Origin of the sequence: Clostridium sp. YIM B02555, assembly GCF_022320955.1 — a bacterium.
Taxonomy (GTDB): domain Bacteria; phylum Bacillota; class Clostridia; order Clostridiales; family Clostridiaceae; genus Clostridium; species Clostridium saccharoperbutylacetonicum.
Genome location: NZ_JAKJJY010000003.1, coordinates 1 through 57,671, shown reverse-complemented (window position 1 = coordinate 57,671; position 57,671 = coordinate 1). Strand labels below are relative to the sequence as shown.

Sequence of the window (57,671 nt, the reverse complement as noted above, 5' to 3'; positions counted from 1 at the left end):
CCATGAGAATATGCTTGAATTTTATCGCCTAAAGCAGATTCCATTCCAAATCTTTTTGACATTTCCATTATTCTTTCTTCCCTATCTTCCTTAGAAACCCCGTAGACATCTGCCATAAAATTCAAATATTCTATTCCCGTTAATCTTAAAAACATATCTGGACTATCTGGAACATATCCAAATTGCTCTTTAGCTTTAATTGGATCTTTATTAATATTTATGTTATTAATTTCAATTATTCCATTAGTCGGCGCTATTATTCCAGTTATCATTTTAATTGTAGTAGTTTTTCCTGCGCCATTAGGTCCCAATAATCCATAAATCTCTCCATCATTTATTTGTAAATTCAAATTATCAACAGCTTTATATGTACCGTTATAACTCTTTGTTATATTGTCTATTCTTATCATAATAAAAGCCTCCCTTTCATAGGATTATTATACTAAATTTTAACTTCTTGGCAACTTAAAATAACCTTAATTTCCTAAAAATATAGATAATATAACAATCAATATTATTAAGTAACATATCTATAAATAAATATGAATATAGTTCGATAATAAATTTGTAATGTTATTCCATTTATAGAAAGGAGATATTTTTATGGAAATAAAAGTTGAAGAAAAAAATAATACTGCTTACGCTATTAATTCAAATAATAAATCAAACAATAATATTTCAAAATTTGAAACGATACTAGATATGAATCAAAAAAAAGCATTGAAATTGCTTTTGCAATAAAACGTATCATTGAAACAATAGGTCTAAATCCCATGGATTATGCACGAAAAGATTCTACTTTAGATGTTCGACAAATGCTTATTGACTACGATCATTCTAACAAACCTGCACTAACCACTCGTGAAGTAAGTGTTTTATATGATCAAATTAGTATTTTATATAGAAATGGTCTAATTACAGATGATGATTATTTTTATGTTTCTAAAGCCTTAGGTGCTAAATTAGAAGCAATTAAAGCAAAAATGCAACCAGAAAAGCAATTAATTTCCCTTATTGATAAAATAAAAAAGATCGATTCATATTATAACGATAAAAATTAAGAAAAAAGCTCATTAGATCTGCTTGTTAATCTAATGAGCTTTAAGTTAATATTCATATAAAATAAACTTCTTATGATATTATTTCTTTTACTTTTGAAATCAATTCATCTTTTATCAAATCTTTTTTAAGGAAAGTTGTTGCACCTAGAGCTTCTACAACACCTAATTCATTAGAAAAATTATATTGCCCACCATCAGAAAGAACAATTACCTTGGTTTGCTTATCTTTTTCTCTTAAATCGACTACAAATTCTAAACCGCTTTTTTTAGGCATGTAAATATCTGTAATTACTAAGTCAATATTTCCAAGCTCTTTAAACTTAACAAGTCCATCTTCGCCATTAATAGCTTCATACACATTATAATTTTCATCTTCTAAGAGACCTCTTATAAACATTCGAATACTTGCCGAATCATCGATTAATAGTATATTTTTCTCACTTTCCCTCATAGCTTAAAACCACCCTTCTTCAACCATCGAAATAAAACCAAACTAATACCTTAGCTCAAATAATTTATTGCATTATATAAGCATATTTTTTATAAATATGCTTTATGTATTTTTATAATACAATTATGTATAACATTACTATAACATTACGAACCGCAATTTTCAATATTTGAATACAATTTTCTCCAATTTATTATTACTTTAATTATATATTAACTCTATTTTTACAAATTAGATACTAACAACATTGTACTTCTTTGAATATAATATTGATAAATAAATCTTAAGGAGTTTTTAACTAAATGTTTAATGAATCAAATATTCCTTTCGAAGATGATATAAATTTTGAAAAATTTAATTTTTCAGCTCTTCCTTTTGAATCATTCGAAAGACAAAAAAATCTTTTTCCTTCAATGCCTGATGATAATATTCCCCCTGGATTAAATCAACCAAACTTTAATTATCCAGGTGGAACATTTAATCCTCCTGGAATACCTAAATCACCACCACCTAATTACATTCCTAAGAAAAATGCTCCTGAGGTGCAAAAACTTGGCGCCTATCCTGGAGAAGGTGGAATATCTACTAAAGCTGTAAGCTCAGGTTCAATAAGATTTTGTCTTTATAAATACACATACATTTGGGAAGTTAGTGGTAGAAATTATTGGGCCTTTTTATTAAATGTTGATAGGCGCTCTGCTTCTGGATTTAGATGGTTTAGAAATACTTGGGTTTATTGGGGGATAGACTTAAGAAGAATTGATTCTTTTATATGCTACCGAGCAGATGACATTAATGATAATTGTCCAACTTGTGATAATTTGACTAGAGATAAAAAGTCTCAAATAAATATTAACAAGGATTTCTCATTAAATGAAACAAGAGAGATATATTCAAATACTTTGTCTTCGATTGATATTCCAGAATTTAAAGAAGAAATTATAAATAAAGTTGTAGGTTGTATAGATGATACTATATTAAAAAATGATCTTCCTTGTGTTAAAACAAGAGATATTGGTTATAGGCTTACCTTAGAAGTAAGTTACCCATACAACTTTGATAATACAATTAAAAACACTATTAAAAATTTTGTTGATGAGGCGAGTGATGGCGCTACTAAAATTATCTCTGCTAATAGAAGTTATACCTCTTCAGATCCTCTTGAAGCATACAACGTATCTTTGGCATTAGTTCCAGAAGCCCTTAAAGCTTTTTCAGAATCATTCAACAAAAAGCTTAGTTCATTAGCCATATCTGAGAGTAACGCTATAACTTATTCAATAAGAAGTGAAAAGATTTATACCAATTGGAAACCTCTTATTAATACTAATCCATTTTAGTATACCCTGAAATTTCTGATAAATTTCAGCTATACTATTTATAAACTCAAAATATTAGAAATAAGCCTTTTAAAAATTTAAGTAGGCTTATTTCTCTTTATATTAGTTATTTAATTTTACCTTCATCAAATAAATCAGCTCAGCTTTATCCAAATTATTCCAATTCTTTTCCTGCCATATAAATAAATGTCTGAAATAACTTTAAAAATTCCGGATGATTTTCAATTAAGTTTTCTGGATGCCATTGAACTGCTACCAAAAATTTATCATTTGTACTTTCAATTCCTTCAACTATATTATCATTAGAAACTGCTGAAATTTTCAAATTTTCTCCTAGCTTCTTTACACTTTGATGATGAAATGAATTAACCTTTAAATCTTCTGTTTTAAATATATCAAATAATCTGCTACTTTTTTCTATTTTAACTGAATGATAGAGATTAGATCTTAAGGTTTGTCTTGGAGCATGACCATAACTATTAGGAATTTGAAAATTAATGTCTTGATACAAATTTCCTCCCAAAGCAATATTAATAAGCTGAAGACCTCTGCATATCCCTAAAATGGGAATATTCTTTATATAAACTTCCTTAAAAAGCTCCAACTCGAATTTATCTCTTTCCTCAATTATACATTGAACCTCTTTTCTTGGTTCCTCATTATAAAACAAAGGTGAAATATCTTCTCCTCCTGTGAATATAATTCCTTGAATTTTATCAATATAAACTTTTATATTCTCTATATTGTCACTAAATGGTATAAGAATTGGTGTTCCACCAGCTTTTTGTACTGCTTTAATATAATCATTATTTATAACACTGTATGCTTTTTTAGATTTAACTCTATTAGATAAAGCTAATCCAATTATTGGTTTCATTAGTTACTCCTCCTTAGCTAATTTTATACATTATCAATTAATGCTTTAAATAATTTCACAAAATCTTTGTGTTTTAAACTTAAATCTTCTGGATGCCATTGTACACCAACTAAAAACTTCCTACTAATGCCTTCAATTCCTTCTATAATTCCATCTTTTGCAGTGGCTGTAACTTTTAAGTTATCTCCTAAAGCTTTTATTGCTTGCTTATGAAAAGAATTCACTTCTAGTTCTCTACTTTTAAATATATCAAATAATTTACTATCTTTATCAACTATTACTTCATGAAAAAAATCATATACCTGCATCTCTGACTGCATGTGACCATGACAATTTGAAAATTGTAAATTAATATCTTGATATAAGCTCCCCCCTAAAGCCACATTAATTAGTTGAGCTCCTCTGCATATTCCTAGGATTGGCATATCCATATTATATGCCTCTAGAAAAAGATTGAATTCAAAATTATCTCTTGAATTATTTATTATAAACTCTATTTGTAGTGGATTTTCACCGTACTTCAAAGGAGATATATCTTCTCCTCCCATAAAAACAATTCCATCAATTATATTTAGATATGACTTTATATCTTCAAGCTCTTCTGTAATAGGAAGAAATAATGGCACTCCTCCTGCAGCTTCAACTGCTCTTAAATAGTTATTACTTGCTAAAGTAAATGATTTTTCTATTTCTATTTCATGCATAGTGGTTATACCTATTATAGGTTTCATTTTATTTCATCCTCTCCCTAGTCTTGCTGCCTACAATATTAATTGTAGTTCTTATCATAAGCATAGTCTTATTTTCTCCAATTGGTTTTATTATTTCACATTATAATAAATATAATAACATTATATTTATTATCTTAGAAATAAAAGATAATAATTTTATAAAGTATCTTAAATAAAATGTATGAACCAGTAAATACTATAGTTAAAATCATATTTAAGAAGGTGTTTAAAAAATGAAAATTTTACTTTATATTACAATAAATTCTAAACCCGAAGAGCTATCTGCCAGCAAAATTATTGGGTGTGAAGTAGTTAATAGATTTTTAACTAAACATACTGATTTTCAGCTTGAAGAATTAGATTTATATAAATGCCACATTCCTAGACTTGAATATCAATATTTTGAAAAAAGAAACTGCATGATAAAAGAAGAAGATTTTAATAAATTGAAGGAAGACGAAAAAAAAGAAGCTCATAAAATGGTAACACTAACAAATCAATTCAAAGCTGTAGATATGTATGTAATCACTGCTCCAATGTGGAGTCTTTCATTTCCTGCTCCTTTAAAAGAATATCTTGACTGTGTTATCATGGAAGGCAAAACCATACATATTGAACAAAACACTGTTGAAGGTTTATTAAATGATAAGCAGAGAGGTATGATATATGTGCAATCTTCTGGCAGTCCAATTCCATGGTACTTTAAATTAGTAATGAACAAAGGATTAAACTATGTACATGATATAGTAAAGTTTATGGGAATTAAAAGATTTGAAGAACTATTAGTAGATAATACTGGAACTTCAGAAGCAGAAAAAACTGAAGCTATTCAAATTGCAATGAGTAAAATCGATAGTGTTATTGATGATGTTTGGAGATAAATATATTAAAATTACTATGTTCACACTTTTATTTATAACTTGTACATATTCTGTAAATTAAGTAATCCCACACTTTAGCTAATTATTAATAGTTTACTAAAATAGCGATTACTTAATTTTTATGCAAATATTAACGACAATGTTGATGTTCTTCTCTCCATGCTCCATCAGGTCCCAAGTAATAAGCACCTATATAAACATCCTTAACCATAGCACCATAAACATTTAAATAATATAAATTTCCATTATACTCAAGCCATCCTGTCACCATTTTACCATCGCTATTTAAATAGTACCAATTACCCTTATCTTGAATCCATCCAGTTAGCATTTTCCCTGTTTGTAAGTCAAGATAATAGTAATTTCCCTCACTCTTAACCCATCCGGTTTTCATTATGCCTTTGTCATCATTGTAATACCAATATCCATTAGATTTGTACCACCCAGTCTGTACATCACTATAATATCGCCAACTATTATCAACACTCACCCAGCTGCCTGCATTTGCTGTAAAAGTAAATAATTCTCCAAAAATAATTCCACCTATTATTATCCTCATTAAATATTTGAATTTTATCATGTTTATATCACTCCATAACATATAAATTACGCTTACATATTATTTTTATTAACATAATTTTAAATATATAACACAAATATATATTATTGGAATAATATCCGTTATATTCTTTTTTAAATAAATGTACCTTACTTTTATATAAAGTATTTATATATTTAACCTTTTAATATATCATATATTATAATCAAAATATTTTTAGGAGGCTTTCTATGACTAATTTATTCAAACATTCAATCGAAATTATTCCTAGGCAAACTATGATTGATATCACACCATACATAAGAGAGGATATTAAAAACAGTAATATTGAAAATGGAATCGTAGTAGTTTATTGTCCTCATACTACTGCTGGAATTTCTGTAAATGAAAATGCTGATCCAGATGTAGTTCGTGATTTAATATATGGTTTTGAAAAAGTTTATCCATCTGTTGATGAAAATTATAAGCATTTCGAAGGAAATTCTCATGCTCATTTAAAATCGTCTACTATTGGTGCTTCGCAAACTTTTATTTTAAATAACGGAAATTTAATATTAGGAAGATGGCAGGATATTTATTTTTGTGAATTTGATGGGCCAAGAGATAGAACTTTCTATGTAAAAATATTAGAAGGCTAGAAATCATTTTACAGGTTACAGTGCACAGTTTACAGTTATGGTAGAAAAAACTACTAGCTTTTCATATATAAATTAAGAAATCCCCTAGGGGATTTCTTCCTCCAACTATAAACTTTTAATTGTGAACTGTAAACTGCCCAGCTCCTGTATTTTCTATACAGTCTTTGATTTCTCCTTGAGTCGCAGGAGTATTGTAAATTACTTCAACACTTCCACGGGCAAGATCTACACAAACTTTATTCACACCTTCAATTTTTTCAAGGGCATTTTTAATTTGAGTTTTCATATTTTCATTTGCTAATCCGTCAATAATATAATGCTCTCTTTCCATACCTACTCGTCTCCTTTATAATAAAGTCATAAGTATAGTATGTTCAAAATTAATATTTATATGAAAATTAATTTTCTTTTATAATCAACTGATCTAAAGTTCTTTTAGGTACATGGTGAACTTGATTTTTATCCCTCCAATATTTAATATCACCAGAATCATTTATAGTCTCAATTACAACCTCTTCCTTTGGATATCCTAATGCCAAAACTAAAGAAATTTCATATTGCTCAATTATATTAAGTTTTTCTCTTAGTTTATTCCTATCTATATTTGCGATTATACACCCTCCTAGATCTTTTTCAACAGCTCCAAGCAACATGCTTTGAACTGCTATACCATCATCTTGAGGAGAACCACTGCCATTAGTAGTGTCTTTAAGCAAAACTATATACGCACTTGGTTTTTCGCCTTCATCTGGACCATCCCACTCCTTAAAATATCCTGCCCAAAAAATGCAATCAAATATTTTATCATTTGAATCCTTTGTATTGGATAATATATATCTTAAAACTTGTTTATTAGCCCCTGAAGGTGATAATCTTGCTAAATCAACTAATTCCCTTAATTCATTTAGCTCAATGTTTTTTTCTTGATAAAATCTTCTATAAGATCTATTTTTTAATACACTATCCTTAATCACTTTCATCCATCTCCAATCATCTTAATTTTTCAACTTCATTATGTATATCCTGCATCCTCATATCTGTTGATGCTATAAGTTCTGCACATTCCTTTAAATCTCGTGTAATATGTGTTGGACTTTCTCCAGAAGTTTTGTAATACAATTTATGTTCAAGGCTTGCCCAAAAATCCATGGCAATGGTTCTTACTTGAACCTCAACTCTAACAGGCTCCACATGATCAGAGAAAAATATTGGTACTTCTACAACCAAATGTAAACTTCTATAACCATTAGACTTTGGGGTACTTATATAATCCTTTTCTTCAATTAATGTTATATCATCTTGCCTTATAAGCATCTTTGCAATTTCGTATATATCTCCTACAAAAGAGCATATAACTCTAATACCTGCAATATCATTAAGATTCTTTTTTGCAGATTCAATACTCATTTCAAGACCTTTGCGATGTAGTTTATCCATAATGCTGCCTGGCGTTTTTACTCTAGACTTCATATATTCTATTGGATTTCTTTTTCTCTTTATTTTTAGTTCATCATCTAATATCTCTAATTTAGTTCTCACTTCTTTAATAGCTGAGCGATAAACTAACAAAACTTCGTTTAACTCTTCCACCTTCTCTTCAACAAATTCTGGTGAAATAATCATTTCATCATTTTCCCTAACAACTTTACTATTTTCTTCCGACTGCCCCATAAGCATTTTGTCCTCCTTTGTTATAAAATAATTTGATATTTTATAACACCAATCTCTTTTCACTCTATTTCTAAAAATATTTTAATTGAATTTTATAAAAACTTCAAGTTGATATTATTTCAATAAATATACAATAGTCTTCTTACGTCCAAATTCCTTGACTTGCTCATGCGTAGGTAGCCACACATCTATAATATATGTACCATCACTTTTTATTTTAACTGCACCACCTCTATCCTCAACATCAAATAAGCAATCCTCTTTAAATTTCTTTAAATCTGGAATAAATAATTTGCTTCCTAAAGATATTTCCTTAGGGGTAGCAACAACACCTACTCTTGTATGTGTCTGCATTGCAGTCTGAGACCCCCACTGCTCAGAACATATAGCACAATTACAATAAGCTGTCAATTCTGCTTTTATTGGAACAAATCCAGTTGGTACATTTATTTCATTTTCTTTGGCTTCACTAACGTTCTCATTCTCATCCTTCTGCATTGCTGATGCCTTAGAGATATCATATACTGCAAATTTAAAATATCCTAGTACTCCACCTAAAACAACTGCTAAACATATATATGTAGCACACACGTATTTCTCTAACCTTGTCAACAAATCCCACCACGCTATCCTTATAAATCGACTAAATAATATTTAATTATGGCATAATATTTATCATTTAGCATTATTATACTAATATTATTATAGTATATTTTTAAGTATCTTAAAAGCTTTTGTAACTTTTTGGTATAAAATCAATTCACCACAAACTACTTGTTTACTTAAAATTATGTCAACAAAAAGCAGGCAACCAATCTGAAAATTACTTGGTACACCTGCTAATTTAATCAACTTAAATTTTACTCTTAATTAAGCTTCACTTTCAATATTTAAATATGCTCTTTTATAAAATAATATCTATTAATTCGTCCACATTTTTTATAATATGGTCTGCCCTAGCTTGAGTTAATTCTATTACATCACCATATCCATAAAGAACACCTATTGATTTAATATTATTTTCCTTAGCACCAATTATATCATGTTCCCTGTCGCCAATCATAATAGTTTTCGATAAATCAGATACTTGTGCCTCTTTTAAAGCATACTTAATGACATCACCTTTGCTTACTCTTGTTTCCTCAAAATCTGCACCACCCACAAAAGTAAAATATTCGTCAATCTTAAAGTATTTCAATATTTCTTTTGCATACACTTCAGGCTTTGATGTAGCAAGTATGATTTTTTTATTACTTTTCTTAAGTTTGTCTAAAACTTCAACAATTCCATCATATAAACTATTTTCATAAATCCCTTTATCTGCATAATACTCTCTGTATTTTCTTAGACCTAATTCTGCTTTTTCATCATCAAAATTATAAAATCTTTTGAATGAATCCTTTAATGGTGGACCTATAAATTTGTTCAATTCCTTAATATTTTCTACTTCAATTCCAAAAGCTTTTAAAGCATATTGAACAGATTTTGTTATTCCTTCACCAGAATCAGTAATTGTTCCATCTAAATCAAACAATATATATTCAAACTTATTATCCAAATGAAAATCCTCCCTATTGTCTAGACTTTTACAATATATCAATAAATTATAACATATTTTTCTATATAAATTTAATTAATAAATTTATTTTCAAATGGTAATACTATTTCTTAGGTTATATGATAACTAAAAATAACAAATTGTTTATGGAGGAATTTTACATGAAAAGATTTATTTGTACTATTTGTGGTTATATCCATGAAGGTGATACTCCACCAGAAATTTGTCCTATTTGCAAAGCAGGTGCTGACAAATTTAAAGAGATGAAAGATGAATTAAATTTTGCTGATGAGCATAGAATTGGAATTGCAAACGGACTAAATGATGAATTATTAGAAGGCTTGCGAGCTAATTTTATAGGGGAATGCACTGAAGTTGGAATGTATTTAGCCATGTCTCGTCAAGCAGATAGAGAAGGTTATCCTGAAGTTGGTGAAGCATATAAGAGAATTGCCTTTGAAGAAGCAGAGCATGCAGCAAAATTTGCTGAAATTCTCGGTGAAGTTGTAGTCCCTGATACAAAGTCTAATTTAAGCGCCAGAGTCGAAGCAGAATATGGTGCTTGTGAGGGCAAAAAGAAACTTGCAACAATTGCTAAGGAAAATAATTTAGATGCAATACACGATACAGTCCATGAAATGTGTAAAGATGAAGCTAGACATGGAAGAGCATTTAAGGGTTTGCTTGATAGGTACTTCAGTAAATAAAATTTATGAATTTATGCTTATATAAAAAGGAGTGTGTTTTTTATGGAAAGAATTAATTGTAATGTTTCTAATTGTTCACACAATAAAACTGGAATTTGTTATTCCAACAGAGTTGATATTGGTGGAATGTCTGCAAATAGTACACAAGGAACTTGTTGTGGATCATTTTTACATGAATACCATTATAGTCAATTAACTAATAATACAAATTCACAAGGTCAATGCGATGCACTTACTTGCAACGTTGAAAGTTGCATTCATAACTCAAATAGATTGTGTGGACTAGAGTCTGTATATGTATCAGGAAACGGTGCTCAAATTTATTCTGAAACAAGATGTTCTAGTTTTGATTCTAAAGACGAGTAATTTATATATACAAATAGGCAGTTAATATTTAAGTTGAACTGCTCCCTTTCTACCATAGGGGCACAATATCAAGTTTAAACTGCCTATTGCTCTTATTATTTTATTTTACATATAAACTCATTTAATCCTATTTGCTACAATAATACCCACTAGTGGATGTAACTTGTGTACTTCTACAGTAAAATTAAAGTTTGAAAAACATTCCATTAGTTCTTCAACCCTAGATGGAAAATCAACTTCCGGCCCATATCCAACTACATCAAACTCATCTTTATTATTTTGAGGATTTTCAAAAAACATCAAATCACCGATAATAATTTTTTCTAAGGCTTCCCCACCTATATCAATCATTTTTTTAATAGCTTTTTGTTTATAATAAGTGGATAAATGATGTAAAGCATAATTAGTTATAATTTTAGTAATACCTTTCTTATACAAATCAACATTTAATTCAGGCTCCTCAAATGTTCCCATATATAATTCTATATTTGATACCTTTTCGTTTTTTAAATTAATCTTAGCTTGACTTAGCATACCTTCGCTGATATCTATACCAATTCCTAATCTTACTTTTGTTGATAATTCAATTAATTGTTTTCCTGTACCACACCCTAAATCAAGTATGACATCCTTAATCTGAGGCCTTACTAATTCATTTATTAATTCTGCTGTTTTAGACCTCCAGTAGTAACTATCAGTAACGTATTTTTTACTTGCATTGTTAAATCTTTGTTTTGCTTTTGTCTCCATATTTGTAATCTTGATAATATCAATAAGCTGCTGAACCTCCAAATTATTATAATTTTCAAGCTGCGCTTTTGCCTTGTATAAAGCAGTAAGAACTATATCAATATGCTTTTTACTTTCCTCCAAAGCTCTTGTTTGGACATCAATCATACTATGCATATTTTCGTGTTTATTATTTATTAGTTGTTTAATCTCATCAAGGGATAATCCAATAAATTTCAATGTAGTAACCTGTTGTAATTTAATAAAATCTTCATCACAATAAATTCTATAACCAGAATCTGTCTTTACAGAAGGTTGCAGCAATCCAATCTTATCATAATACCGTAAGGCTTTCACAGTTACACCTGACCTTTTAGCAAACTCACTAATTTTCAAGATTTCACCTCCCTTCAAAAACATTTTAAATCCTCCCCTAAGTGGAAAGTCAACAATAATTCTTCATAAATTAAAATAATATTTAAATAAAGGTAATTTTGCTAATATATTGAATCGAAACACTCATTTTGATATGATTGACTTATTAAATATCATATATATGGAGGCCTTAAAATGATAAAAATACTTTTATGCTGTGGCGGTGGTTTTTCTTCAAGTGCTTTATGCCATAAAGTTGAAAAAGAAATCTCTGAAAATAATATGCAAAATGATTTTTTTATTGAATTTTCTGCTTTTGCATTGATAAAAAAGAGAATTAATGAATTTGATATAATTGTATGCTGCCCTCATCTGATAATGAGTGTAAATAGATTTCTTAAAAATTCAAATCCCGATAAACCAATTTATATCCTTCCACCAAGAATGTATGGATTAATTAGCTTTAAGGAATTGGCCTTAGATGTTATAGATATAATCGATTTGTATAACAAAAATAAAATTAACCCTGTACATTTTCCTGGAGAAGAAAATACCATGATGATTACAAGAAATGTTGCTTATAGAAATAGCAAAAAATAGATTGAATTTCACCATAAATTATAATGATGTAGGAAACATACATTAGAACTTCCTACATCACTAACTATCATGATACAAATTCATTTCGTTCGCTATAATTTTACAAATACAAATTATCTAAAAACACTGTTCCAGCTTTTGTTTTAAAATATTTTTCCTTAATACTTTGAATTTGAGGCATTTTAATTTCATCTTCATAAATATTAACCAAAAAATCGGCTTCTATTAATATTTGATAATCTATCCCATCAATTTTACTTTATGTATGATGATGTCCAATTAAATAACATACTCTATCAATAAACTTCAAATCATAATCAAGCCCTAAAAGCATTTCTTTTGCAACTGGTGGGCCCTCAATTTCTTGATAATTCCCTGCTGAAGAATTATATTTTTCTTCACTAACTTTAATTCCTATATCATGCATTACAGCTGCTACTTCCAAAACTTCTTGAGCAGCCTTATCTAAATTTTCTAATTCACCAATAGACTTAGCAAATGAAAATACCTTCAAAAAGTGATTAACTCTTCTTGGATCACCAGCATAATATTTTATCATTTAATTTATTATGATACTTATCTTTTCTTTCATACTTTCCATTTGAAACGCCAACTAGCTTTCTCGTTCCAAATTTAATTTCCTCCTTTTTCTTATTTTGAAAATATTTTTATTGCAACCTTTGCTATTTCAGGATTAAATTGCTTTCCCATTTCCTTCTTTATTATGTTTAATGCATCCTCTGTAGATAATGCCTTTCTATATGCTCTTTCCGAAGTCATTGCATCGTAAGCATCCGCTACTTGAATAATTTGAGCTTCTAAAGGTATTTCATTATTCTTTAAACCTCGTGGGTATCCAGATCCATCATAATTTTCATGATGATTATAGGCAAAATTAGTTATTGTAGAAAAGCCTCTAATTTTTTCTAAAATGGTCTTGGTATACACTGGATGCTGCTTGATAATACCGTATTCTTCTTCAGTTAATTTACCTGGTTTATTTAATATTTCTGTGGAGATTCCAATCTTCCCAATATCATGTAACAAAGCAGCTGTACTAATATCATTAATTTTAACCTTAGGAAGTTCAAGTTCTTCTGCAATTGCGCAACTGTATTCCCTTACTCTTTTTGCATGACCTTCAGTATATTTATCATTAACTTCAATAGCCGATACCAATGCTGTTACTATATCGTCGTACATCTTTTTTTCCTTCTCATGAAAAGTTTTCATAGCATAGAAGTTAGATATAATTTGAGCATAAAACTTTAATACTTTCTTTGAATCTTTGGAAAAGCTTTTTTTATCAAAGCACTCAAAACATATTATTCCTACATTCACACCTTCGACTTGAATTGGTGCATATAGTGATGTATAACTATTGTAGGTTCCCAGTGATTTAAATATATTAATCATTTCTTCAGAATATTTTGAATCATCACGTCTTTCTATATAAATCTCATATGCTTCTATGCTTGACACATCTGAACATTGATACTCAATAAATGCATCCTCTCTCTTAAATTCAAGCTTTCTTAATACATCCATATCATAACCGTTACAAAATATTGGCACATACTTATCTTCTACAAGTTCAAAAAATGATCCCTTTTGTGCTTCAGGTATAAGTTTAAATGCACCAACAAAAATTTTCTCTAAGAAATCGTCTTTACTCATTTTATGCATATTCTCAAAAGAATCAAATACATTAACTATTTTACTATAATTCACATCATCATTTTCATAACTAACATTATCTGAATAGTTAAAAAACACCGATAATTCTTCTGCTATTTCTTTCATTAAATTATCCCCCTAAAATAAAATCAGTAACTCAATAATAAAGAAAATTCTCCCCCTAATCTTTACATATATTATAGCATGTCATTTTCATATTAAGAAGTATACTGTTTTTATTTTAGAATTTCAATTAAAATTAATACTTATCAACCATAGTTCCTAACATCGCATGTTTTATCATAGGATTTTTTTGAATAGACCTAAGTTCTTTAGTATTCCTACAACTGCTACTCCACTTATTCTAAAATTATTTTCTTCTATATTTTTCACATATTAATGGTACCACATATATATAACTATCAAATATGGAAAATGTGAACTAAAGATATAATTTTTTATAAAAAAACACCTGATAGCTTTTAAATAATCAGGTATTTAATATCCTTTACGTTTTAATTCAGATACTATTTCTATATATTTTTTTACAACCTCAAATTCTTTATAATCAGCCCTCCTAAAATCAACTATATCTGCATGAGAAATCCCACGTCTATATTTATTTCTCAAGATTCCCTTAAACTCTCCCCATTTAGCTGATTCAACAGATACGAGCCCATCATTTTCTCCATCTATTGCTTTAATTATAAGATATGGTATTGAAAGTACATAATCACTAATCACACATTTTAAAGCAGTGACATAACTTTGATAATAAACCTGCTTATCATCTTTTACTTCTTCATTAAATCTTTTACTATTAAAAGTTGAAAATTGCCTGCTGGCAGTATAAAAATCAGGTTTTTTATCTCCTTGATGCGCATAATATTTATCAAAAAGCCATGCGACTCCTTTATATAACCAATTAGGAAGCTTACATGCTTTATCTACAAATTTACAGCCCCTATGTGGCGTTGAAATTGTAGTTAAAGAGGCAACATAATTTCCCATCTTTAATTTACTAATTACATAGCGTGCATCTAAGCCACCTTTTGAATGAGCAATTATATTTACCTTTTCTGCATTTGTTTCTTTTAAAACCCGAATAATTCTTTCTTTAATTTCATAAGCATTATATTCAATAGTCCCCCATGCCTCCTGATTTCCATAATAAATCTCAGCTCCATTTTTAATTAACTCCTTAGGTATTCTTCCCCAATAATTTATATATTTATAGTCTCTAAACCCCACACCATGAACAAGCATTAGAGGGTACTTTGTCTTGCAAACATCTGATTCAATTTTAATTTCATTATTATTAACTTTATAACTTTCATGATCATACTCTGAGCCCGCCACATGAATTAAGTATAGCATTATGAAAATATTTATCCCCGGCACTAAACTTATAATCCCTATAAAATACTTTCTAGCTATACTTAACTTGTTTGAAACAAATAAAATTCTTATTGTTCCATTGAAAAGTAAAATTGAAATGCTAACTATTAAAACAATAATATCCAATATGAATATATGTTTTGGTATATTAACATTCTTCACAATATTAATACCAATAGTATATATAGGTACTTGAATCATTAATGTATATAATCCATACAGGATAAGACCTCTGCCACTAAGCATTACCTTTAACCTTTGAGTAATATTTTCTTTTTTATTGCCTGGAGGCAGGTTTATCCTTAACCAAATATATAAAATAAAAAGAATTGTTATCAAGCTAATCCAACTTAACACAAAATAATTATTTACTAAGAATGAATTGTTTATTAAAAAATATTCAAGTAGAACAATATGTGGTGCAAAGAATAAATAAACATTAAAAAAACTTCTCTTAAGCAATGTAATCTTCTTTACATTGTCTAGACAAACTAACAATATAATGACTACACTTAAAATAAAGGCTATTGTAAAAGCAATCACTATTCTGCTTCTCCTTTTAAAAATAATTTTTTCGTAAAATACCAATTTAACTATATTTTATCCAATTTATATGTCTATATTCGTTAATTAATTTAATAAAAAAACTACCCAATTCTTTTCAAATTGGATAGCATAGCGAAAATTTCACTAGTCCTGTGGACGATAAATATATCTGATTTTGGTAATTGTCACATAAGTCTAATTCTAGCTTTGGATATCTTTATTATTACTCTTAAAAATATTCTTTAAATTCTCTTTTTGCATTTAAGAAGTCCTCTAAATCATTTAAAAATTGAAATAATAGAGCTCGATTTTCAAATTCTTCTCGATTTTTAGGCAATTCCATATTCTTATAATCTTTTCTTAATAAATTCAACCTTTCAAGCAATTCAAGGCAATCATTATCTTCATGAAGATTCATGGCAACATTATTAGTAAACTCTGATAATATTTTAGTTTGCTCAAAGGTCATGTAAAATCTTGAAAAATGCCTTTTCATTCTTTTTATAACTTCTAATTGAATTATTCTCATTTCAATATAACTTACATAATAATTATTTATACTAAATAAATTGTTATTATTTATAGCTTGGGCAATTAACTTAGACTTATTAACTAACCCTTCAACCTCTAACAATATTTTTTTCTCATATATTGGAACAGTTTGGGTTACTAAACTAACAGCCATATCTGATAATATACCCCTATAGCAATCTTCTATTCGTGCTTTATTCTTATCAAATTCATCATCTAAAGATGATGAATATAAATTGAACAACATTGCAACCCCAATGCCAATTATAGTTAACTGAACTTCGTTTATAATCCAAGAGACATTAATATCAGTACTCGATAAAAGATGAGTTGAGAGAACTGCACCCATTACCATTCCATCTTCTATTTTTAGCAATATTGTCCCTGAAATAAATATGAGTAAAAATAATCCAAACACTATTGGACTATTTCCTAATAACCAAAATAATAAAAAAGATAATAGTATTGCTGCAGCACATGCTATTAATCTTCTACCAGCAACTAATAAAGCTTCTTTCTTTGTTTCTTGTATGCTCAGTATTGCAATTATACCTGCTGTTACTCCAAATTTTAAGCCTATATAATTAGATATAATTATTGCTATTGTTGCTGACAACGCCATCTTAAAAGTTTTTGATTGTAAATATTTCATCATCTTAACTTCCACACAGTCCCTTCCTTAGTATCTGTAATTTCGATTCCTTCTTGAAGCAAAGCCTCTCTAATTTTATCAGACTTGTCCCACTCTTTATTAACTCTAGCTTGAGCTCTTTCATTAATTAATCCTTCAATATACTTAATTCTTTCTTCATTTAGTTTATTATTCCCTTGCTCTTGAATTAAATTTAAAGAAAAAATCCTATCAAAATCTTCTATTAATTGTTTCTTTTCATTATTACTAATATAATTATCTTTTATAACTTCATATAAAACAGTAAAAGCATTTGCTATATTTAAATCATCATTTATGCATTCCTTAAAATCTGACTTATACTTATTTACTGCTTCAACATTGGTAACTTCAGTAATATCTATGTTAGCAATAATACCTGATATCTTTTTTCTTAAGCTGTCTAACGACTTTTTAGCTTCTTCTAGTTTATCATAAGTAAACGCTAATGTTTTTCTATATTTTGATTGTAACACATAATATCTATAATCTATTGGTGAAAATCCATCCTTTATTAATTTTTCCAAAGTTAAGAATTCCCCACTTGATTTAGACATTTTTTCGCTATCAGTTGTCAAAAACTCTCCATGTATCCAATAGTTTATCCATTTATGACCTAAAGCACTTTCAGATTGAGCTATTTCATTAGTATGATGTACAGGTATATGATCTACTCCACCACAATGAATATCAATATATTCTCCTAGATACTTGATAGCCATTGCAGAGCACTCTATATGCCAACCAGGAAACCCTTTTCCCCAAGGTGATTGCCATTGAAGTATATGATTTTCATATTTAGAATTAACAAACCATAGTACAAAATCAAAGGGGTTTTTCTTAAATTCATCAATTTTAATTCTACTTCCAGCTTTCATTTCATTCATGTTTAAGTTTGCTAATTTATGATAATCCTCAAATTTATCTATTGAAAAATAAACATTTCCATTAGCTATGTAGGTAAAACCTTTTTCCTCTAACTTTTTTATTAAATTTATCATGTCTTCAATATGTTCAGTTGCCCTTGCTATTATGTTTGGCTTTTTAATATTCAATTTTTCTAAGTCTGATAAGAAACTAGCTTCATAAAATCTAGCTAATTCCAAAACACTTTTATTTTCTCTCTTAGCACCAAGTTCCATTTTATCTTCACCAGTATCTTCATCCGATTGCAAATGTCCCACATCCGTTATGTTTATCATATGTGTAACTTCATAGCCCTCATACTCTAATGCCTTCTTTAATATATCTTCAAAAATATAACTTCTCAAATTTCCTATATGGGCAAAGTTATACACCGTTGGTCCACATGCATACATTTTTACCTTCCCAGCTTCTATTTCTTTAAATTCTTCTTCCTTTTTACTTATGGTATTAAAAATTTTTAATGTCATGTCCTACCTCCAATAGATTTATTTTCCTTGAAATAATTAGCAATAAAAAACTGCAGCTAATTTGTAGTTTTACTTATAAAATAAGAAAACTACAGAATTCTCTGCAGTCACAAATAAAATTAATTATGAAATATAAAGGATTAAAAATCACATTATGCTGCAGCTGTTTATAATTTTTTTAATACATAAAGAACAACAACAGCAACAAATATTCATTTTATTATCCTCCCTTTAAAATCAATTTAATATTTTTATTATATTTAATTTACTGTTATTTTTCAAGAATATTTAACATTTTTTTTACTCTTATCTAAATCTAAATTAATATAACTAGAATACTATATTAGTATAATAATGATTTAAAGGATGGTGTATAAATGCAGACTAAAAATTTAGTAGCCTATGACTATAGAAATGCTGTACTCCCAAACATCACAAAAAAATTTAAATCTATAAAAAAATCAAATTGGATAAAAACTTTTGTTATTTTGATATTTTTAAGTATTTCGATTTTTTTCCTCTTAGATTTTTATAAAGTATTAACTAGCACAAATAATAGAATTTCTTTCGTTACAGATTTTAAAGTAGATATCAATAAACTTAGTGAAACAGCTCTTATACTACAAGCAAAAATGGACTCAAAACCTAATTCTGAAATTAATAATTATGGCTCTGATGGAAAAACCATCGATGCTAATGTAATTTCATCTGATTTATCTTCAGCCATTGTTAGTATTGCTGATACTAATAATGATGGACGATTATCCTTTGAGGAAATTTCAAATTTAAAGTTAATGAAATTAGATGTTGATACTTACAAAAAAGAACTTAAAGAACTCCAATTCAATTTAAGATCAGCAGATTGTAATTTAAAGAATTACCTTGTAATAACTAAAGGAAAATATGCAGGTACAATACTATATAATGGTCCTTTAAAATTTATTGATGATAAGAACAAAAGATATTTTGGTTTAGATTTGAAACTATAATAAAGATATCCAAAGCGAGAATTAGACTTATGCAACAATTACCGAAATCTTATACATTTATCTTCCACAGGACTAGTGAAATTTTCGCTGGAAGGTTCTAAGTGGAAGGTTGCACCCATTTCTGCATGTTCCTAAAGTAAATTTATGACAAGCAGAAAATGGAACAACCTTCCACTAACAACCATCATCAGCTCAATTTCACATGCCTGCTTCCAGAAAAATGTATCTAATTTCTAGTGTAGTGTTACGATTATAATTTCTTGATAATACATACATATTCCATTTATAAGTTTAAGTATTAATTTGGATATCTATATAATAAAACAACCAAAAAGTATATTGGCTGTTTTAATTTCAAAGTTAAAATTATATCTCTAACACCTAACAATATTTCCTATAGTAGAATTATAATTTCTTCTATGCCTAACCAACATTGGGACTTCATATAGAAGCATAATTATCCATCCTGCAAAGCAACTTATTGCAATACCAACTATTCCGAACTTTGGTGCAAGTAAAAAGGCAAATATTACTCTCCCTGCCATTTGAGAAAAAGTTGATATTAAAGTCACCTTCAAATCCCCCATTCCTCTGAAGTAACCTTGAATTCCATTTGTCCATGTAGGTAATAAATAAAAAAATGCCATAAAATGAAGATAGGTGACTCCCATTTCTAAAACCTTTCCGCCTTCATTTGGTACAAATAATCGCATTAAGCTATTTGCTCCAAAGTATACCAATCCAACTAGAATGAACCAAAACATTGTCTCCATCTTCATTCCTACCCAAAGACCTCGTTTAATACGATCATATTTTTGAGCTCCCCTATTTTGCGCTAGAAAAGTTGTCATTCCACTAGCTATACTTTGTTGTGGAGTGAAAGCAAAATCATCGATTTTAGTAACAGCATTAAAAGTTGCAATTGCATCCACACCCAAAGGATTTACAGCAGTTTGTACTAAAACCTTTCCTACATAAAGACAAGTTTGTTGCATTGCAGTAACCGAACTATAATTTATTGTAATTTTTAATAAAGCTTTATCCAAAATAATTTCTTTCCTAGCGAAATGGAGTAACGGAACTTTCTTATATATATAGATAATACAAAACAAAGCTGAAAACATTTCTGCTGTTACTGTAGCCAAACCAGCTCCAGCAACCCCCATTTTAAAGTAAACTACAAAAACAATATCCATAACCACATTTAATACTGCTGATATGCTCAAAAAAATTAATGGTGATTTTGAATCTCCTATACTACGTAAAGTCGCTGAAAAAAAATTATATAGAAATGTAAAAATTAGTCCACAAAATATAATCCTTAAGTATATTGCAGATTCCCCCATAATTTCTTCTGGGGTTTGAATCAATCTTAAAATAGGATCAACTAAAATTACACATAAAATAATCATAACTATGGTGAATATAAGTCCTGCAAGAATTGTAGTAGAAACTTCTCTTTTAAATTTTTTTATATTATTTTCACCAAAATACTCACTCATAAGCACTGATGCTCCCATGCAAATTCCTACAATTAAAAATATAGTAATATTCATAACAGGATTTGCCGTCCCCACTGCTGCTAATGCCTTTGTTCCCACGAATCTTCCAACTATTATTGAATCTGCTGCATTATATGTCAGTTGAAATATATTCCCCAGCACCAAAGGCACAGCAAATTTAATTAAATGTTTATATATGCTTCCGTGCGTCATATCTGTAACCAAACTTAATCCTCCTTTGTTTTCTTTAAAAACTATTCTTATGCTTTATTATCTCAAAATTATAAAGTACAAGTTTAAGCTTAAAACACTATAAATACTATATAATTAATCAAATCGAGCCTCGCACACGTGTTCAAAATCAATTATATACCTTTTCTATCTTCTTCTCAAATCTTTATTTCCCCAAAAAATACTGACCTCAAAATTGTGGCCAGCATTCTTTATAATATATTTTACTTATTGAAGTTCTTCTTTAAGTTCAAAATCACACTCTTCAAGTGGAACTATTTTTGTTTTCTTAATAAATTTATATCCAAAGTATAAGCAAATAAATATAGGAATAGTAATATAATTTGTGATGAAATCAAACCAACTGAAAGTTTCAGCTTGAAAAATCCATATATTAGCTCCAAATATAACAATTACACATAAAATCACTGAGATTATAGGACCATACGGATAAAATTTAGCTTTAAATTTTAAGTCCTTTAAATCTTTACCTTGAGCTATATATGCTTTTCTGAATCTGTAATGGCAAATACCTATACCAAGCCATGCAAAGAAGGCCATTATTCCTGAAGCATTATAAAGTATATAGTATATCTTTCCATCTCCAATTAAAGACGCAAAAAATGCTGAACATGCAACTATAGTTGTAACGTATAATGCATTCATTGGAACACCACGTTTATTTACTTTCCCTAAAAACTTAGGTGCTTTTCCTTCAAGGGCTAAAGCATATAGCATTCTTGAAGATACATATAACCCTGAATTTCCACAAGACAATACAGAAGTTAAAATTACTGCATTCATAACACTAGCTGCAAAAGCTATACCGCATTTTTCGAAAACCATAGTGAAGGGACTAAACGCTATATTATCTACGCCACTTTTCAATAAATTTTCATCAGTAAAAGGAATAATAAATCCTATTATAATAATTGCTCCAATATAAAATAATAAAATACGCCAAAAAACTGTTTTTATTGCTTTTGGTACATTTTCTTGCGGATTTTCTGATTCCCCAGCAGCTAGTCCAACTATTTCAGTTCCTGAAAAAGAAAATCCTGCTACTAAAAATACATTTATAATTCCCAAAAAACCACCAATAAAAGGTCCTTTATTACCATTAGCATCTGATAATGTCCAATTACTAAACCCTGGAGAACCATTTCCTAAAATACCTACTATCATAAGTATACCAACAATAATAAATATAATTATTGTTATCACCTTAATACTTGCAAACCAATATTCACTTTCACCATAAGCTTTAGCTGATAAAACATTTAAAATAACAATAATAACTAAAAATATAATACTCCACATAGTTCCATTTGTATCTGGGAACCAAAACTTAACTATAAGTGAACCTGCAACTAATTCTGCTGCTACACAAATTGCCCAACAAAACCAATAATTCCATCCTAATGTAAATCCTAAAGCAGGATCAACAAATCTTGTAGCATATGTCTCAAAAGAACCTGAAATAGGTAGCAGAGTTGACATTTCTCCTAAGGACATCATTAATAAATATACAACAATCCCCATTATTAAATAAGCTAATAGCGCTCCGCCAGGACCAGCTGTACTTACAGCACTTCCACTAGCAAAGAAAAGGCCTGTCCCAATAGAACCTCCTATTGCTATCATATTCATATGTCTTGCTTTTAAACTTCTACTCAGTTTATGTTTTTTTTCATTATCAACTTCCATAACTATCCCTACCTATCCTATATAATTTGTAATAAATAATAATATTGTTTTCAATATTACCATAAAAAGCAAATCATATCAATAATGTACAGAAAAGAAATAAAAGCTGCAACTTTGAATAAAAATGAGTTGCAGCTTCTTTTTCATTATTAGGCACATTCAAAAAAATAACAAGTTCATGTGCCTTATTTTTTAATTAAATGTTACAGAAAAATTATTGGTATTAAAATTTTGACCTTTACCGTTATTATAGCTTGATGTAATTTCATATCCAAATTGAACATTATCAAATTGAATATCACCGTACCACTTTGGTGTATTCTTAATCCAGTTGATTATTGCCTTAATGTCTACATATCCTGAATTGGTATTTCCATTAGTTCTTACAAATGAATAAACCATGTTTCCAGTATTATTTTTTCCATTATTTCCTCTATATACATTCCATGTATGTCCCCCTATATTTACATTTTTGTATACAGGAACAGCACCAGCTGAATCATAGTTATATGAAATAGGACTTACTGCACCATATTCATTCATCCATAACATAATCTCATGCTTGTTTTTACTTGGATAATTAGGATCATACTTGCTAGGATCGCTTAACCATATATCATAGCTGGTTTCCATTGCGTTTCCACTTGTAGGAACCGTAACATTAAAGTTACTTGTAAGTGTGTTTACAGCACTTACCTTTCTGTTTATTGATTTTTCAACATGTGGGTAAGACTTTATTCCACCAGTATTAGGCTGCGCTGACCATACACCCCAATTACTATATGAGTTAGCCCACATGCTTTGAGCACCTGCGCCACTCCCCCATACGTCATTATTAAACGTATATCCACCATTACTCCATGAACCGTACTTATCAGTTGTTGACCATGCTGCAGCACTTGCTTTAACAGCTCCACCACTCATTAATATTGTCGCGAATACAGCAACTGACATTCCTGCTTTTATCACTTTATTCATATTTTTGCACTTCCTATTATTTATTAAAGATTAATGATATATTAAATAACTTTTAATTATATATTGTTAAAATAAATACGTTTTTATTTATTGATTTTAACTAATTTAGTCTGGTAATTGAACATGTCCAGGAATAATATAAGCTGAAGAATTACCATATTGAGGTAAAGCCGGTATTGTGTCCGTAACCGCTATTCCACGGATATCTGTGATTCTTATTTTAATAGAGCCTGTCCCCATTCCATTTCCAACAAAATGGTTATATGGCATCTTTGTCATATTAATCCAAGTATTATTCTTTAGAAATTCCATTTTCACAACAGGATATTTATGATTTCTTACTTGAATAGCTGCCCAGTTTGGATTGCTACCTTCTTTTATACGATAAGAACACATTCCAGTAATAGGTGCTTTTACTATATGCCAACTAATATTGATTTTTCCAGCAGACATATTACCGATTTTAGCAAAAGAAGTTGGACAAAGATCCAAAGCTCCATTAGCTCCTTCAGGATATAAATCTGTAACATATACAGTAGTTTTCCCCTTTGGACCTTGGACTTCTAAATATGCACCAGCTAAAGCTGCATTTATCCCATTATAATTAAAGTCAGCAGGATCTAAGGCGGTAATCTCCATTTTAGGAGAAATAGGATCTAGAAGTGCTGCACCTCCAGAATATCCAGAACCAGTATATGTAGCATAGCTTGAGTGATTGTCATTCCAAGCTGCAAAGGCTTGGATAGAGGAACAGAATAAAAGATTCATGGCAACTACAGTAGATACAATAAATTTTCTTTTTAAACTACTTTTTTTCATAAAAAAACCTCACTTTCAAACTTTAAATTATGTATTACAAAGCAAGCTAAATGTTATGTATAGATTTATTATTCCAGAACTTTCCACAACATTTTATTATTTTCTTCATAATTTTTTATATCCATTATTGTTTATGGACCTTTAATCATATATTGTCACAATATTTAAACAAAATAAATACCTTTTCCTCTAAACACACAAAATCATGCATAAAAGGCAAAATAATTCATTTATTGGACTCATTTTTTAAAATTGTATTTTTATTCCCAAAAATAGACGTTTTATAACTTTATTTACTTCCATTTTCATCTCCACCTATCCTATACACTTTGTAATAAATAATGATATTGCTTTAAATATCACCGGAATATTATAATATAAACAATATGCTTTCTTTACATCCTTATTATGTTATAATATAAAAAATCATCTAATTTCGGGAGGTCTGTATATTATTGGAATTGTTGCGCAAAGTCCAATCGGTCAAGGATGTAAAGTTAAATTTGAATTTGTTGAGCTTGAAAACAAAAAAGTAAAAGATGTACGAATTGTTGAAAATTAGTTTAAAAATATTATTAATACATAGAAAAGAGGAATATAATTATGAATCCAATAGAAAATATTTTAAAAGATTTCCCCCTAATTATTTTAGATGGAGCACTAGCTACAGAGCTTGAAAATAGAGGCTGCGATATAAATGATTCACTTTGGTCTGCTAAGATTTTAGCTGAAAAGCCTGAAATGATCGGAAAAGTACATTATGATTATTTTGCTGCTGGTGCTGACTGTGCAATAACTTCAAGCTACCAAGCTACTATTGATGGTTTTGTGCAAAAAGGATTTTCTGAAGCTGAAGCCATATCTCTTATAAAAAGATCTGTGCAAATTGCTAAAAAGGCAAGAGATGACTTTTGGAATAATTCTGAGAATAGAAAAAATAGACCAACTCCTTTAGTTGCTGGTTCTGTAGGTCCTTATGGTGCTTATCTTGCTGATGGTTCAGAATATCGTGGAGATTACAATATTACTGAAGAAGAGCTTATATCCTTTCATAGACCAAGAATTAAGCTGTTAATTGAAGAAGGCGTTGATATACTTGCTTGTGAAACAATTCCAAGCCTTATGGAAGCAAAGGCTATTATTAAGCTTCTAAAAGAATTCCCAAATGTTTATTGTTGGATTAGTTTCAGCTGTAAAAATGAATTAGAAATAAGTGATGGAACTCCTATTGCTGAATGTGCTAAAAGTCTAGATGATTATAGTCAAGTAGCAGCAATTGGTTTAAATTGTACTGCTCCTCAATATGTACAATCATTGATTACTGAAATAAAGAATAATTCTAATAAACCTATAGTGGTTTATCCTAACTCAGGTGAAAAATATGATGCTAATTCTAAAACCTGGCACGGTAATTCCTCAAGTCATTCTTATTGTTGTAATGCAAAAGGTTGGTTTGAAGCTGGAGCTAAGTTAGTTGGAGGATGTTGTAGAACAACTCCTGAAGATATTAAAGCCATAGCTGAATGGAGTAGAAATCTTTAATCATAAAATTAAAACAAGGAAGCTAGCAATTTTTCTATTGCCTAACTTCCTTGTTTCTTATAATTCTAACTTCTTTCAAATTGCTTAATTGCATAAATGTCTGAAAATTCAATTCTTACCTTTTCAACACGGTTATTTAAACTATTACTTACCAATTTATAGTTTTCACTGCTATTATTTCCATCCACAATTTTAACAGGGAATTTTATTATGAATTTTGTTCCAACTCCACACTCACTTTCTACAGATATGGTTCCCCCTTGCATTTCTACTAATGATTTTACAAGCGATAATCCTATTCCACTTCCCTCTTGATTTCTTGTAAATGACTTATCAACCTGCCTAAATCTATCAAATATTATATCTATTTTATCTTTAGGTATGCCAACTCCATTGTCTTCAACCGAAATTGTTAAATACTCTCCTCCATCAGCTATGTTAACAAGAATGTGTCCACCTGTATCTGTAAATTTTACAGCATTAGATAAAAGGTTAAGCATTATTCTTTCCATCTTATCTAAATCACAAGCTACTATTTTTTCTTCTAAATCTGTATCAAATATAAGCTCCAAATCATTTGTTCTTGCATATTCTACAACAGATGAAACTATGTCTTCTACAACCTCAACAATATTGCAATTTATCATATTTGTTTCCAAAAAACCAGAATCCAACTTTGTCACATCAATCAAGTTATTCACTAACCTCATTAATCTAAAACAATTTTGTGTTTGAATATTTATATTATCGTAAATTTTTTTTCTATTAATATTTTCTTTTTCCAAATTCATCATTAAAACTTTATTTGAACATAGTAAAATATTTAATGGTGTTCTCAACTCATGTGAAATATTTGCAAAAAATTCTGTCCTTAACTTATCTAGTTCTAAAGCTTGATTTTTAACAGTTAATTCAGCTTGCTTTCTTTCTGATATATTTCGTACAGTTCCTAAAATACTTTCTCTTCCATTAATATTTACAATACGTATATTAATTTCAACCCAAAATTCATTATTATCCTTATCTATACAAATTAATTCAAGTACTAATTTCTTTTCAACCCTTAACCTTCTAATTATTACATATAAGGACATTTCATGATATGGTGAATTATTAGAAATGATATTATCAATATTTTTATGTAAAAACTCTTCTCTAGAATAACCAAACATAACCGTAGCTGTTTTATTTATGTCCAATATATTCCCATAAAAATCAGAAATAAATATTGTATCATTTACAGAACTAAAAATAGAATTTAAATACTCTTGACTTTTTTTTAATTTTTCTTCTGATTTTTTGTACTCTATTAGCCTTAAACCACTTTCAGCCATTGTTTCGATCAAGCCTTTATGATACTCAATTATGTGATTGACTTTTTCTCTTGATAGAATAGGAACTTTACTAAGCGCTTCGAAGTAATCTTTTTCATCAAACCCAAATTTCAAAGCCTGCTCTTTAAAAAACTCTATATTAATAGCATCATCGTCATAAAAAAATTGTCCAAAATAAAGCGTTGCAATATGACTTCCTGAAATAATAATTGGTATTCCAATATCCCACATTCCATTTTTACATTTATATTCCACATACTCACCATCTAAGATATGTTTTTTTAGATAATTATCACTTTCTAAACAAAACTTACAAGTGGTATTATGTGCCCTATGAAACTTATTGCATATATCAAGCCATCCAACTTCGAGCTCTATAGTTCCATCAATACTTATAATTGCAAGTGGAATTTTAGCTATAGCATAAATATTTTCTGCAATTTTTTTAATTGACTCAATATTTACTAATTCCCTAAAAGTAGTCATCTCATATTCTCCCATCAATCAAACATTCCATGTTTCAAGATATACATTAATGTTTTAAAATATTATGTCATTACATCTATGTATTAAACAGTATTAATTTCATATTTTTTACATAAAATTAACTATCACAATATAGTGACAATAATTTCATAAAATTCTATAAAACTTTGACCTCTTCTTAGTTACTTCTTAATATATATATATTTGTCGTTAAGTTTCAACTAAATCTTTAAGGAAAATGCACTGATTTAAATAAATTAATCAGTGCATTTTATCCTTATTAACTTAACTTTTCCTTTAAATCAAATTCTACAGTGTAATCTTCTGAACCAATTCTTTTTGTTACCCTATATTTTCCTGGGGTAAATTGAGTGAAGCCTTTCAAAACATTTAGTGAAATTGTTCCCTCTTCAGTATCTTTTGGATTTATAACTACTGATTTATCATCAGATTTAGTAAACTGTGAAAAAGTATGCCACATATCATCTTCAAACTTACTTACGACATAATCCGCTTTACATACACGAATTTCATCTGTATTGTTTGTAATGTAAAATTTAATTTGCTTTGTTCCAAGTACATATGCACTATTCTCAAGCTTTAAAGTAACTCCATCTAATGTAAATTGACTTTTAACATCAGTATTATTTAGAGGTTTTGAACCATCACTTTTTTGTATATTAGCTTGTTCGCTGTTTCCTTTATCTTTTTCAGCTTCTGTTAAATTATTTTGAATTGACGGAATCAAAGCACCATCAGATCCTAATATATAATATCCAATTCTAGTATCATGTAGCATATAACCGTCTTGTCCAAAATAATATAACTTTCCATTAATTTCTCTCCAACCAATAGAATATGAATTTCCCTCAGTATTCCACCAGCCATGAGAATCCTGTTTCCATTCTGCACTTGCTCCTACTGAATTTAATGCAAAAACTGATCCTACTAAAAGCACACTAGCTATAACTTTTGTAAATTCTATTCTTTTCATTTTAATTTTCCTTTCATTTTTGATTCGACAATCTTATTTATTCTTATTCATATATTATAACATAACTGGTAATTATAACATTATTCTTTATAAAAAAACTTTTTACATACATTGATAAAACAAAATACACAACTCAGTTAAATATTCTTTTCTATATATTATTGACAGATTTTACTGCATTACAAATTCCTAAAAGAATAAAAAAATAGAAGAAACTATTGTAAAAAGTTAACCTACCTAATGCAATGTTTCCTAATTAAAAACATTACACCATTTTTTACAATAACTCTTCTGTACGTGTTTCTTATATTTCATTAAGATTTTCCTTGTAATATACCCTTTTCATTAATATACAGACCACTAACATTTGTATTTACTTCCATTCCTCCGTCATCATTTAAGTAATACCAATTACTATTAAACTTAAGCCACCCAGTCCTCATTTTTCCATCATTTCCAAAATAATACCACTTATTTTTATCCTTCACCCATTCAGTTTTCATTTTTCCATCACTTCCAAGAAAATACCATCTATTATTACTTAGTATCCAATTTTTTTGTTTTTCACCATTAATAATAAAATACCAACTACCATTTTCTTGCTTCCATTCATTTGAATTTGAATTTAATGTTGAACTTGAATTAGCTGTTTCTTTTTTAATTATTTCAGATTTTGGCTTTGATTTATTACTTTCATCGCTAACTGGAATTGATGTTTTTATTGCTAATAAAGTCCCTGCAGCTGCACTTGCCATAATTACAACTATTACACTTGTTATAGCAAGAATAACCGTATTCTTTCTCATATTGCCTACTCCTTATTTTCGTCATTAATAATTTATTTTACCAAACTTTCTAAATTATTTCCATTGTATTTCAATTAAAATATTAACAAAAATGTATTTTGATAATTATTGTGTAATAATAAACCTAGTACTATAATATAACATAACTATGAAGCAATTATTTATTTAAATTATGGAGGGCAAAACTTGTGAAACGATATATTGATAAGACAAGACTTTTTGATGATTTTAACTTTAAGTTAATTGTAATTAATTCTTTATTAGAACAAAATCCATCCTTTGAAGCTGAATTAGAAAAAAACAAGGAACTTTACACAGACAAATATGAATGGTATTCAAATGCAGGACCCATTGAAGAAATGTTAGAATTTTTTGAAGAACTTTCACTAACTCAACAAGACATAGATAAAATTACAGACTTATATTTTGATGGCGGAAATGATATTTATGGTTTAATTATTCCTGATTGGGATGGAGAAGATGACTTCTTTGATGTACACTCAGTACAGGGCTTTGAAAACTTACCAAGCCTCGAAACTGTTGAACTTATAAGCATGTGTGATGAAGAGGTATTAGAACCTATGAGAGCAAAAGGAATTTCAATTGAATAATTTCATCAATTAATCTTTTTTCTATTTCTGTAAACGTAGACATATTAATAGTATGCTACTAAGTGGCATACTATTAATCAAATTTATCTAATATGTATTTTTATTATAAATCATCCCAGTATATTTTTTTAGCTTTTTCGTCAACTTTAGAAGCTTTGTCAAATAACTTTATTCCAATTCCAGCAATTATCACTCCCACTAATCCTCCAATTATTTGAAAAATAATAGAAGATGAATTCATTGCTTCCCCTATACAGGCTCCAAGATACGCACCTAAAATTACTGCTATTATAGGGAAAATGAACATAACAAATGCTGCTAATAGCATATTGGTACTTTTTTTACCTTGTACTTTCTTATTATTTTGATTATGGATAACTTCTTCTTGATTTCCCATTTTCATCTTATTCACCTTCCATGATTTTATGTCTATATAATTATTATAACATATAATAATTTCATTAATAAATAATTTTAAAATGCTACGAATTAGCCTTTTCAAAGATTTTCAAAAAATTCATTTGCTTTTTTATATTAATAAATCCATGTCTTTGGTAAAATCTATGAGCATTCAACCTATCAAATCCAGTACTTAATCTTATTCCGCTATATCCATTTTTCTTAGCCCACTGTTCCAAATTATTCATCAATTCATTTCCTATGCCGTTATTTCTATACTTTTCTTTAACCACAAATCCCAAAACATTTATTAATAAATCCATATAAAGCAATTCATACGGGCTTCCATGAATATATCCAATTACTTCTGCGCCATGCTCGGCAACTAAAATAATATCCTTTGCATTTTCTGTTATATTTTGAATTCTTTCTTTTGTCTTTTTTATTGAATATAAATACCCTAGTTCTTGATTTAATGTGTATATATTCTCATAATCAGTTATTTTTATTTTTCTCACATTTATTTGTTCCATTTCTCTCCCTCTCTTATACCTATTAATATTATATATATATATTAAATTATATAATAAATTCAAGAAAAATTCCAAGTGATTCGTCAAATTTTATTCAATAGCAATTATCTTCTAGCTTTACCAGAAATATGTTCTATATCTATCTTTATTACATTCGTTTTTATGATAGATGCTGAAATATACTTCTTTCCATTTTCTATGTAATCCGGCGAATACTTATTTATTAATTCTAGAAGAATCATATTTTTTTCTTCTCCTAAAACTTCATTAGCTTTTCCAAATACAATTACACTTTCATAATTTGTACTAAATTTATCAGGTAAAACACAGGTATCTCCAACTACGCAAAAAGAAACCTTATTGCTATTTTTTAAATTTTCTAATTTAGTTCCTTCTGTAGCACAATGAAAATATAATGCATTATCTTTATAGACATAATTAATAGGTAATCCATATGGGTATCCATTTTCACCTATTGTAGATAAAACTCCATAATCACATTTTTCTAACATGACTTTAGCCTCTTCAGTACTAATTAATCTGTCACTTCTTCTCATCTCTTTAAACATATCTACGCATCCCTTCATTAATCTAATTATTCTTCCTATAGCTTTAATATCTATTTTGACTATTTCACTTTATTGTAACACTTCTTATAAAGGAATAATATATTAAATTAAAGCATTTAAATTAGTAGGATACAATGGAATTCAAAGGATGGAATAGTTTTGAAGACTTAGCTAAAGCTTGTGGATATGCTAACACCAATAAGGATAATACTAACAAAACTCAATCAAAGAGTAGTAATACTTCAAATAATATGGGCTGTTCAGATATTCCCAATGGATTTCAATGTTTAAATCCAGCATTATTTGTTGTGATAGGAGAAATTCTTGGAAATATAATTGCTGGAAGTATTCCTTATAATGTTCAAAATGCCCTTGGGAATTGGCTTGAATTAGTTGGGCAAGCAATTTTAACATATAATTCTCAACAACAATACTTTCAAGGAGGACCAGGTAGATATTTTAGTCCACTCAATTATAATGTCAACAATCCTTTTTGCAACACAAATCCCACAAATACTAACCAAGATTCTATTTCAAAAAATGATAACAAATCCCCAAAGAATAAAAAAGAACATACTCCAGACTCATCTATTAATACAGATACAATAAGGCTAGCTGAATTAGAAGCCTGCGTAAATCAATTAAAATCTGAAATAGAGCAACTCAAAAATAAACTAGATAATTGAGTTACTCTAATACAATATTCAAATAAAAATCAGTTATTCCTTAAAATTTTCACTGTATCTTCCATTGGAATAACACTAGCAAATCGATTATTCCAAATTTTATAATTATAAAATTCATAAAGTTTCTCACCAGATAGATACTCATTATCAAAAGTTGAATTTGTATCTTCTGGAATAATTATTTTATATTCATAATCAAAAGCACTTTTTAAAGTGGCATCCATGCAATATTCTGTTTGTAACCCTACAAGAATAATTGTATTAATGCCTTTTTCATCCAAGTAATTTCTTAATTCAGTTTTATGAAAAGCGCTATTATATTCTTTTTCAATGATATACTCATTATCGTCAGGTACTATTTCATCATAAATCTGCCAGCTGTCTGTACCCTTTTCCAATTCACTGCCAATCCCATCATCATGACGTACATATATAACTTTATGCTTATTTTTTCTGGCTTCTAGGATTAGTTTTTTAATATTCTCAATAACTTTTTTTTCATTATACGGATGATTCTTAATCAATTCATTTTGAACATCTACAATCATTAAAACAATACTACTCATATGTTTTCTTCCTTTCATTTAAAAAAATCTTTTTATTATTTACAATTCCGATTATAAAAAAGGTTTTTCAATTTGTACAACGAATATATTCAATAGTAACAATCAAAAAAATTAATTATAGATAAGGAATAATACAAAATATGGATAATGATCTTTTAACAACTTTCATCTATTTAGCTAGGCTTAAAAACTTTACAAAGACAGCTGATCAGCTTCATGTAGTCCAATCTACTATCACTAGTAGAATAAAACATTTAGAATCTAATATAGGTGAGACATTATTTATACGAACAAATAAAAATGTTGAGTTAACAAACGCAGGTGAAGCTTTTCTCCCTTATGCAAAGCAATTACTTAGTTTGCAAGAATCTGCTATTTTCCACCTTAGAAATCTTGAATTATTTAATGATACACTTAATATTGGAGTTGTACACTCTATTTATGACTGCCATGTTCAAGAAATGATTCTTAAATATATGCAGCAAAACAAAAAAATTGCTATAAAAGTAACTATTGAACACAGTGAAAATCTTATACAAATGCTCCATGAAGATCAATTAGATATTGCATTTATATATTGGGACATTAAGTCTCCTAAATTTGTATGTGAGCCTTTCTTTAGTGATAAAATTATACTACTAACTGGAGCACAGAATAGAAAATTAATCTCTAGTGGAATAACAAACGAAGAACTTAGGAATCTTCCATTATTGTGCTCAGCTATTCAAACTGATTCATTTACAGAATGGTTCTACTCAATTTTCCCGAAAAATTATGTTTATCCTTTAGATATAAATATTAGCAGTAATATTATTACATTTTTAAAAGAAGGAATAGGATATAGTTTTTTATTAGAATCTGCTGCTAAGAAGTTTATTCAAGATGGCTCACTAATTGAAGTAAAATTACTTGAAAGTACTCCACCAAGCATGGAAAGTTATCTCCTAATTAATAAGCAGAGAATTAATTCAATTGGAGTAAATCAGTGGCTTACAGAGTTTATTCCGCAAATTCTTCTTGACTAAGATAACATTTACATCAAAACGAACTCTATTTCTAGAGTTCGTAATATTATGCATTCCTATTGATAAATTTACTGGCATAGTCAATCAAAACTTGCAATTCTTCTAATTTCCCTTTTTGAAATTGATTGTTATCATCTTCCCACATTGCTTTCTCATCACGAAGTTTTCTTATTATTCCTCGTAATGTATCTTTATCATTTTTGTTTTTTTCTATGGTTTCTTTAAAATTTTCTTTAATCTTTTCAATAACCACAAACCTCACTCCCCTCAATATATCTAATTATACAAGAGAAGACAAATTCCTTCTTATATTTCTAGCAAATATGAAATATTATTAAAATTTCTATTCACTATCAACCTTCTAAAATAAAAATGAAATCATGAGAAAAGACTAGCAATTTAATGAAATTCGTAGATTTGATATGTTTGGAATATACATCCAACTTTAAAACGTCTTTTTTGACATTTTCGTTAACTTGTTATATGGTATTTTATAACTTATAATACTTTTATGTTATCTATCTTATATCATATTTAATAGCTGAAACTTTATAGAATTTCAAACAAAATAATTTAATACTTAAATGGGGGAAATATATGTGGAGTAGAAAAGAACTAAAAGAAAGAGCTAAAGCTATTTTAGCCGTAAACTATTGGAATGCATTTTTAATTAGTATAATAATTGCTTTAGCAGGTGGTAATAATTTATTGAGTGGAGGTAATCATCACTTTAATAACTCAAGACATTCTATTTTTTTTAATTTTTATCATAACAGCTTTATTCATTGGAAAGTCATGTCATTTTCTTTATCTGCAATTCTGATATTATTGGCTATTCGTATTTTTATTGGATATTGCTTAGAAGTGGGTGGAAGAAAATATTTTATTAACTCGGCTCAATATCTCTATGATAAAAAATGCTTTAGTTTTGGCTTTTACGAAGAACATTATCTTGGAATAATAAAAGCAATGCTAGCAACAAAGATTTTAATTTTTATTTGGAGCTTGTTATTAGTTATACCTGGCATAATAAAATCATATTCTTATAGAATGGTACCATACATTCTTGCTGACAATCCTAATATAGGAGTTGAAAAGGCAATTTCCTTAAGTAACGAAATGACCATGGGACATAAATTAGATATGTTTGTATTAGATTTATCATTTTTGGGTTGGTACTTATTAGGTACACTAGCATTTGGAATAGGAATATTTTTTGTAATGCCATATGATAATGCCACCAAAGCTGAGCTCTATTTATCATTAAGAGAAAATGCTTTAAGAAATAATTTATGCTCTTATAATGATTTATTATTATAAGAGAGTATCCTATAAAAATAATATCTATTTTGTTCAAGGATATGTGATACTAATAATAGCAGTAAAATTATGGTATCACAATCCATTTATATTTTAAGCAGCATTTTTTAGCTTTTATTCAAAATCAGAATATATATCTGGATTTCCATTAATACCCTCTATATATGAATGCTTCTTTACTAATGCCCTTATTTCTCTTTCTTTATTTTCTATAAAAATGCCAAAATCTTTACATTCAGCTTCCACTTTCAATTTTGCCAATTCTTCAAAAAAGCTAGGTACCCTTTTTGCTGGAACTTCTCCATATATTTCTCCAAGCTTCTCAGCATCTCTTCCTATTTTTTCATTAAATAATATAGAGTATACTGGTACAAGTCCATCTTCAGTATATCTTTTCTTTCCAATAAGTCCAATTATACTCTTTTGAGGTTGAGCGCATGAATTTGAGCAGCCAGAAATAATTATTTCTGGTAAAGCATTTTTTATTTCAAAAGATTTGTCTTTGAAGGTTTCAATAAGCTTATATAGTAGTGCTTGTGAATTATTTATTCCAAATTTACAAATCCTAGCTCCAGCACAAACCACTGAATTGTCTATACTAAATTTAGAGGAAAAATATGAGGTTAAATCCACTAGTTTTTCTGCATCAAGTTTATTTAAATCTCTAACAAAAAATCCTTGTGTCAAATTTAATCTTATAGATACTGCATAATCTAAATCCCTTATAAATTTCAAAATATCCTCTAAATTATTAATAGAAATATTGCCATTCGTAGGGTGAACATGTACCGAATAATACCCATCTTGTTTTTGATTGATTATTCTATTGCCATATTTGTCATTACAATCTTTTTCAGTAACTTTTTTTGCTTTTTCTATTTTATCATGATCATGATTTATATTAAGTTCTAAATTTTTTTCACTTTTAACTTTATTTAATTCATTTTTGAATTTTTCTATAAATTTTTCTTCTCCTAAGCTTTTAAGAACAAATCTTAATCTAGCTTTTCGTTTATCGTTTCCGTCCCCTTCTCTTTCAAAAAGTTGCTTCATAGCTTGTACATAATTTAATACATATTTGTCTTCAATAAATTCTTCAAGCTTTATACCAACTCTTGGATTCTTACCTAAACCACCAGCCACATATACTTCAAAGCCCCTTTTTCCATTAACAGTTTTAGCTATAAACCCTATATCTGCAATGGTTGCATTAGCTGTATCTTCAAAATTATTTGAAAAAGCTATCTTATATTTTTTAGGCGAATTTAAAGTTCTAGGAACTTTCATCATTAAATCAACAACAGCTTGCATATATGGTGTAACATCAAAAGCTTCATCTTCCGCTACTCCTGAAAGAGGAGAACATGCAACATTTATTTTCCATTGGTCATTAGTAGCCTTAGTAGTCAATCCAGCTTTACTAAGTTCCTCTAATACCTCACTAGAAACTTCCTTTTTAACTGACAACAGTTGAATTTCCTGCCTTGAGGTGAAGCGTATTTGATTTCCTCCATATTTCTTTGCCATATTACTTATTATTTCCAATTGATCAATTGTTATACATCCGCCAAAAATTCTCGGTCGTATCATATTTTATCTTCAACCTTCCTATATTTATTCCTATAATTGAGCTAAAGGATTAATCTCCCTATTCATGATAGTATAATAAAAACTGTTTTTCTTTATTAGCTTACTTATAGTTCTTGTAGTCTTATCAATAATTACAGTTGTTCTAATAATATCATTAAACCTGTTTTTTTCCCATGTTAACAGTCACGCTTGAACTTAATATCAAGAAATTCCGCAGAAAAAGCGAATGTCCAAATCTTGAATTTGACTACATTAACTTTCTTCTTGGAGCTTTGCTCCTTCATCATTCATTATTAATCATTCCTCTTCAATAACCCTAGGTTTCATAAGTCTCTCAGATTTATGAAATTCTATACTTTCATATACATTAATATAGATATCCAAATGAATAACCAAACTTATAAATGTAATATACATGCATAATTGAGAAATTATAACCGTAACACTTCACTAGAAATATGATACATTTTTTTCTGGAGCAGGCATGTGAAATTGAGCTGTTGAAGGGTATTAATGTGGGCTTGTTTCATTTTCAGCTTGTCCAAAAGTGAATGTCCAAAAAGTAAGTGTCCAAATTTTATATTTGGAAACACGAACTTTCTCCCTTGAGCTTTTATATTTGGAAACATGAACTTTCTCCTTGGGGATTTTACATCTGGAACACGCTAAAATGACGACAAGCCCACATTTAGAACCTTCCAGCGAAAATTTCACTAGTCCTGCGGAAGATAAATGTATCATATTTCGGTAATTGTTGCATATATCTAATTCTTGATTTGGATATTTATAATAAAAAGTTCACTACTACAAATGTAATAATGAACTTTTACTTTAAATATAATCTTGTAATCCGTCCTTATCAAGGATTACAATTGTTTTTGTTCCTATTATTTCAATTAGTTTTTCAACTTCAAGCTTTTTTAGTTTTCTACTTATGGTTTCTCTAGTAACACCAATATAATTTGCCATTTCTACTCTTGATAATGGTAATTTAATATATATTTTTCCATCTTTATTTTCACCATATTTTTCTGCTAAATCAATTAATAAATAAGCCATTCTTGAATCCACATCATTAGTTGCAAGATTTTGAACTAGACTTTCAATTCTCGCTAGCCTTTCTGCAACAGCTTCTAGAATTTTTATTCCAATTTCCGGATTCCTCATCATTATGGCTCTCATTTCATCTTTAGTAATAGTACATATTTTTGAATTCTCAATTGCTTTAGCATTAAATCCATATTTAGATGGTTTTATAAGCTCTAATTCACCGAAAAAATCTCTCCCAGAAAGTACATGTAAAATTTGTTCTTTTCCATCTTTCGTATATTTATATAATTTTATCTTTCCTTGATTTATAAAATATAAGGTCTTAGCAACATCTCCTTCTATAAAAATAGTATCTCCCTTTGCAAATTCCTTATGTTCTATAATATCTGCAATTTCTATAATTTCTTCATCATTTAAATTTTCAAATATTGGAACTTTACTTGCACAAAACTGACCTACAGAATTATTGCAGCAATTCATACACTGATTATTCACAATCTATTCCTCCATTGTCAGTTAAATTATTATTTCTCGAATATTTCTTTTTGATACTTTTTAAGTAAATCTTTATCCATTGCCTTTACACCTTCAAGAGGATATTTTATTTCCAAAGTATCATACTTATTCTTTCCAAGTAAATGATACGGAAGTAATTCCACTTTTTCAACATTAGGTATTGTATCTACATATTCCTTTAATTCTTTTAAATGCTCCACACCATCTGTTATTCCAGGAACAACAACATGTCTTATCCACATTTTAGTATTATTTCTTTTCATAGCTTCTAAAAAATTTAAAGATTCGTCTATTTCCATTAAAGTGATATTCTTATATCCTTCTCTAGTAATATGCTTTATATCAAATAAAACTAAATCAGTATATTTCAAAATTTCATCATAATCACCAAAGCCATATCCTGCAGTATCTATACAAGTGTTTATACCTTTGCTTTTACATAATTTTAAACATTCCAATAAAAATTCTGGTTGTCTTAGCGGCTCTCCTCCGGAAAAGGTAACCCCTCCTCCGCTGCTTGAAAAATAGGATTTAAATCTTTCTATTTTTTTCACTAATTGCTCTGGAGTATATTCTTCTCCACCATTCATAGCCCAAGTATCAGGATTGTGACAAAACTTACACCGTAAAGCACAACCTTGCAAAAATACAACAACTCTAATTCCAGGTCCATCTACAAGTCCCATTGTTTCTATTGAATGAATTTTTCCTACCGCCACATTAATCACCGCCCTTCTATAGTTTACAATTTACAGGTTACAGTTAATTATGTCAAGCTACAGTTTACAAGTTACAATTTACAGTTATTTATCTAAAGTGCAAGAAGAAAAGCTGAAAGCTTTTCTTCTTAAGTATATATTTTAGAAATCCCGTAGAGATTTCATCCTCAACTGTTAACTGCCTTAAATGCTTTCATGGAAAGTTCTACTTATAACTTCTAATTGTTGTTCCTTAGATAATCTGCTAAAGTTAACAGCATATCCTGAAACTCTTATTGTTAAAGTTGGATATTTATCTGGATTTTCCATTGCATCAATCAAAGTTTGTCTGTTAAGAACATTAACATTTAAGTGATGTGCTCCTTGTACAAAATACCCATCTAGTATTGCTACTAAGTTAGTAATTTTTTGATTTTCATCTTTTCCCAAGGCATCTGGTACTATTGAAAAAGTATTTGAAACTCCATCCTGACAGATTTCATTATATGGTATCTTAGCCACTGAATTTAGTGATGCTAATGCTCCATTTATATCTCTTCCATGCATTGGATTTGCTCCTGGTGCTAATGGTTCACCTTTCTTTCTTCCATCTGGAGTTGTTCCTGTTTTCTTTCCATACATAACATTTGAAGTTATTGTTAATGCTGATAATGTGTGTTTTGCATTTCTATATAAAGGATGTTTCTTAAGTTCATTTGAGAATCTAGTAACTAATTCAACACCTAAATCATCTGCTCTATCATCATCATTTCCGTACTTAGGGAAATCCCCTTCAACTTCAAAGTCTACTGTTATACCTGCTTCATTTCTGATTGGCTTAACCTTTGCAAATTTTATTGCTGACAAGGAATCTATAGCTACTGAAAGACCTGCAATACCAAAAGCCATTAATCTTTCTACTGCTGTATCATGAAGTGCCATTTGACCTGCTTCATAAGCATATTTATCATGCATAAAGTGAATTATGTTCATAGTGTCTACATAAACCTTAGCAACATATTCTAATACCTTATTATAATTTTCTTTAACTTTCTTAAAGTCTAAAATCTCGTCTTTTATAGGTTCAATTCCTGGTACAACCTTAATCCCTTTTAATTCATCTACTCCACCATTGATTGCATATAAAAGAGATTTAGCTATATTTGCTCTAGCTCCAAAGAACTGCATTTGCTTACCAACCTTCATTGCTGATACACAACATGCTATGGCATAATCATCCCCATAAACTGGTCTCATAACTTCATCGCTTTCATATTGAATAGAATCTGTTTTTATTGAAATTTCTGCACAATACTTCTTAAAGTTTTCTGGTAATTTATCTGACCATAAAACTGTTAAGTTTGGTTCTGCTGAAGTTCCAAGATTAATTAAAGTATGAAGATATCTAAAAGAGTTCTTAGTTACAAGTGATTTACCATTGATCCCCATTCCACCAATTGATTCTGTTACCCATGTAGGATCTCCACCAAATAATTCATTGTATTCTGGAGTTCTTAAGTGCCTAACCAATCTTAATTTTATAATTAATTGATCTACAATTTCTTGAGCTTCTTTTTCTGTTATAACTCCTGCTTCTAGATCTCTTTCAAGATATATATCTAAGAAGGTTGAAGTTCTTCCAAAAGAAGTTGCTGCTCCATTGTTTTCTTTAATTCCTGCTAAATATCCAAAATATAAATGTTGTGCTGCTTCTTTTGCATTTGCAGCTGGTTTTGATATGTCTATTCCATATTTAGCTGCCATAGATTTAATTTCACCTAAAGCTCTGATTTGCATTGATACTTCTTCTCTTTTTCTTACTAATTCATCAAGCATATCTCCATTTAAATTATCTAGATCTATCTTCTTTTCCTCTATTAAATAATCAATTCCATAAAGAGCTACTCTTCTATAGTCCCCGATTATTCTTCCTCTTCCATATGCATCTGGAAGTCCTGTTAAAAGGCCTGCACTTCTTGCTGCTCTGATTTCTTTAGTATATCCATCAAAAACCCCTTCATTATGAGTTTTTCTATACTTAGAAAAATGCTTTTCTATTTCTGGATCTAATTCATAGCCATATTCCTTTAAGGAACTTTGAACCATTCTAAGTCCACCAAATGGATTTACTATTCTCTTTAGTGGTGCATCTGTTTGAAGTCCAACTATAACTTCATTGTCTTTATCAATATATCCTGCTTCGTAGTTATCAATTCCTGATACTCTATCTGTCGCAACATCAATTATTCCTTTTTTAACCTCTTCAACTATAAGAGCATATGCTTTTTCCCATACTTTACTTGTCTTTTCAGTTTTATCTTCTAAGAAGCTTGAATCACCTTCGTATAATTTATAATTTTTTTGTATAAAGTTCCTTACATCTATTCCTTCTTGCCAAGTTCCTTCTTTAAAGCCTTCCCATTGTTTAAACATAATTATTTCCTCCTTGCCTATTATGAGAACTTTAATATCTCATATTTAGAAGCCTTATTATTTAACTTAACTTCTGACTCTATTATAACTTTTATCTATTTATTAGAATGTGATTTAAATCAAAAAATATTAATTTTACCAATATAATTTTAAAAATAACTGCTCGTAAATTGACGAGCAGTTATTACGCTTAAACTATGATTTATATTAAACTATAAAATAAATTTTTCTATTTCTAACGCTACTCCATCATTTTGAACTGTATCTGTAACTTTTTTTGCATAACCTTTTACGTAATCGTCTGCATTTCCCATAGCTATTCCGCATCCAACCGTTGACAACATTTCTATATCATTTTTTCCATCACCAAAAGCATAGCTATTCTCTAAAGGAATATTCAAGAAATCTAATATTTTTAAAATTCCAGAAGCTTTGGAACTTCTTTTTGAATATAATTCAAAAGAACCATCTTCTGAGTTATAGATGTAATTAAAACTTTTATCTTCAAGAGATAAGCAATAATCTATTCCATGTGTATTTTCGCATAACATTTCTATCTTGTATATATCAACATCTTCAATTTTGTAATTTCCCTCCAGATACTTTTTAGATATACTATAAGTATCATAAAATGAATGTAACTTTTTATGTTCATCTTTTATATATGAATATTTCTCACCTTGTAGTATATATTCAATATCATGTTTTTCAAAATTTGAAGTAAGTTCTATAATAACTTCTTTATCAATTGCTTCTTTATATAAACACTTATTGTTAAGTATTACATATGAACCATTTGTAAGCACAAAGCCATCAAATCCAAAATCAAGCAAGGCATTACTAAGAAAAGCATATGGCCTACCAGTTGCAATGAATACATAATCTCCTTTTTCCTGCAATTTACGTATAGCCATCTTTACTCTTGGTGTAATATCCATTATTCCATTTATACAATCAAGTAAAGTTCCATCAATATCAAAAAATACTGCTTTTTTCATATTTTCCTCATCTCCCAACACAATTCATTCTCGTTTAGTATAATTTGTTATCATTTAGTATCATTTTATTTTGTTTAATGAGATTTGTCAATTAATTTAATTGCATTTTAACATTCTCATTGTTAAAATAGAAATAAATGAGAATATGTTGGAGGAAATTATGTTTATTGAAGAAAGACACAAGCATATTTTAGATATGCTTGAACAAGATGGGAAAGTATTAGTAAAAGATTTAAGTTTACAATTTAAAGTAAGTGAAAGCATGATCAGAAAAGATCTTCAAGTTCTAGAAAAAAACAACTTGCTCCAGCGTACTTATGGTGGTGCAATTAACATAACGCGCACTATAGTAAATGGTGAGAGCTTTTTCAAAAGAGTAGAAAAAAATATAGATTTAAAAGAAGTAATAGCGAAAAAGGCTTATGAACTAATAAATGAAAATGATACTATTTTTTTAGATGCCTCTAGCATATCCTATATGCTTACAAAACTAATTACAGAAAATAATAGAAAAATCACTTTAATTACAAATATGGTTGAGATTTCATCAATGATAAGTCTAGATTCAAAGGTGCACTTAATCTTTATAGGTGGGGAATATAGTCCTCTTGTAGGCGGAAACATAGGTTTCCACTCAACTGAACAAATAAAACTTTATCGTTGTAATAAAGCTTTTATAGGCTGCAGTGGAATGGATCTTCGAGATGGAGCTATTAGTACTGGTAGCTCTGAAGATGTTGGCACTAAAAAGGCAATTATGAAAATATCTAAAGAATTATTTCTCTTAGCACCAAACGAGAGATTCAACTTAGATGGAATTTTCAATTTCTCAAATATAACTGATTTTCACGGTATAATTACAGAGGCTAAACCAAATAATACAATATTAACTTTACTTGAACAATATGATATAAATTTGATTTAACCCTAACTTAAAGCAACACTTGCTATGCTGGCTTCAGGTATATAACCATAGGACGAATTAGTGTTATTGAGTTTTTCTCCATCTAACTTTTAGGAGAAAAGCAATTAACTCTACCTTCATAAGATACGGCCAGCATCAAGGTTTCAATTGCCTCATCCTTATAATAATTTTTCATTTCAAATAGCTCCTCTGTCAATAACATATGTCAATTTACTATAAGTTTTTTCATTTCCACTTCTTGTTGCTTTATAATTCTTCTCTAAATCCAATCTTTTCATACTACACTTTTCCATAACTTTATATGAGCCAATATTCATATCTGCACAAGTTGCTATTATCCTATTTACAGATAAATTATTAAAGGCTTCTTTAATTACTGCCTTTACTGCTTCACTCATATAACCATTATTCCAAAACTTCTTATTTGAAATCCACCCTATTTCTGCTTCGGAATTTTTAATAATTAAACTAACATTTCCAATAACCTTTGAAGTTTCTTTTAGTCTTATAACAAATTCATACCATGCTGGATTTTCTGAACTCATAAAGAAAATACAATCACTGATAAAATTACTTATTTCATCTTTTGTTTTTGGCCAATGTATCATATATTTACCAGTTTCTTCATCACAACCATATTCACAAATATCATCATAGTCAATTTCTTTTATTGGACAAACAATTAATCTATCTGTTTCAATCATCCGTTCACTTCCTAAAAATAATATATCTTTAAGTAAATTATAGCATAATATTGTAATTACAGTTGAACTTTTGCGAAAATGAGGTTACACTTTTGTAGATGGAATTATAATTAAATAAAAAATTCTGATTTGATTATATGAGATATTATGATCAATATTTTTCTAGAAGGGACGTTGTATTTTGAATAATTCACATAAATTTATCCATTACTTATTATTATTTTTTGGAGTCTTAGCAATTTCTACATCTGCAATATTTGTAAAACTTTCAGCAGCACCTACTCCCATTATAGCCACATATAGATTGCTTTTCTCCACACTGATGATACTACCAGTAGTCATTTTTAATAAAAAATATATTTTAGAAATAAAAAAATTAAAATTCAAACAATTAGGTGCAGTTTTTTCTTCTGGAATTTTTCTTGCAATACATTATATACTTTGGTTTGAATCCTTACGCTATACTTCAGTTGCTAGTTCAACAGTTCTTGTTACTATGCAGCCTTTATTTGCTTTTATTGGAAGCTATTTTTTCTTTGGTGAGAAATTAAAAAAATTATCACTCTTTGGCGGTTTATTATCTATATTAGGTAGCTGCATAATAGGTTTAGGAGATTTTCAAATTGGTGGTATAGCATTACTTGGAGATTTACTTGCTTTATTAGCTGCTGGTGTCATTACAGCTTACTTTCTTATTGGACAAAGTATAAGACAGGAATTATCTTTAGTGGTTTATGTTTTTATTTGTTATTTGAGCAGCAGCGTATTCTTAATAGGATATTCCGTTATATTAGGATATCCACTTATAGGCTATCAACAATCTGATTGGCTATGTTTCCTAGGCTTAGCATTCATTTCGACAATACTTGGCCAAACAGTTTTAAACTGGTTGATTAAGTGGTTAAATGCTTCAACTATTTCTATGAGCATATTAGGTGAACCAGTTGGTACCTGTATATTAGCATATTTGATTCTTGGTGAATCTATTTCTTATAATCAAATTCTTGGATCAATAATCATATTACTAGGCATAGGCATATTTTTAATTGGCAAAACTAGACGACAAAAGATCCAAGAGATTATTCCCAATAATTAATCATATATCAAACCACAATAATAGCTTTATAACAATGGTATTAATATCATAAAATAAAATAGTTCAAAACAATACATATAGTATGTTTTAAACTATTTTATTTAGAACTTTTTATCTACCATTTTAACTTAAATAACATTTCAGCTACCAAAGCAAATCTATACTTTCAATTTCGTCAAAGAAAGCTTTTAGTTCTCCAGCTGCTTCTTCAATTTGAATCTTATCCTGCTTGTCTAGTATGTCTTCAAATTTTCTCATGCATACATCTATTTCTTGTCTTATTTCCCCAAAACTCTCTTCATACAATCTCTCTCCCCTAGATAACAACAATTTATTTTCTTCTCTATTCCTAGGTAAAATTTTCAATTCCTTTAGTTCTGCTAGCCTTTCTTCGATTTCTTCTTCTGTCATATTAGTTCCATCTTGTTGAATTATAATTCTTTTTTTCAATTTTGTAGACACTACTGTTACTTCAACCTCTAATATAGAATTTATATCATAAGTATAGGTTACATCTATAGCCTCTTCCCCTGCCTTCTTTCTTTGAACTGGAACTACAATTTCCCCAAGATATAAATTATTCTTAGCCAATCTACTTTCACCTTGCAAAACTTCTATTCTAATTTCAGATTGATTATCATAAACTGTATAGAGTCTTTCAGTTCTGCTTACTGGAATCACCGTATTTCTTTCAATTATCGGGAAGAAATGTCCTGATTCATAGTAATTTCCTTGTCTTTGAACAGATACATTAGTTCCAAGTGTATATGGACATACATCTGTTAATACTATTTCTCTTATTGCTTCATTTCTTTCTTTCATTGCACCTTGAGTTGATGCTCCTAAGGCTACTGCTTCATCTGGATTAATATTAGTATTAGGCAGCATACCAAATAATTTACCTACAAAGTTCCTAACTATAGGTAACTTGGTTGCACCTCCAACTAAAATAATCTCTTCAATTTCCTTAACCTTTATTGCTGCATCTCCAAGTGCTCTTTCTATAGGTTTTCTTATTTTAGATAGTAATAACTGACAAGATTTTTCATAATCCTCAAGTGTTACTTCATACTCTATTAACTCATCATTAATTTTGCATTTCATTAAAGAAACTTTTCCGTTTGAAAAACCTAACTTGCATAGTTCCGCTTGTTTTCTTACATGTGCCAAAGTTTTTCTATCTAATGAATTTTCATCAAGCTCCTTTTCTTTAAGAAACATATTGAATAAAATATCAGTAAAGTCCTCTCCACCTAAGAAATTATCTCCTGCTACTGCCCTGACTTCCATAATATTTTTATAGACTTCCAATACTGAAATATCAAAGGTTCCTCCTCCTAAATCAAAAACTAAAAATTTAGTATTAGATTTTTTATTGTGCAACCCATATGCTATAGCAGCTGCTGTTGGCTCATTAATCATTCTTTCAACTTTTAATCCTGCAAGCTTACCAGCCCTAACCGTTGCTTTTCGTTGTGAATCATTAAAATATGCAGGAACACTTATTACAGCTTCTGTTATTGATTGTCCTAAAAACTCTTCTGCATCTTCTTTTAAGGAACGAATAACAAATGAAGATAATTCTTCTGCTAAAAATTCCTTTTTCCCTAATTTATATTTTTTCTGAGTTCCCATACTTCTTTTAAATACTTCTGCAGTAAAATCAGGGTAAAGTATTTTTCTTTCTTTAGCAACTTGTCCAACATATATTTGTTCATCTTCATCAATACTCACAATTGAAGGTGTCAAATTTTCTCCTAGCCTATTTGGTATAATTACCGGACCATTTTCTGAAAAATAAGAAACCAAACTGTTCGTTGTTCCTAAGTCAATTCCTATTATCATAAATATCTCCTTAAATTCTTATTTTAATAATTTTTCGATTCTTTCTATTGCTTCTAAAGTTGATTTATCTTCATTGTTCACATTTAATGCTTTTTTATAATACTTTAATGCTTCTTCATATTCTTTTTCTCTTTCGTAAAGTTCTCCAAAAACATAATAAGCATCATAGCATTCTTTAAAGTTACAATGTTCACACAGCTCTGAATTAATTGCCATTTCCAAATACTCTATAGCTTTACTTGTATTCTCTAAACCATTGTAACAGCTTCCGATATTGCTATATTCAAAAGGAGTTTTGTCTTCAACCTTATGGAATTTTGCAAGTGAGGTTAAATAATTTAATTTAGCTTCTTCTTTATTTCCAAGTTCTTTATAAGCTGTAGCAATTAATAAATAATTAATACCTTTTTCCTTATCAATATCAACTTGAAGCTTATAATATTTTATAGCAGTTTCATAATCCTTTAGATCATCATAAATTCTTCCCATATTCTCATACGCATATTTTGAATCAGGATTTATTTCCAATGCCTTTTTAGACCATTCTATTGCCCTATCATATTCTTCCATTGATTTATATGCACTGCTAATTTCATCATAAAAATCTTCTAAAATATTTATTTTAGTTTCTTCTTGCTCTTTATGAACTTCAATTCCTTTTAAATAAGTTTCAATAGCTTCTTTATATAATTTCATTTTCTTTAACAGTTTAGCTTTTCTATAATAAAGTTCATCATCATCACTATAGTCTTCAATTGCCTTATCATAATATTCTAAAGCTAGTTCGTTCTCATCTAACTTTTTATAACACGCAATTATATTTCTATAGAACCTTAAGTCTCTTTTATCTACATCTGCTTCTATTGCTTGTTTATAATATGGTATAGATTTTTCATGCTCATTTTTTCTTTCATAAAGATATCCAAGACTGTTATATCCATAAGGATTTTCCGGTTCTAACTCAATTGCACATCTATAATCATCCTCTGCTTCATCAAATTTACCATTTCTAGCATAAAGGAGACCTCTGTTTAAATAGTAATATGCACCTTTTTCCATATCAATTTGCTTGTTATAGTAATCTAAAGCATTATCATAATCATCAAGAGCATCATACATTTCTCCTATAGAATTATTAATTGTACGATTTTCTGGATCTAATGCTAAGACTTCCTTATAACATTCCAAGGCTTTTTCATATTCTCTGAGTTCCTCAAAAATTTGTCCCTTCTTTAAGAATGGATAGTATCTTGGATTTTCTTTATTTGCATCTATAATAGTTTCATAATCTTTAATTGCAAGGCCAAAAGATCCTAAGTATCTATAAGTTGAGGCTCTAAAATATAAATATTCCTCTTCATTATTTGAATTTTCAACGGCTTTATTTATATACTCTAATGCCTTATCAAATAAACTTCTGTCATAGTATATAATAGCTAGCTCAAACAGTATTTTATCGACTAAATCGCTTTCTTTATTTTCTAACATATCTATAGCTAACTTTTCAGCTTCTTCACTTTTATTGCTATTACTTAATGCTTTTATTTTATAAAGATTAGTTTCTTCACTTGCTATATTATATTTTTCTAATTCTTCTGCCATTGAAAGCATTTCTTCATATTCTTCATAAATGTTAAATATTTTCATTTTAATTAAATAAGGTTTAGTATAATATTGATAAATATTTATTGCTATATTAGCTTCATCCATAGCTTCTCTATAATAATTTAAATTAAATAAAACCTCGGCCCTATTCATATGAAGAAAAACATCATTGTTGTTTATTTCCAAGCCTTTATCAATAGCCACAATACTTTCTTCAAATCTACCAAGTTTGTTCAAAACAAACCCCTTATTATTTAATGCAGATATTTTATTTTCATTTATTTCTAAAACTTTATTGTAAAAATCTAGAGAACTTTCATACTCTTCTTTAGTAGAAAATATTCGTCCCTTTTGGTAATAAACCATTTCTAACTCTTGCTGCTTATATTCATTTCCATCTTCCTCGGCAAGTAAATTTTCCTGCCATTTATCAAGATATTCTAAAGCTTTATCATAGTTGTTTTTAGAAAAGTATGCTCTGCTGCTTAAATCATAATATTGATTCTCATCATCTTCATTAGGCTTAAAACTCTCACACAACTTTATAATTTCATCATATTTTTCATTGTTATAATAGTACCAGCCTAACTGAAGCTTAGTTTTTAGATCTTCTTGATTTTCAGCACATTTTGCTTCAAATTCTTCTATACGTTTATCATATAAAACATACAGTCTTTCCCTTACATAATCATCATAGCTGTTAACATCCAATGCTTCCTCAAACAGCCTTTCAGCTTCATCTAAATTATCAGTTTCTAAAAAACAGTCTGCTAGTCCAACTTTTGAATTATACTCATTAGGATTTATTTCAATACACTTACTATAATATTCCTTTGCTTTATCAAAATTTTTACTCTGCCACTCAACTTCTCCCATTCCATAAAGAGCAAAAGTTTCATTTGGACATTTCTTTAATAAAGCTTCTCCTTTTTGTCTTGCATTTTCATAATCTTCTGTTATAAGATAATATCTCACTTTCCAATATTCAAGTGAAGGGTGATTTATATGGTATTCTTCAATATTTTCAAAATCCTTTTTAGCTTCTTCAAAATCATTATTATTCAAATCTCTTTGAATTTTGAAAAATAAAGCTATCCATGCATCATAATCTTTATTATCCTCAATATCTTCAAAGGAATAGTAATTTAAACTCTCACTATAATTGGGATTTATTTTATCACTGACATAGTTAACAAAATTCTCATGAAAGTCATTATACAGTTCTTCTATTTTTTCACTCCAAGAAAAATATTCATCAAACAAAAGCCAGATATTTTTAGGTACGTAAAAATAATCCATTAGGAATTCAAGTAATTTATTACTTGCCTCTTCTCTAGAATCAATGGCAAAGCAAACCTCATCTTCTAATAACTCTCTCCATGCATCCTCACTAATTCTTGAATAAAAATTATTATACAATTCCCTAATTTTCTTAGCCCAAATTCCAATTGGTGTCATATCTTCCTCTTCTGAATTTTCAACATAATCAGCAAATTTCAAAGCTTCTTCATAAGCTGCCCTTAATCTTTTAAACCCTTCTTCATCATCTTCTGGATTTATCTTTTGAAGCCTTCTCATATATGCTTCCTTTATCTCTAGTTTATCTTTTGTCTCTTTTATTCCCAAAATACTCCACAAAACAACTTTCCTCCCTTTATGTAATATACAAATTTTAATTATAGTAAAGATATCATATATTTATTAATATATCATAAAATGTAATTGATTGACATTGGTATGCTTAAAAAACCTTAATATGAAACAAATCCAGCAGAAACCCCAAAAAGTTTCTACTGGATTTTAAATCAAGAATATTACATGCTATCTTATATATAATTTTTTATTTTTCATTTGTTGCTATTTCATACTCATAATCTGCATACGTCCCTACTGAAAAGCCATCAACTTTACCTGTAAATGGACTGACGAATACCTCAACTTTTTTAGAAGAATCATTTTCATCAATATAAAAAACATGATATTTTTCAACAAGTAAGCATTTAGGCTTTTCTATATTTCCTAATTTGTGTTGTTTAATGAACTCTTCAGCTGTACTCTTTAATTGATCTTGACTAATTGTTAGCTTAGTCTTAGATTTATCCATATATCCTTCACTAACCGTTACAGTATCAATTTCCTTAGTATTTTCATTAAAATCAAAAAAATAACTTTTATTATCATCAATCCAACCAGTTTGAACCATTCCATGTTTTATTTTTTGTACCCTCTCTTTAAGTCCATTATCATTTTCTTCAGCGAAGGCTAATCTCTTATCACATTCTTCTTTTGAAATTTCCTTTTTATCATACATTTCCTGTATCCATTTTTTTTCTTGAATTTTTATAGCATCCAAAGTCTTTTCATTTAATATACCTGCACTAAACTTAAAATTATCATTTTCTTCAACTGTTATGTTAAAATAATCTTTTAAAATTTCTAAAGATTTCTGTTTATAAGCATCATTTTCTGCACCAGTTACTTTACCAGTACCATCATCTTGTTGGTCCTTTGAAGTATCCTCTTTAGTATAAACAACATTTTGTTTCACTGTATCAGCAAAAGCTCCTTTAATATCAACTTGACCAATTAGAGCACTAGCAGATGCTGTTACTCCTACAACTGCTAAAGCTGCAATTATTTTTTTTGAAAACATAATGATTCCTCCACATATTTAAAATATTCATTTGTGAATAAGTACTTATCACTCTTTAATTATAAAATTTGAATGTCTCAGAAGTTTATTTCAATTGTAAAATAGTTGTAAAACTTATCCTTTGAATAAATTATTTATTTTAGTTATAAAAAATTAAAATTACCTCTGTCCCTTTTCCTAATTCACTATTGATTTCAATATCTGCATTGTGAACTTCCACTATCTTCTTACAAATAGAAAGTCCTATCCCTGCTCCATTACTTTTTCTACTTCTTGCCTTGTCAACAACATAAAACGGCTGCCATATTTTGCCTAAATGTTCTCTAGCCATTCCCGAACCGAAATCAGATATAGAGATATAAGTCTTATTTTCTAAAACTGATACTTTTAAATATATTTTAGAGTTACTTTCAGAAGCTTTAATTGCATTTTCAATCAAATTGCATAGTGTCATCTTAATTAAGTCCTTGTCCATATCAAATATGCAATCTTCCCCTTTAATAATTAATTCAATATTTTTCTCCTCAAGTTTAACTTGAAAAGATTTTTCTACTTCTTTTATTATTGGCATTATTTTTTCAGGCAATAGCTCAATTTCCTGAGTTTTTGCATATATTAAATCCATCATCTTAAAAGCCATCTTTTCAAGTCTTTTTCCTTCCTTATAAATATAATCTGCTGCTTCAAAAAATAATTCTTCATCATATTTTGAGGTTCTAATTAAATTTGCATATCCAATAATAGAAGTTAATGGCGTCTTAAGTTCATGAGTTAAATTATTTATAAAAGTTTCTTTTTCAATATTAGATATTTCTAATTCATTTATTTTATCCTCTATTGTCTGTGCCATCAAATTAAAATTATTTGAAAGCATATTAAATTCATCTTTTGATTTAAGCTTTACCCTTTCAGAGTATTTTCCTGACGATATTTTTTGAGTTGATGCTATTAATGTATTTATTGGTTTTGTTATTAATCTACTTATAAAATACATAAAAACAGCAAAAATAGTACAAATAAGAAGATCCAATTTCATAAATAGTACATATTGATTCATTTTTTCTTTATATATGTTAGAAATATTTTTAGAGTAGAGTATTTTTAATGGAGTATTATATACTTCAACCAAGCTACTTACATATAAAAATTGCTTTCCCTCCAATGTACGAATAATATAGTTGGTTTTTCCTTCTGAAAGGGCTTCTAATTCCTGTTTTTCCTTTGAAACAGGAAATTCCAAGTCTGAATACAATATTTTATTTTTCTGATCTAAAATTTCTACTCTCCCATGCTCATCAGCTTCAGGATTAATCAAACTTTTGTATTCTCCCATCAAAGCGCTTATTGACATATTAATATCGGGAGAAGAATCTAAATAATATACTTTTTGCAAAGCCAAAGAATTAATATTAAATTCTGTAACAATAAACTTTTGTTCTGCAAGACATTTATCAACTTCTTTTTCTAATAAATCATTATGTAACTTTTGAATTAATATAAATCCTGCAATATTCAACGTAAATATAAGTAATAATAAGGAAAAAAGATATATTTTTTGCCATAACTTCATATCTGTTACTCCTCTAATCTATATCCAATTTTATATACAGTTTTTATATATTCTGTTATCTCTAATTTCTTTCTAAGTTTTTGAATATGGGTATCTATTGTCCTTGTTTCACCCATGTATTCATATCCCCATACTTTTTCTAATAAATATTCCCGAGATAAGGCTATATTTTTATTTTTTACTAGCATTAGAATGAGTTCAAATTCTTTAAGAGTAAGTTCAATTATCTCATCAGCTTTTTTTACTATTCGTTCATCTTCATATATTTTCAAATTTTTAAATTCTATGCAATCATTATTTTTAGAATATCTCCTCAAAACCACTTCAATCCTCGCTAATAACTCAACAGTTTCAAAAGGTTTTACAATATAGTCTTCTGCACCTGATTTTAAACCTGTAACCTTGTCAGCCAGTCCATTTTTGGCTGTCAAAAATATCACTGGTGTATTTAATTCTCTTATTTTCTCCATTAATTCAAAGCCATCCATACCTGGCAGCATAATATCCATAAGTATTAAGTCAAAAGCTTCCTCTTTTAATAAATTATAAGCTTCTACTCCATCAAATATCTGCTTACTTCCATAACCAGCCATATTCAAATTTATTTTTATTAAATTAGAAATAGCCTCATCATCTTCTACAATCAATATATTTATTTTCAATATTCTTCCCCCTAATACTCTATCATCTTTTAGTAAATTTTAATTTATACGATATATTTCCATTATATACTATAATTTTCATATAAAATGTAAAATAGTTGCAAAATTTAATTAGAATATTTTCAAAAAAACACATATATTTTACTTTATCTAAGATTTTTGCACAAATAATCATATCATGGTATAATTTCACTGGAAAATATAATTATTAGGGAGGAAAAAAATGAAAAAGTGGGAAGTTGATGTTGATGGGGTTAAACATGTAATTCAATATAAGGCTGGAATTACAAGAAAAATTATTGTTGATGGTGAAAAATATAAAGCAAAATCATCAAACATGTTTATTAATGTAATTGATTATGGTATTACCTTTGGTAATACAGACTGCAAATTAGTAGTAATAGGAAACAAAGCTGATTTAGCTGTAAACGGTACTTTTCTTGGAAGCCAAAAACCATATGAACCAGTTAGTAATGTAGCTTCATGGGTATGGATCTTTGTAGGTTTAAGTATATTAGGTGGATACTTGATTGCTGGATTACTTAGTCTTCTTGTTGGTATTTTGGGGAGTATGCTTTATATTCAATTTGGAATTCAAAAAAAGAATGGTAAAGTGATAGGATCTTTTGTAGCTTGTACTGTAATTCAATTATTAATTTTATTCGCTTTGGCATCAATATTATATTAATTTTAAGGTAAATGTTATGAATACAGATAGCAACAATATAATTAAAGAATCCCAAAAAGCAATAGTAACAAATCAATTTTCAAAAAAAAATAATGGCCTAGCTGTAGCATCACTAGTATTTGGAATTATTTCTTTAGTGCTTTGTTGGCTCTTGATCTACTCAATAATTACCAGCATCACAGGAATTATTTTAGGAATTATAAGCATTGTACAAAAACGTGATGGCTTTAAAATTGCTCTAGCAGGTCTAGTTACATCAATAATTGGTTTATTACTAAGTATATTATTTTCAGCTATAGTAATACTTGGTTTCTTTATGTATTAATAAAATACGTAATATCTCTATAAAAAATACTAGGATAAACTGCTTAAAAGCAAAATATTCTAGTATTTTTATCTTATTTATATTAGTATAACATTTTCAAAATATGCTATAATGTATTTGTTATGGTAAATTTATACTACATAAAATAATTTAAACATCAAAAATTGAAAAAGATTTTTAAGTAAAAGGAGAAATATTTATGAAAATAGGAAAGATTTTTTTATTAAACCTTCTATTCATATTTCTATTGTCAATTGGTGTTAGTGCCTCTGGAAAATATATTGTAGATGATGCTAAAGTTTTAAAACAAGAAACACTTAATACTGTTGAAGACAACTTAGCAAAAATAGAAAAGAACACAGAAGTAACAGTTAAATTTGATTTAGTTCAATCTTTGGGTGGTAAAAGTATTGATGATTATGCTAAACAATATGCAAAATCAAATATAAGCGGAGATCAATACATTTTATTTGTAAGTTCAATTGGAGATAAAAAAAATAAGCTTTTAGTAGGTTCAAAAGCAAACAGTATTCTTTCAAGCTCAGATATAGACAATATTGTATCTCTTCCAAACCAAGATTTTAAAGCTAACAATTTTGATGCTGGAATCATTAAGGTTGGAAAAGCTCTTGATGAAAAAGTTACAACTAAGGCTGTAAAATCAGGCAAAGCTCAAGTTGTTAAAGATGATTATTCTACTAAAGTCGAACACAAGACTAGTAGTGGAAGCATATTTGGTACAATAATTATTATCGCAATAATTGGTGGAATAACCTTTTTTATAATAAGACGTAAAATTAATAGCGATTATGAAAAGAGAAAAAAGCAATTTGCTCAAGACAATAATTTAGATTCATATATGGACTCGGAGGATGAATCTTTTCGTTCTGCTAATATGAAGAAAGGTCAAACCTCTAACAATTCATACTCTTCATTTAATAATAATAGTAATAATACTGGTTATAACTCATCAAATAGGTCATATAATGATCCATATATGCCAAATGGTAATTCAACAGTTAACCATACAACTATAATAAATAACAATGATGATAAGTTTGTAGAAGGAATGATGATGGGCAGTATTTTATCAGATTCAGAACATCATCACCATCATAACCATGAGTATTCTGATGATTACAGAGAATCAGATAGATCACATAATAATGACTCTAATAATGCAACTTATACCTCTGGCGATTGGAATGTTGATTCTAGTACAAGCAGTTGGGGTGACAGTAATTCAAATGATTCCTCTTCCTCTTGGGATTCTAATTCAAGCTCAGATACTTCAACTTCTAGCTGGGATGCTGGTTCAAGTTCTGATTCATCATCTAGTTGGGATTCAGGTAGCAGTTCAGGTTCAAGTGACTGGTAAAATATATAATAAGCAGTAGTTTATTCTAAACTACTGCTTAATTTTCTAATAGTACATTTTTGTAAAACTCTAGAAATATACTGTATTATGTATTATATACATTTGAATTAATTATCACCATCGAAAATATTGCCAATCATTCCAAGTACGCTACCTTCTTCTTTTCTACTACCACCTGCACTTGGTGCTGCTGAAAATACACGTTCTGCTAATCTGCTGAATGGTAAACTTTGAATCCATACCTTGCCTGGCCCTGTTACTGTGGCAAAGAAGACTCCTTCTCCACCAAATAGTGTATTTTTAATTCCTCCAATAAATTGTATGTCATAATGTACTCCTTGAGTCATGGCAACTAAGCAACCTGTATCTATTTTTAAAGTTTCACCCAATGCCAAGTCTCTTTCAACTATTGCACCACAAGCATGAATAAAAGCCATTCCATCTCCTTCTAACTTTTCAAGAATAAACCCTTCTCCACCAAAAAAGCCTACACTTAATTTTTTTCTAAAATCTATACCAACAGATACTCCTTTAGCTGCACAAAGGAATGCATCCTTTTGACAAATTAGTTTTCCTCCTAATAAACTTAAATCCATAGGAAGAATTTTTCCTGGATATGGTGCTGCAAAATATGCTTTTTCCTTTAATTGTCCTGCATTTGTAAAGGCTGTCATAAATAAGCTTTCCCCTGTAAGTACTCTTTTTCCTGCTGAAAAAAGCTTATCCATAAAACCATTTGATTGCTGTTTAGAACCATCTCCAAATATAGTTTCCATTTGTATATTTGGATCTATCATCATCATAGAACCAGCTTCAGCTATTACTGTTTCTGCTGGATCAAGCTCGATCTCAACGTATTGCATATCATCCCCATAAATTTTATAGTCAATTTCATGTGCATACATAAATTCATCTCCCTTAATATTATTTTTTTATTCTTTAGGAATTTATAATACAGTAAAATCTGTTGATAATATATGAAAAAGGCTATTTAATTGAGTTATTTATAAGAAAAGAATAAAAAACAAATCATATTCGCCTGCATAAAATGTTCTCATATGCAGCATAGCTGCCTTTT

At 28.8% G+C, this 57,671-nt stretch carries 59 protein-coding genes and 2 pseudogenes (1 of these 61 running past the window's edge); 19 read left to right on the top strand and 42 right to left on the bottom strand.

The genetic code is table 11. From position 1 onward, the window contains the following. Positions 1-410: the 5' portion of an ABC transporter ATP-binding protein gene (locus L3B98_RS05800; RefSeq protein ID WP_015392629.1), read on the bottom strand. The gene continues 322 nt to the left of window position 1, outside the view; the window shows 410 of its 732 coding nt (coding positions 1-410); it begins with the start codon at positions 408-410; the stop codon falls past the left edge of the window. 193 nt (positions 411-603) lie between these two features. Here L3B98_RS05800 and L3B98_RS05795 point away from each other — a divergent pair, with 193 nt between their 5' ends. Together L3B98_RS05795 and L3B98_RS05790 are read left to right on the top strand one after the other, a co-directional pair. Continuing rightward, positions 604-741 carry a hypothetical protein gene (locus L3B98_RS05795; RefSeq protein WP_238915942.1) on the top strand — a complete coding sequence of 46 codons (138 nt, stop codon included), beginning with the start codon at positions 604-606 and terminating at the stop codon, positions 739-741. A gap of 32 nt (positions 742-773) precedes the next feature. Continuing rightward, the gene (locus L3B98_RS05790) at positions 774-1,061 is read left to right on the top strand and encodes a hypothetical protein (protein ID WP_238915941.1); all 288 of its coding nucleotides are present in this window, start codon (positions 774-776) and stop codon (positions 1,059-1,061) included. 70 nt (positions 1,062-1,131) lie between these two features. Here the strand turns inward: L3B98_RS05790 and L3B98_RS05785 are convergent, their stop codons facing one another. Then, positions 1,132-1,512, bottom strand: coding sequence for a response regulator (locus tag L3B98_RS05785; protein ID WP_015392627.1), 381 nt, complete (start codon positions 1,510-1,512; stop codon positions 1,132-1,134). 302 nt (positions 1,513-1,814) lie between these two features. Between L3B98_RS05785 and L3B98_RS05780 the strand changes: the two genes are divergently transcribed. Beyond that, on the top strand, positions 1,815-2,852 hold the full coding sequence (locus L3B98_RS05780) for a hypothetical protein (protein ID WP_015392626.1): 1,038 nt from the start codon (positions 1,815-1,817) through the stop codon (positions 2,850-2,852). Positions 2,853-3,006: 154 nt separating this feature from the next. On the opposite strand, the gene L3B98_RS05775 is transcribed toward L3B98_RS05780, so the two are convergent. Then, positions 3,007-3,729, bottom strand: a complete 723-nt coding sequence (locus L3B98_RS05775) for a gamma-glutamyl-gamma-aminobutyrate hydrolase family protein (RefSeq protein WP_238915940.1) — start codon at positions 3,727-3,729, stop codon at positions 3,007-3,009. A 23-nt stretch (positions 3,730-3,752) separates the two neighbouring features. Next, a complete protein-coding gene (locus L3B98_RS05770; RefSeq protein WP_238915939.1) occupies positions 3,753-4,460 on the bottom strand; it encodes a gamma-glutamyl-gamma-aminobutyrate hydrolase family protein in 708 nt (235 codons plus the stop codon). Positions 4,461-4,693: 233 nt separating this feature from the next. On the opposite strand from L3B98_RS05770, the gene L3B98_RS05765 reads away from it, so the two are divergent. Continuing rightward, positions 4,694-5,341, top strand: coding sequence for an NAD(P)H-dependent oxidoreductase (locus L3B98_RS05765; protein ID WP_238915938.1), 648 nt, complete (start codon positions 4,694-4,696; stop codon positions 5,339-5,341). A gap of 130 nt (positions 5,342-5,471) precedes the next feature. Here the strand turns inward: L3B98_RS05765 and L3B98_RS05760 are convergent, their stop codons facing one another. Further along, positions 5,472-5,921, bottom strand: coding sequence for a cell wall-binding protein (locus L3B98_RS05760; protein WP_077362681.1), 450 nt, complete (start codon positions 5,919-5,921; stop codon positions 5,472-5,474). Positions 5,922-6,130: 209 nt separating this feature from the next. Between L3B98_RS05760 and L3B98_RS05755 the strand changes: the two genes are divergently transcribed. Further along, on the top strand, positions 6,131-6,538 hold the full coding sequence (locus tag L3B98_RS05755) for a secondary thiamine-phosphate synthase enzyme YjbQ (protein ID WP_015392621.1): 408 nt from the start codon (positions 6,131-6,133) through the stop codon (positions 6,536-6,538). Between the two features lie 115 nt (positions 6,539-6,653). On the opposite strand, the gene L3B98_RS05750 is transcribed toward L3B98_RS05755, so the two are convergent. The 6 genes from L3B98_RS05750 to L3B98_RS05725 form a co-directional block, all read right to left on the bottom strand. Then, positions 6,654-6,869 carry a heavy metal-associated domain-containing protein gene (locus L3B98_RS05750; RefSeq protein WP_015392620.1) on the bottom strand — a complete coding sequence of 72 codons (216 nt, stop codon included), beginning with the start codon at positions 6,867-6,869 and terminating at the stop codon, positions 6,654-6,656. Positions 6,870-6,936: 67 nt separating this feature from the next. Next, on the bottom strand, positions 6,937-7,512 hold the full coding sequence (locus L3B98_RS05745; protein ID WP_077362679.1) for a nitroreductase family protein: 576 nt from the start codon (positions 7,510-7,512) through the stop codon (positions 6,937-6,939). A 16-nt stretch (positions 7,513-7,528) separates the two neighbouring features. Beyond that, positions 7,529-8,209, bottom strand: a complete 681-nt coding sequence (locus tag L3B98_RS05740) for a GTP pyrophosphokinase family protein (RefSeq protein ID WP_077366773.1) — start codon at positions 8,207-8,209, stop codon at positions 7,529-7,531. Positions 8,210-8,323: 114 nt separating this feature from the next. Then, on the bottom strand, positions 8,324-8,821 hold the full coding sequence (locus L3B98_RS05735; protein WP_238915937.1) for a 3D domain-containing protein: 498 nt from the start codon (positions 8,819-8,821) through the stop codon (positions 8,324-8,326). Between the two features lie 90 nt (positions 8,822-8,911). After that, positions 8,912-9,061 (bottom strand): hypothetical protein, encoded by a 150-nt coding sequence (locus L3B98_RS05730; protein ID WP_238915936.1) that lies wholly within the window; start codon positions 9,059-9,061, stop codon positions 8,912-8,914. A 52-nt stretch (positions 9,062-9,113) separates the two neighbouring features. Beyond that, positions 9,114-9,767: an HAD family hydrolase gene (locus tag L3B98_RS05725; protein ID WP_238915935.1), complete on the bottom strand. Its 654-nt coding sequence runs from the start codon at positions 9,765-9,767 to the stop codon at positions 9,114-9,116. Positions 9,768-9,928: 161 nt separating this feature from the next. On the opposite strand from L3B98_RS05725, the gene L3B98_RS05720 reads away from it, so the two are divergent. Next, positions 9,929-10,474, top strand: a complete 546-nt coding sequence (locus L3B98_RS05720) for an NADH peroxidase (RefSeq protein ID WP_238915934.1) — start codon at positions 9,929-9,931, stop codon at positions 10,472-10,474. A gap of 42 nt (positions 10,475-10,516) precedes the next feature. After that, a complete protein-coding gene (locus L3B98_RS05715; protein WP_238915933.1) occupies positions 10,517-10,840 on the top strand; it encodes a DUF1540 domain-containing protein in 324 nt (107 codons plus the stop codon). Between the two features lie 117 nt (positions 10,841-10,957). Here L3B98_RS05715 and L3B98_RS05710 read toward each other — a convergent pair whose 3' ends face one another. After that, the gene (locus tag L3B98_RS05710) at positions 10,958-11,989 is read right to left on the bottom strand and encodes a MerR family DNA-binding transcriptional regulator (protein ID WP_238915932.1); all 1,032 of its coding nucleotides are present in this window, start codon (positions 11,987-11,989) and stop codon (positions 10,958-10,960) included. Positions 11,990-12,139: 150 nt separating this feature from the next. Here L3B98_RS05710 and L3B98_RS05705 point away from each other — a divergent pair, with 150 nt between their 5' ends. After that, the gene (locus L3B98_RS05705; RefSeq protein ID WP_077362672.1) at positions 12,140-12,544 is read left to right on the top strand and encodes a PTS sugar transporter subunit IIB; all 405 of its coding nucleotides are present in this window, start codon (positions 12,140-12,142) and stop codon (positions 12,542-12,544) included. Between the two features lie 100 nt (positions 12,545-12,644). On the opposite strand, the pseudogene L3B98_RS05700 reads toward L3B98_RS05705, so the two are convergent. From L3B98_RS05700 to cysS, 5 genes and pseudogenes are all read right to left on the bottom strand, one after another. Then, positions 12,645-13,103, bottom strand: a pseudogene (locus L3B98_RS05700) (HD domain-containing protein). Positions 13,104-13,195: 92 nt separating this feature from the next. Further along, on the bottom strand, positions 13,196-14,347 hold the full coding sequence (locus tag L3B98_RS05695; RefSeq protein WP_015392610.1) for an HD-GYP domain-containing protein: 1,152 nt from the start codon (positions 14,345-14,347) through the stop codon (positions 13,196-13,198). Positions 14,348-14,719: 372 nt separating this feature from the next. Continuing rightward, positions 14,720-16,162 carry a triacylglycerol lipase gene (locus L3B98_RS05690; protein WP_238915931.1) on the bottom strand — a complete coding sequence of 481 codons (1,443 nt, stop codon included), beginning with the start codon at positions 16,160-16,162 and terminating at the stop codon, positions 14,720-14,722. A gap of 232 nt (positions 16,163-16,394) precedes the next feature. Next, positions 16,395-17,351, bottom strand: a complete 957-nt coding sequence (locus L3B98_RS05685; protein ID WP_238916164.1) for an aromatic acid exporter family protein — start codon at positions 17,349-17,351, stop codon at positions 16,395-16,397. Continuing rightward, on the bottom strand, positions 17,348-18,760 hold the full coding sequence (cysS, locus tag L3B98_RS05680; RefSeq protein ID WP_238915930.1) for a cysteine--tRNA ligase: 1,413 nt from the start codon (positions 18,758-18,760) through the stop codon (positions 17,348-17,350). The genes L3B98_RS05685 and cysS overlap by 4 nt, the downstream gene beginning before the upstream one ends. Positions 18,761-19,137: 377 nt before the next feature. On the opposite strand from cysS, the gene L3B98_RS05675 reads away from it, so the two are divergent. Next, positions 19,138-19,749: a hypothetical protein gene (locus L3B98_RS05675; protein WP_015392606.1), complete on the top strand. Its 612-nt coding sequence runs from the start codon at positions 19,138-19,140 to the stop codon at positions 19,747-19,749. 374 nt (positions 19,750-20,123) lie between these two features. Here L3B98_RS05675 and L3B98_RS05670 read toward each other — a convergent pair whose 3' ends face one another. The 4 genes from L3B98_RS05670 to L3B98_RS05655 form a co-directional block, all read right to left on the bottom strand. Continuing rightward, a complete protein-coding gene (locus L3B98_RS05670) occupies positions 20,124-21,476 on the bottom strand; it encodes an MATE family efflux transporter (protein WP_238915929.1) in 1,353 nt (450 codons plus the stop codon). 234 nt (positions 21,477-21,710) lie between these two features. Then, positions 21,711-23,189, bottom strand: coding sequence for an amino acid permease (locus L3B98_RS05665; RefSeq protein WP_238915928.1), 1,479 nt, complete (start codon positions 23,187-23,189; stop codon positions 21,711-21,713). Positions 23,190-23,381: 192 nt separating this feature from the next. Then, positions 23,382-24,167, bottom strand: a complete 786-nt coding sequence (locus L3B98_RS05660; RefSeq protein ID WP_015392603.1) for a glycosyl hydrolase family 12 — start codon at positions 24,165-24,167, stop codon at positions 23,382-23,384. 105 nt (positions 24,168-24,272) lie between these two features. Further along, a complete protein-coding gene (locus L3B98_RS05655; protein ID WP_015392602.1) occupies positions 24,273-24,986 on the bottom strand; it encodes an expansin EXLX1 family cellulose-binding protein in 714 nt (237 codons plus the stop codon). A 603-nt stretch (positions 24,987-25,589) separates the two neighbouring features. Between L3B98_RS05655 and mmuM the strand changes: the two genes are divergently transcribed. Continuing rightward, the gene (mmuM, locus tag L3B98_RS05650; protein WP_238915927.1) at positions 25,590-26,528 is read left to right on the top strand and encodes a homocysteine S-methyltransferase; all 939 of its coding nucleotides are present in this window, start codon (positions 25,590-25,592) and stop codon (positions 26,526-26,528) included. 65 nt (positions 26,529-26,593) lie between these two features. Here the strand turns inward: mmuM and L3B98_RS05645 are convergent, their stop codons facing one another. The 3 genes from L3B98_RS05645 to L3B98_RS05635 form a co-directional block, all read right to left on the bottom strand. Further along, positions 26,594-28,348 (bottom strand): PocR ligand-binding domain-containing protein, encoded by a 1,755-nt coding sequence (locus L3B98_RS05645; protein ID WP_238915926.1) that lies wholly within the window; start codon positions 28,346-28,348, stop codon positions 26,594-26,596. A gap of 280 nt (positions 28,349-28,628) precedes the next feature. Then, positions 28,629-29,342, bottom strand: coding sequence for an immunoglobulin-like domain-containing protein (locus L3B98_RS05640; RefSeq protein ID WP_238915925.1), 714 nt, complete (start codon positions 29,340-29,342; stop codon positions 28,629-28,631). A 314-nt stretch (positions 29,343-29,656) separates the two neighbouring features. Beyond that, positions 29,657-30,148, bottom strand: coding sequence for a hypothetical protein (locus L3B98_RS05635; protein ID WP_077362654.1), 492 nt, complete (start codon positions 30,146-30,148; stop codon positions 29,657-29,659). A 188-nt stretch (positions 30,149-30,336) separates the two neighbouring features. On the opposite strand from L3B98_RS05635, the gene L3B98_RS05630 reads away from it, so the two are divergent. After that, positions 30,337-30,759, top strand: a complete 423-nt coding sequence (locus tag L3B98_RS05630; RefSeq protein ID WP_077362652.1) for a hypothetical protein — start codon at positions 30,337-30,339, stop codon at positions 30,757-30,759. A gap of 103 nt (positions 30,760-30,862) precedes the next feature. Here the strand turns inward: L3B98_RS05630 and L3B98_RS05625 are convergent, their stop codons facing one another. The 3 genes from L3B98_RS05625 to L3B98_RS05615 all read right to left on the bottom strand — a co-directional run bounded on the left by L3B98_RS05625 (position 30,863) and on the right by L3B98_RS05615 (position 32,260). Further along, positions 30,863-31,162 (bottom strand): SoxR reducing system RseC family protein, encoded by a 300-nt coding sequence (locus L3B98_RS05625; protein ID WP_238915924.1) that lies wholly within the window; start codon positions 31,160-31,162, stop codon positions 30,863-30,865. A 79-nt stretch (positions 31,163-31,241) separates the two neighbouring features. After that, positions 31,242-31,691 (bottom strand): GNAT family N-acetyltransferase, encoded by a 450-nt coding sequence (locus L3B98_RS05620; protein ID WP_238915923.1) that lies wholly within the window; start codon positions 31,689-31,691, stop codon positions 31,242-31,244. Between the two features lie 104 nt (positions 31,692-31,795). Further along, positions 31,796-32,260, bottom strand: coding sequence for a pyridoxamine 5'-phosphate oxidase family protein (locus tag L3B98_RS05615; protein ID WP_173696392.1), 465 nt, complete (start codon positions 32,258-32,260; stop codon positions 31,796-31,798). A gap of 134 nt (positions 32,261-32,394) precedes the next feature. Here L3B98_RS05615 and L3B98_RS05610 point away from each other — a divergent pair, with 134 nt between their 5' ends. After that, the gene (locus L3B98_RS05610) at positions 32,395-32,946 is read left to right on the top strand and encodes a hypothetical protein (protein ID WP_238915922.1); all 552 of its coding nucleotides are present in this window, start codon (positions 32,395-32,397) and stop codon (positions 32,944-32,946) included. Between the two features lie 29 nt (positions 32,947-32,975). Here the strand turns inward: L3B98_RS05610 and L3B98_RS05605 are convergent, their stop codons facing one another. Next, entirely contained in the window at positions 32,976-33,512 is a 537-nt protein-coding gene (locus L3B98_RS05605) for a cysteine hydrolase family protein (protein ID WP_238915921.1), read from the bottom strand. 140 nt (positions 33,513-33,652) lie between these two features. Between L3B98_RS05605 and L3B98_RS05600 the strand changes: the two genes are divergently transcribed. Further along, positions 33,653-34,537 carry a LysR family transcriptional regulator gene (locus tag L3B98_RS05600; RefSeq protein ID WP_238915920.1) on the top strand — a complete coding sequence of 295 codons (885 nt, stop codon included), beginning with the start codon at positions 33,653-33,655 and terminating at the stop codon, positions 34,535-34,537. Positions 34,538-34,583: 46 nt separating this feature from the next. Here L3B98_RS05600 and L3B98_RS05595 read toward each other — a convergent pair whose 3' ends face one another. Next, complete coding sequence (locus L3B98_RS05595) at positions 34,584-34,790, bottom strand: hypothetical protein (RefSeq protein ID WP_238915919.1); 207 nt, start codon at positions 34,788-34,790, stop codon at positions 34,584-34,586. 344 nt (positions 34,791-35,134) lie between these two features. Here L3B98_RS05595 and L3B98_RS05590 point away from each other — a divergent pair, with 344 nt between their 5' ends. Next, positions 35,135-35,857 (top strand): DUF975 family protein, encoded by a 723-nt coding sequence (locus L3B98_RS05590; RefSeq protein WP_077362643.1) that lies wholly within the window; start codon positions 35,135-35,137, stop codon positions 35,855-35,857. Positions 35,858-35,971: 114 nt separating this feature from the next. On the opposite strand, the gene L3B98_RS05585 is transcribed toward L3B98_RS05590, so the two are convergent. The 5 genes from L3B98_RS05585 to L3B98_RS05565 all read right to left on the bottom strand — a co-directional run bounded on the left by L3B98_RS05585 (position 35,972) and on the right by L3B98_RS05565 (position 43,142). Then, entirely contained in the window at positions 35,972-37,447 is a 1,476-nt protein-coding gene (locus L3B98_RS05585) for a nitrite/sulfite reductase (protein ID WP_238915918.1), read from the bottom strand. An 831-nt stretch (positions 37,448-38,278) separates the two neighbouring features. Further along, entirely contained in the window at positions 38,279-38,992 is a 714-nt protein-coding gene (locus L3B98_RS05580) for a Crp/Fnr family transcriptional regulator (RefSeq protein WP_015392587.1), read from the bottom strand. 29 nt (positions 38,993-39,021) lie between these two features. Continuing rightward, positions 39,022-39,732 (bottom strand): pyruvate formate-lyase-activating protein, encoded by a 711-nt coding sequence (pflA, locus tag L3B98_RS05575; protein ID WP_238915917.1) that lies wholly within the window; start codon positions 39,730-39,732, stop codon positions 39,022-39,024. Positions 39,733-39,915: 183 nt separating this feature from the next. After that, entirely contained in the window at positions 39,916-42,144 is a 2,229-nt protein-coding gene (gene pflB, locus L3B98_RS05570; RefSeq protein ID WP_238915916.1) for a formate C-acetyltransferase, read from the bottom strand. Between the two features lie 212 nt (positions 42,145-42,356). After that, positions 42,357-43,142 carry an HAD family hydrolase gene (locus tag L3B98_RS05565; RefSeq protein ID WP_238915915.1) on the bottom strand — a complete coding sequence of 262 codons (786 nt, stop codon included), beginning with the start codon at positions 43,140-43,142 and terminating at the stop codon, positions 42,357-42,359. 160 nt (positions 43,143-43,302) lie between these two features. On the opposite strand from L3B98_RS05565, the gene L3B98_RS05560 reads away from it, so the two are divergent. Next, positions 43,303-44,067, top strand: coding sequence for a DeoR/GlpR family DNA-binding transcription regulator (locus L3B98_RS05560; protein ID WP_015392583.1), 765 nt, complete (start codon positions 43,303-43,305; stop codon positions 44,065-44,067). Between the two features lie 85 nt (positions 44,068-44,152). Here L3B98_RS05560 and L3B98_RS29070 read toward each other — a convergent pair. Continuing rightward, positions 44,153-44,233, bottom strand: a pseudogene (locus tag L3B98_RS29070) (tRNA 2-thiocytidine(32) synthetase TtcA); the annotation flags it as partial. 10 nt (positions 44,234-44,243) lie between these two features. Further along, a complete protein-coding gene (locus L3B98_RS05555; protein ID WP_238915914.1) occupies positions 44,244-44,771 on the bottom strand; it encodes a GNAT family N-acetyltransferase in 528 nt (175 codons plus the stop codon). A gap of 181 nt (positions 44,772-44,952) precedes the next feature. On the opposite strand from L3B98_RS05555, the gene L3B98_RS05550 reads away from it, so the two are divergent. Then, complete coding sequence (locus tag L3B98_RS05550) at positions 44,953-45,867, top strand: DMT family transporter (RefSeq protein ID WP_015392581.1); 915 nt, start codon at positions 44,953-44,955, stop codon at positions 45,865-45,867. Between the two features lie 144 nt (positions 45,868-46,011). Here the strand turns inward: L3B98_RS05550 and L3B98_RS05545 are convergent, their stop codons facing one another. The 5 genes from L3B98_RS05545 to L3B98_RS05525 all read right to left on the bottom strand — a co-directional run bounded on the left by L3B98_RS05545 (position 46,012) and on the right by L3B98_RS05525 (position 54,202). After that, a complete protein-coding gene (locus L3B98_RS05545; RefSeq protein ID WP_238915913.1) occupies positions 46,012-47,712 on the bottom strand; it encodes a molecular chaperone HscC in 1,701 nt (566 codons plus the stop codon). Between the two features lie 18 nt (positions 47,713-47,730). Next, positions 47,731-50,955 (bottom strand): tetratricopeptide repeat protein, encoded by a 3,225-nt coding sequence (locus L3B98_RS05540; RefSeq protein WP_238915912.1) that lies wholly within the window; start codon positions 50,953-50,955, stop codon positions 47,731-47,733. 202 nt (positions 50,956-51,157) lie between these two features. Beyond that, positions 51,158-51,970 (bottom strand): hypothetical protein, encoded by an 813-nt coding sequence (locus L3B98_RS05535; protein ID WP_238915911.1) that lies wholly within the window; start codon positions 51,968-51,970, stop codon positions 51,158-51,160. A 139-nt stretch (positions 51,971-52,109) separates the two neighbouring features. Next, positions 52,110-53,540 carry a HAMP domain-containing sensor histidine kinase gene (locus L3B98_RS05530; RefSeq protein ID WP_238915910.1) on the bottom strand — a complete coding sequence of 477 codons (1,431 nt, stop codon included), beginning with the start codon at positions 53,538-53,540 and terminating at the stop codon, positions 52,110-52,112. Between the two features lie 5 nt (positions 53,541-53,545). Further along, positions 53,546-54,202 (bottom strand): response regulator transcription factor, encoded by a 657-nt coding sequence (locus L3B98_RS05525; protein WP_015392576.1) that lies wholly within the window; start codon positions 54,200-54,202, stop codon positions 53,546-53,548. Positions 54,203-54,425: 223 nt separating this feature from the next. On the opposite strand from L3B98_RS05525, the gene L3B98_RS05520 reads away from it, so the two are divergent. From L3B98_RS05520 to L3B98_RS05510, 3 genes are all read left to right on the top strand, one after another. Continuing rightward, positions 54,426-54,890: a hypothetical protein gene (locus tag L3B98_RS05520; protein ID WP_015392575.1), complete on the top strand. Its 465-nt coding sequence runs from the start codon at positions 54,426-54,428 to the stop codon at positions 54,888-54,890. Between the two features lie 16 nt (positions 54,891-54,906). Beyond that, complete coding sequence (locus tag L3B98_RS05515; protein ID WP_015392574.1) at positions 54,907-55,215, top strand: DUF4190 domain-containing protein; 309 nt, start codon at positions 54,907-54,909, stop codon at positions 55,213-55,215. A gap of 199 nt (positions 55,216-55,414) precedes the next feature. Further along, the gene (locus tag L3B98_RS05510) at positions 55,415-56,593 is read left to right on the top strand and encodes a TPM domain-containing protein (RefSeq protein WP_238915909.1); all 1,179 of its coding nucleotides are present in this window, start codon (positions 55,415-55,417) and stop codon (positions 56,591-56,593) included. A 107-nt stretch (positions 56,594-56,700) separates the two neighbouring features. Here the strand turns inward: L3B98_RS05510 and L3B98_RS05505 are convergent, their stop codons facing one another. Then, positions 56,701-57,498: a TIGR00266 family protein gene (locus L3B98_RS05505; RefSeq protein WP_077362623.1), complete on the bottom strand. Its 798-nt coding sequence runs from the start codon at positions 57,496-57,498 to the stop codon at positions 56,701-56,703. Positions 57,499-57,671: the final 173 nt, after the last annotated feature.

Coding starts and splice junctions, on each gene's coding strand:
- L3B98_RS05795 (WP_238915942.1), top strand. CDS start 604: ATGGAAATAAAAGTTGAAGAAAAAAATAATACTGCTTACGCTATTAAT.
- L3B98_RS05790 (WP_238915941.1), top strand. CDS start 774: ATGGATTATGCACGAAAAGATTCTACTTTAGATGTTCGACAAATGCTT.
- L3B98_RS05785 (WP_015392627.1), bottom strand. CDS start 1,512: ATGAGGGAAAGTGAGAAAAATATACTATTAATCGATGATTCGGCAAGT.
- L3B98_RS05780 (WP_015392626.1), top strand. CDS start 1,815: ATGTTTAATGAATCAAATATTCCTTTCGAAGATGATATAAATTTTGAA.
- L3B98_RS05775 (WP_238915940.1), bottom strand. CDS start 3,729: ATGAAACCAATAATTGGATTAGCTTTATCTAATAGAGTTAAATCTAAA.
- L3B98_RS05770 (WP_238915939.1), bottom strand. CDS start 4,460: ATGAAACCTATAATAGGTATAACCACTATGCATGAAATAGAAATAGAA.
- L3B98_RS05765 (WP_238915938.1), top strand. CDS start 4,694: ATGAAAATTTTACTTTATATTACAATAAATTCTAAACCCGAAGAGCTA.
- L3B98_RS05760 (WP_077362681.1), bottom strand. CDS start 5,921: ATGATAAAATTCAAATATTTAATGAGGATAATAATAGGTGGAATTATT.
- L3B98_RS05755 (WP_015392621.1), top strand. CDS start 6,131: ATGACTAATTTATTCAAACATTCAATCGAAATTATTCCTAGGCAAACT.
- L3B98_RS05750 (WP_015392620.1), bottom strand. CDS start 6,869: ATGGAAAGAGAGCATTATATTATTGACGGATTAGCAAATGAAAATATG.
- L3B98_RS05740 (WP_077366773.1), bottom strand. CDS start 8,209: ATGGGGCAGTCGGAAGAAAATAGTAAAGTTGTTAGGGAAAATGATGAA.
- L3B98_RS05720 (WP_238915934.1), top strand. CDS start 9,929: ATGAAAAGATTTATTTGTACTATTTGTGGTTATATCCATGAAGGTGAT.
- L3B98_RS05715 (WP_238915933.1), top strand. CDS start 10,517: ATGGAAAGAATTAATTGTAATGTTTCTAATTGTTCACACAATAAAACT.
- L3B98_RS05710 (WP_238915932.1), bottom strand. CDS start 11,989: ATGTTTTTGAAGGGAGGTGAAATCTTGAAAATTAGTGAGTTTGCTAAA.
- L3B98_RS05705 (WP_077362672.1), top strand. CDS start 12,140: ATGATAAAAATACTTTTATGCTGTGGCGGTGGTTTTTCTTCAAGTGCT.
- L3B98_RS05695 (WP_015392610.1), bottom strand. CDS start 14,347: ATGAAAGAAATAGCAGAAGAATTATCGGTGTTTTTTAACTATTCAGAT.
- L3B98_RS05685 (WP_238916164.1), bottom strand. CDS start 17,351: ATGATGAAATATTTACAATCAAAAACTTTTAAGATGGCGTTGTCAGCA.
- cysS (WP_238915930.1), bottom strand. CDS start 18,760: ATGACATTAAAAATTTTTAATACCATAAGTAAAAAGGAAGAAGAATTT.
- L3B98_RS05675 (WP_015392606.1), top strand. CDS start 19,138: ATGCAGACTAAAAATTTAGTAGCCTATGACTATAGAAATGCTGTACTC.
- L3B98_RS05665 (WP_238915928.1), bottom strand. CDS start 23,189: ATGGAAGTTGATAATGAAAAAAAACATAAACTGAGTAGAAGTTTAAAA.
- L3B98_RS05660 (WP_015392603.1), bottom strand. CDS start 24,167: ATGAATAAAGTGATAAAAGCAGGAATGTCAGTTGCTGTATTCGCGACA.
- L3B98_RS05655 (WP_015392602.1), bottom strand. CDS start 24,986: ATGAAAAAAAGTAGTTTAAAAAGAAAATTTATTGTATCTACTGTAGTT.
- mmuM (WP_238915927.1), top strand. CDS start 25,590: ATGAATCCAATAGAAAATATTTTAAAAGATTTCCCCCTAATTATTTTA.
- L3B98_RS05645 (WP_238915926.1), bottom strand. CDS start 28,348: ATGACTACTTTTAGGGAATTAGTAAATATTGAGTCAATTAAAAAAATT.
- L3B98_RS05640 (WP_238915925.1), bottom strand. CDS start 29,342: ATGAAAAGAATAGAATTTACAAAAGTTATAGCTAGTGTGCTTTTAGTA.
- L3B98_RS05635 (WP_077362654.1), bottom strand. CDS start 30,148: ATGAGAAAGAATACGGTTATTCTTGCTATAACAAGTGTAATAGTTGTA.
- L3B98_RS05625 (WP_238915924.1), bottom strand. CDS start 31,162: ATGAAAATGGGAAATCAAGAAGAAGTTATCCATAATCAAAATAATAAG.
- L3B98_RS05620 (WP_238915923.1), bottom strand. CDS start 31,691: ATGGAACAAATAAATGTGAGAAAAATAAAAATAACTGATTATGAGAAT.
- L3B98_RS05615 (WP_173696392.1), bottom strand. CDS start 32,260: ATGTTTAAAGAGATGAGAAGAAGTGACAGATTAATTAGTACTGAAGAG.
- L3B98_RS05610 (WP_238915922.1), top strand. CDS start 32,395: ATGGAATTCAAAGGATGGAATAGTTTTGAAGACTTAGCTAAAGCTTGT.
- L3B98_RS05605 (WP_238915921.1), bottom strand. CDS start 33,512: ATGAGTAGTATTGTTTTAATGATTGTAGATGTTCAAAATGAATTGATT.
- L3B98_RS05600 (WP_238915920.1), top strand. CDS start 33,653: ATGGATAATGATCTTTTAACAACTTTCATCTATTTAGCTAGGCTTAAA.
- L3B98_RS05590 (WP_077362643.1), top strand. CDS start 35,135: ATGTGGAGTAGAAAAGAACTAAAAGAAAGAGCTAAAGCTATTTTAGCC.
- L3B98_RS05585 (WP_238915918.1), bottom strand. CDS start 37,447: ATGATACGACCGAGAATTTTTGGCGGATGTATAACAATTGATCAATTG.
- pflB (WP_238915916.1), bottom strand. CDS start 42,144: ATGTTTAAACAATGGGAAGGCTTTAAAGAAGGAACTTGGCAAGAAGGA.
- L3B98_RS05565 (WP_238915915.1), bottom strand. CDS start 43,142: ATGAAAAAAGCAGTATTTTTTGATATTGATGGAACTTTACTTGATTGT.
- L3B98_RS05560 (WP_015392583.1), top strand. CDS start 43,303: ATGTTTATTGAAGAAAGACACAAGCATATTTTAGATATGCTTGAACAA.
- L3B98_RS05555 (WP_238915914.1), bottom strand. CDS start 44,771: ATGATTGAAACAGATAGATTAATTGTTTGTCCAATAAAAGAAATTGAC.
- L3B98_RS05545 (WP_238915913.1), bottom strand. CDS start 47,712: ATGATAATAGGAATTGACTTAGGAACAACGAACAGTTTGGTTTCTTAT.
- L3B98_RS05535 (WP_238915911.1), bottom strand. CDS start 51,970: ATGTTTTCAAAAAAAATAATTGCAGCTTTAGCAGTTGTAGGAGTAACA.
- L3B98_RS05530 (WP_238915910.1), bottom strand. CDS start 53,540: ATGAAGTTATGGCAAAAAATATATCTTTTTTCCTTATTATTACTTATA.
- L3B98_RS05520 (WP_015392575.1), top strand. CDS start 54,426: ATGAAAAAGTGGGAAGTTGATGTTGATGGGGTTAAACATGTAATTCAA.
- L3B98_RS05515 (WP_015392574.1), top strand. CDS start 54,907: ATGAATACAGATAGCAACAATATAATTAAAGAATCCCAAAAAGCAATA.
- L3B98_RS05510 (WP_238915909.1), top strand. CDS start 55,415: ATGAAAATAGGAAAGATTTTTTTATTAAACCTTCTATTCATATTTCTA.
- L3B98_RS05505 (WP_077362623.1), bottom strand. CDS start 57,498: ATGTATGCACATGAAATTGACTATAAAATTTATGGGGATGATATGCAA.